This is a genomic window from Clostridium sp. AF32-7AC (genome assembly GCF_003477925.1).
Classification (GTDB): domain Bacteria; phylum Bacillota; class Clostridia; order Lachnospirales; family Lachnospiraceae; genus Otoolea; species Otoolea fessa.
Map to the genome: position 1 here is coordinate 87,242 of NZ_QUEG01000001.1, position 56,306 is coordinate 143,547.

The 56,306-nt window shown below is 48.8% G+C and carries 65 protein-coding genes and 1 tRNA gene (1 of these 66 cut by a window edge); 62 read left to right on the forward strand and 4 right to left on the reverse strand.

What is annotated here, in order from left to right:
• The 4 genes from DWZ45_RS00415 to holA all read left to right on the forward strand — a co-directional run.
• A protein-coding gene (locus tag DWZ45_RS00415) for a hypothetical protein (protein WP_118467070.1) crosses the window boundary here: on the forward strand, positions 1-1,161 show its 3' portion. It extends 294 nt beyond the left edge of the window; only the last 1,161 of its 1,455 coding nucleotides appear in the window; its start codon lies beyond the left edge, outside the window; its stop codon occupies positions 1,159-1,161.
• Between the two features lie 286 nt (positions 1,162-1,447).
• Positions 1,448-1,520, forward strand: a tRNA-Gln gene (locus tag DWZ45_RS00420).
• 255 nt (positions 1,521-1,775) lie between these two features.
• Positions 1,776-4,136, forward strand: coding sequence for a ferrous iron transport protein B (gene feoB / locus DWZ45_RS00425; RefSeq protein WP_118467072.1), 2,361 nt, complete (start codon positions 1,776-1,778; stop codon positions 4,134-4,136).
• 212 nt (positions 4,137-4,348) lie between these two features.
• Entirely contained in the window at positions 4,349-5,332 is a 984-nt protein-coding gene (gene holA / locus DWZ45_RS00430) for a DNA polymerase III subunit delta (protein WP_107001255.1), read from the forward strand.
• A gap of 160 nt (positions 5,333-5,492) precedes the next feature.
• Here holA and rpsT read toward each other — a convergent pair whose 3' ends face one another.
• Positions 5,493-5,756, reverse strand: a complete 264-nt coding sequence (gene rpsT / locus DWZ45_RS00435) for a 30S ribosomal protein S20 (protein WP_022358531.1) — start codon at positions 5,754-5,756, stop codon at positions 5,493-5,495.
• 516 nt (positions 5,757-6,272) lie between these two features.
• On the opposite strand from rpsT, the gene DWZ45_RS00440 reads away from it, so the two are divergent.
• Positions 6,273-6,767, forward strand: a complete 495-nt coding sequence (locus DWZ45_RS00440) for a DUF2798 domain-containing protein (protein ID WP_117795985.1) — start codon at positions 6,273-6,275, stop codon at positions 6,765-6,767.
• Positions 6,768-6,807: 40 nt separating this feature from the next.
• On the opposite strand, the gene DWZ45_RS00445 is transcribed toward DWZ45_RS00440, so the two are convergent.
• Positions 6,808-7,284 carry a GHKL domain-containing protein gene (locus tag DWZ45_RS00445; RefSeq protein WP_182426599.1) on the reverse strand — a complete coding sequence of 159 codons (477 nt, stop codon included), beginning with the start codon at positions 7,282-7,284 and terminating at the stop codon, positions 6,808-6,810.
• Positions 7,285-7,779: 495 nt separating this feature from the next.
• Between DWZ45_RS00445 and DWZ45_RS00450 the strand changes: the two genes are divergently transcribed.
• The 8 genes from DWZ45_RS00450 to ytvI all read left to right on the forward strand — a co-directional run bounded on the left by DWZ45_RS00450 (position 7,780) and on the right by ytvI (position 15,701).
• Positions 7,780-8,295: a hypothetical protein gene (locus tag DWZ45_RS00450; RefSeq protein WP_227589619.1), complete on the forward strand. Its 516-nt coding sequence runs from the start codon at positions 7,780-7,782 to the stop codon at positions 8,293-8,295.
• A complete protein-coding gene (locus DWZ45_RS00455) occupies positions 8,292-9,227 on the forward strand; it encodes a hypothetical protein (protein ID WP_022359167.1) in 936 nt (311 codons plus the stop codon). Before DWZ45_RS00450 ends, DWZ45_RS00455 begins: the two co-directional genes overlap by 4 nt.
• Before the next feature lie 98 nt (positions 9,228-9,325).
• A complete protein-coding gene (gene cdaA / locus DWZ45_RS00460) occupies positions 9,326-10,201 on the forward strand; it encodes a diadenylate cyclase CdaA (protein ID WP_118467076.1) in 876 nt (291 codons plus the stop codon).
• The gene (locus DWZ45_RS00465) at positions 10,179-11,555 is read left to right on the forward strand and encodes a CdaR family protein (RefSeq protein WP_118467078.1); all 1,377 of its coding nucleotides are present in this window, start codon (positions 10,179-10,181) and stop codon (positions 11,553-11,555) included. Before cdaA ends, DWZ45_RS00465 begins: the two co-directional genes overlap by 23 nt.
• A 43-nt stretch (positions 11,556-11,598) precedes the next feature.
• Positions 11,599-11,862, forward strand: coding sequence for an HPr family phosphocarrier protein (locus DWZ45_RS00470; RefSeq protein ID WP_107001249.1), 264 nt, complete (start codon positions 11,599-11,601; stop codon positions 11,860-11,862).
• Positions 11,863-11,915: 53 nt separating this feature from the next.
• Entirely contained in the window at positions 11,916-13,217 is a 1,302-nt protein-coding gene (locus DWZ45_RS00475; protein WP_118467080.1) for an O-antigen polymerase, read from the forward strand.
• A gap of 139 nt (positions 13,218-13,356) precedes the next feature.
• Positions 13,357-14,547, forward strand: coding sequence for a pyridoxal phosphate-dependent aminotransferase (locus DWZ45_RS00480; RefSeq protein WP_107001247.1), 1,191 nt, complete (start codon positions 13,357-13,359; stop codon positions 14,545-14,547).
• Positions 14,548-14,585: 38 nt separating this feature from the next.
• Positions 14,586-15,701 (forward strand): sporulation integral membrane protein YtvI, encoded by a 1,116-nt coding sequence (gene ytvI / locus DWZ45_RS00485; RefSeq protein WP_118467082.1) that lies wholly within the window; start codon positions 14,586-14,588, stop codon positions 15,699-15,701.
• Positions 15,702-15,716: 15 nt separating this feature from the next.
• Here the strand turns inward: ytvI and DWZ45_RS00490 are convergent, their stop codons facing one another.
• Entirely contained in the window at positions 15,717-16,658 is a 942-nt protein-coding gene (locus DWZ45_RS00490) for an AraC family transcriptional regulator (protein WP_118467084.1), read from the reverse strand.
• A gap of 505 nt (positions 16,659-17,163) precedes the next feature.
• Between DWZ45_RS00490 and dapF (DWZ45_RS00495) the strand changes: the two genes are divergently transcribed.
• From dapF (DWZ45_RS00495) to DWZ45_RS00705, 43 genes are all read left to right on the forward strand, one after another.
• The gene (gene dapF, locus DWZ45_RS00495) at positions 17,164-18,024 is read left to right on the forward strand and encodes a diaminopimelate epimerase (protein ID WP_022358537.1); all 861 of its coding nucleotides are present in this window, start codon (positions 17,164-17,166) and stop codon (positions 18,022-18,024) included.
• A 220-nt stretch (positions 18,025-18,244) separates the two neighbouring features.
• A complete protein-coding gene (locus DWZ45_RS00500; protein ID WP_118467086.1) occupies positions 18,245-19,564 on the forward strand; it encodes a glutamine synthetase family protein in 1,320 nt (439 codons plus the stop codon).
• Positions 19,565-19,595: 31 nt separating this feature from the next.
• Entirely contained in the window at positions 19,596-20,150 is a 555-nt protein-coding gene (locus DWZ45_RS00505) for an ANTAR domain-containing protein (protein WP_118467088.1), read from the forward strand.
• A 46-nt stretch (positions 20,151-20,196) separates the two neighbouring features.
• Positions 20,197-20,997: a diaminopimelate epimerase gene (gene dapF, locus DWZ45_RS00510; RefSeq protein WP_118467090.1), complete on the forward strand. Its 801-nt coding sequence runs from the start codon at positions 20,197-20,199 to the stop codon at positions 20,995-20,997.
• Between the two features lie 72 nt (positions 20,998-21,069).
• Positions 21,070-21,870 carry an N-acetylmuramoyl-L-alanine amidase gene (locus DWZ45_RS00515; RefSeq protein WP_118467092.1) on the forward strand — a complete coding sequence of 267 codons (801 nt, stop codon included), beginning with the start codon at positions 21,070-21,072 and terminating at the stop codon, positions 21,868-21,870.
• A gap of 169 nt (positions 21,871-22,039) precedes the next feature.
• Positions 22,040-22,672 (forward strand): cytidylate kinase-like family protein, encoded by a 633-nt coding sequence (locus DWZ45_RS00520; RefSeq protein WP_022358543.1) that lies wholly within the window; start codon positions 22,040-22,042, stop codon positions 22,670-22,672.
• A 131-nt stretch (positions 22,673-22,803) separates the two neighbouring features.
• Positions 22,804-24,186 carry an MATE family efflux transporter gene (locus tag DWZ45_RS00525; protein WP_118467094.1) on the forward strand — a complete coding sequence of 461 codons (1,383 nt, stop codon included), beginning with the start codon at positions 22,804-22,806 and terminating at the stop codon, positions 24,184-24,186.
• 32 nt (positions 24,187-24,218) lie between these two features.
• Entirely contained in the window at positions 24,219-25,634 is a 1,416-nt protein-coding gene (gene rlmD / locus DWZ45_RS00530; protein WP_118467096.1) for a 23S rRNA (uracil(1939)-C(5))-methyltransferase RlmD, read from the forward strand.
• Between the two features lie 304 nt (positions 25,635-25,938).
• Positions 25,939-26,499 (forward strand): hypothetical protein, encoded by a 561-nt coding sequence (locus DWZ45_RS00535; RefSeq protein WP_118467098.1) that lies wholly within the window; start codon positions 25,939-25,941, stop codon positions 26,497-26,499.
• A 94-nt stretch (positions 26,500-26,593) separates the two neighbouring features.
• Positions 26,594-26,866 carry a hypothetical protein gene (locus DWZ45_RS00540; protein WP_118467100.1) on the forward strand — a complete coding sequence of 91 codons (273 nt, stop codon included), beginning with the start codon at positions 26,594-26,596 and terminating at the stop codon, positions 26,864-26,866.
• A gap of 29 nt (positions 26,867-26,895) precedes the next feature.
• Positions 26,896-27,591 carry a hypothetical protein gene (locus DWZ45_RS00545; RefSeq protein WP_118467102.1) on the forward strand — a complete coding sequence of 232 codons (696 nt, stop codon included), beginning with the start codon at positions 26,896-26,898 and terminating at the stop codon, positions 27,589-27,591.
• Positions 27,585-29,216 carry a DUF6329 domain-containing protein gene (locus DWZ45_RS14600; RefSeq protein ID WP_227589617.1) on the forward strand — a complete coding sequence of 544 codons (1,632 nt, stop codon included), beginning with the start codon at positions 27,585-27,587 and terminating at the stop codon, positions 29,214-29,216. Before DWZ45_RS00545 ends, DWZ45_RS14600 begins: the two co-directional genes overlap by 7 nt.
• Positions 29,217-30,404 carry an antirestriction protein ArdA gene (locus DWZ45_RS00555; RefSeq protein ID WP_227589616.1) on the forward strand — a complete coding sequence of 396 codons (1,188 nt, stop codon included), beginning with the start codon at positions 29,217-29,219 and terminating at the stop codon, positions 30,402-30,404.
• On the forward strand, positions 30,405-30,776 hold the full coding sequence (locus DWZ45_RS00560) for an LPD28 domain-containing protein (protein ID WP_118467104.1): 372 nt from the start codon (positions 30,405-30,407) through the stop codon (positions 30,774-30,776). It abuts the gene before it with no gap.
• Positions 30,777-30,809: 33 nt separating this feature from the next.
• On the forward strand, positions 30,810-31,790 hold the full coding sequence (locus tag DWZ45_RS00565; protein WP_118467106.1) for a DNA adenine methylase: 981 nt from the start codon (positions 30,810-30,812) through the stop codon (positions 31,788-31,790).
• Positions 31,787-32,050: a hypothetical protein gene (locus tag DWZ45_RS00570; RefSeq protein ID WP_066545426.1), complete on the forward strand. Its 264-nt coding sequence runs from the start codon at positions 31,787-31,789 to the stop codon at positions 32,048-32,050. The genes DWZ45_RS00565 and DWZ45_RS00570 overlap by 4 nt, the downstream gene beginning before the upstream one ends.
• Positions 32,047-32,325 (forward strand): AbrB family transcriptional regulator, encoded by a 279-nt coding sequence (locus DWZ45_RS00575; protein ID WP_066545428.1) that lies wholly within the window; start codon positions 32,047-32,049, stop codon positions 32,323-32,325. Before DWZ45_RS00570 ends, DWZ45_RS00575 begins: the two co-directional genes overlap by 4 nt.
• 3 nt (positions 32,326-32,328) lie before the next feature.
• Positions 32,329-32,889 (forward strand): hypothetical protein, encoded by a 561-nt coding sequence (locus DWZ45_RS00580; RefSeq protein WP_066545430.1) that lies wholly within the window; start codon positions 32,329-32,331, stop codon positions 32,887-32,889.
• 16 nt (positions 32,890-32,905) lie between these two features.
• On the forward strand, positions 32,906-33,466 hold the full coding sequence (locus tag DWZ45_RS00585; RefSeq protein WP_117498516.1) for a YodL domain-containing protein: 561 nt from the start codon (positions 32,906-32,908) through the stop codon (positions 33,464-33,466).
• An 87-nt stretch (positions 33,467-33,553) separates the two neighbouring features.
• Complete coding sequence (locus DWZ45_RS00590) at positions 33,554-33,892, forward strand: SpoVG family protein (RefSeq protein WP_117498518.1); 339 nt, start codon at positions 33,554-33,556, stop codon at positions 33,890-33,892.
• Positions 33,893-33,980: 88 nt separating this feature from the next.
• Positions 33,981-34,178, forward strand: coding sequence for a DUF6133 family protein (locus DWZ45_RS00595; protein ID WP_338126564.1), 198 nt, complete (start codon positions 33,981-33,983; stop codon positions 34,176-34,178).
• Position 34,179: 1 nt separating this feature from the next.
• A complete protein-coding gene (locus DWZ45_RS00600; protein WP_117498519.1) occupies positions 34,180-34,641 on the forward strand; it encodes an A24 family peptidase in 462 nt (153 codons plus the stop codon).
• Between the two features lie 167 nt (positions 34,642-34,808).
• Positions 34,809-35,648 (forward strand): Flp pilus assembly protein CpaB, encoded by an 840-nt coding sequence (gene cpaB, locus DWZ45_RS00605; protein WP_117498521.1) that lies wholly within the window; start codon positions 34,809-34,811, stop codon positions 35,646-35,648.
• 3 nt (positions 35,649-35,651) lie between these two features.
• On the forward strand, positions 35,652-36,464 hold the full coding sequence (locus tag DWZ45_RS00610) for an AAA family ATPase (protein ID WP_118467108.1): 813 nt from the start codon (positions 35,652-35,654) through the stop codon (positions 36,462-36,464).
• Entirely contained in the window at positions 36,458-38,089 is a 1,632-nt protein-coding gene (locus DWZ45_RS00615) for an ATPase, T2SS/T4P/T4SS family (protein WP_118467110.1), read from the forward strand. The genes DWZ45_RS00610 and DWZ45_RS00615 overlap by 7 nt, the downstream gene beginning before the upstream one ends.
• Before the next feature lies 1 nt (position 38,090).
• Positions 38,091-39,020 (forward strand): hypothetical protein, encoded by a 930-nt coding sequence (locus DWZ45_RS00620; RefSeq protein WP_118467111.1) that lies wholly within the window; start codon positions 38,091-38,093, stop codon positions 39,018-39,020.
• 2 nt (positions 39,021-39,022) lie between these two features.
• Positions 39,023-39,895 (forward strand): secretion protein F, encoded by an 873-nt coding sequence (locus DWZ45_RS00625; protein ID WP_117498529.1) that lies wholly within the window; start codon positions 39,023-39,025, stop codon positions 39,893-39,895.
• A 15-nt stretch (positions 39,896-39,910) separates the two neighbouring features.
• On the forward strand, positions 39,911-40,321 hold the full coding sequence (locus DWZ45_RS00630) for a DUF4320 family protein (RefSeq protein WP_117498530.1): 411 nt from the start codon (positions 39,911-39,913) through the stop codon (positions 40,319-40,321).
• 64 nt (positions 40,322-40,385) lie between these two features.
• Positions 40,386-40,889, forward strand: a complete 504-nt coding sequence (locus tag DWZ45_RS00635) for a hypothetical protein (RefSeq protein WP_177293888.1) — start codon at positions 40,386-40,388, stop codon at positions 40,887-40,889.
• Between the two features lie 83 nt (positions 40,890-40,972).
• Positions 40,973-41,587, forward strand: a complete 615-nt coding sequence (locus tag DWZ45_RS00640; protein ID WP_117498531.1) for a DUF6550 family protein — start codon at positions 40,973-40,975, stop codon at positions 41,585-41,587.
• 60 nt (positions 41,588-41,647) lie between these two features.
• Positions 41,648-43,390, forward strand: coding sequence for a hypothetical protein (locus tag DWZ45_RS00645; RefSeq protein WP_118467751.1), 1,743 nt, complete (start codon positions 41,648-41,650; stop codon positions 43,388-43,390).
• Between the two features lie 71 nt (positions 43,391-43,461).
• The gene (locus DWZ45_RS00650; protein ID WP_118467113.1) at positions 43,462-43,794 is read left to right on the forward strand and encodes a DUF3852 domain-containing protein; all 333 of its coding nucleotides are present in this window, start codon (positions 43,462-43,464) and stop codon (positions 43,792-43,794) included.
• Positions 43,795-43,807: 13 nt separating this feature from the next.
• On the forward strand, positions 43,808-44,236 hold the full coding sequence (locus DWZ45_RS00655; protein WP_066545471.1) for a hypothetical protein: 429 nt from the start codon (positions 43,808-43,810) through the stop codon (positions 44,234-44,236).
• A gap of 19 nt (positions 44,237-44,255) precedes the next feature.
• Entirely contained in the window at positions 44,256-45,158 is a 903-nt protein-coding gene (locus tag DWZ45_RS00660) for a conjugal transfer protein TrbL family protein (RefSeq protein WP_117498532.1), read from the forward strand.
• A 17-nt stretch (positions 45,159-45,175) separates the two neighbouring features.
• Positions 45,176-45,550: a DUF4406 domain-containing protein gene (locus DWZ45_RS00665; RefSeq protein ID WP_066545481.1), complete on the forward strand. Its 375-nt coding sequence runs from the start codon at positions 45,176-45,178 to the stop codon at positions 45,548-45,550.
• Positions 45,547-47,163 (forward strand): DNA cytosine methyltransferase, encoded by a 1,617-nt coding sequence (locus tag DWZ45_RS00670; RefSeq protein ID WP_117498534.1) that lies wholly within the window; start codon positions 45,547-45,549, stop codon positions 47,161-47,163. The genes DWZ45_RS00665 and DWZ45_RS00670 overlap by 4 nt, the downstream gene beginning before the upstream one ends.
• Positions 47,164-47,273: 110 nt before the next feature.
• The gene (locus DWZ45_RS00675) at positions 47,274-47,591 is read left to right on the forward strand and encodes a 4-oxalocrotonate tautomerase (RefSeq protein WP_118467115.1); all 318 of its coding nucleotides are present in this window, start codon (positions 47,274-47,276) and stop codon (positions 47,589-47,591) included.
• Between the two features lie 66 nt (positions 47,592-47,657).
• Positions 47,658-47,918 carry a hypothetical protein gene (locus DWZ45_RS00680; protein ID WP_117498538.1) on the forward strand — a complete coding sequence of 87 codons (261 nt, stop codon included), beginning with the start codon at positions 47,658-47,660 and terminating at the stop codon, positions 47,916-47,918.
• Complete coding sequence (locus DWZ45_RS00685; protein ID WP_066545508.1) at positions 47,915-48,514, forward strand: hypothetical protein; 600 nt, start codon at positions 47,915-47,917, stop codon at positions 48,512-48,514. Before DWZ45_RS00680 ends, DWZ45_RS00685 begins: the two co-directional genes overlap by 4 nt.
• 84 nt (positions 48,515-48,598) lie before the next feature.
• Positions 48,599-49,363, forward strand: coding sequence for a Fic family protein (locus tag DWZ45_RS00690; protein WP_117498540.1), 765 nt, complete (start codon positions 48,599-48,601; stop codon positions 49,361-49,363).
• A 131-nt stretch (positions 49,364-49,494) separates the two neighbouring features.
• Positions 49,495-51,291, forward strand: a complete 1,797-nt coding sequence (locus DWZ45_RS00695; protein WP_118467753.1) for a DUF87 domain-containing protein — start codon at positions 49,495-49,497, stop codon at positions 51,289-51,291.
• A 15-nt stretch (positions 51,292-51,306) separates the two neighbouring features.
• Entirely contained in the window at positions 51,307-52,350 is a 1,044-nt protein-coding gene (locus DWZ45_RS00700; protein ID WP_118467117.1) for an amidoligase family protein, read from the forward strand.
• 14 nt (positions 52,351-52,364) lie between these two features.
• A complete protein-coding gene (locus DWZ45_RS00705; RefSeq protein WP_118467119.1) occupies positions 52,365-52,886 on the forward strand; it encodes a gamma-glutamylcyclotransferase family protein in 522 nt (173 codons plus the stop codon).
• Positions 52,887-52,908: 22 nt separating this feature from the next.
• Here the strand turns inward: DWZ45_RS00705 and DWZ45_RS00710 are convergent, their stop codons facing one another.
• Positions 52,909-53,244 (reverse strand): helix-turn-helix transcriptional regulator, encoded by a 336-nt coding sequence (locus DWZ45_RS00710; RefSeq protein WP_066545513.1) that lies wholly within the window; start codon positions 53,242-53,244, stop codon positions 52,909-52,911.
• Between the two features lie 116 nt (positions 53,245-53,360).
• Between DWZ45_RS00710 and DWZ45_RS00715 the strand changes: the two genes are divergently transcribed.
• The 6 genes from DWZ45_RS00715 (at position 53,361) to DWZ45_RS00740 (ending at position 56,255) form a co-directional block, all read left to right on the forward strand.
• Positions 53,361-54,386, forward strand: coding sequence for an NlpC/P60 family protein (locus DWZ45_RS00715; protein ID WP_118467121.1), 1,026 nt, complete (start codon positions 53,361-53,363; stop codon positions 54,384-54,386).
• A gap of 114 nt (positions 54,387-54,500) precedes the next feature.
• A complete protein-coding gene (locus DWZ45_RS00720; RefSeq protein WP_066545520.1) occupies positions 54,501-54,779 on the forward strand; it encodes a chemotaxis protein in 279 nt (92 codons plus the stop codon).
• Between the two features lie 65 nt (positions 54,780-54,844).
• Positions 54,845-55,111, forward strand: a complete 267-nt coding sequence (locus DWZ45_RS00725) for a DUF6103 family protein (RefSeq protein ID WP_118467123.1) — start codon at positions 54,845-54,847, stop codon at positions 55,109-55,111.
• A gap of 144 nt (positions 55,112-55,255) precedes the next feature.
• On the forward strand, positions 55,256-55,504 hold the full coding sequence (locus DWZ45_RS00730) for a hypothetical protein (RefSeq protein ID WP_117498552.1): 249 nt from the start codon (positions 55,256-55,258) through the stop codon (positions 55,502-55,504).
• A gap of 22 nt (positions 55,505-55,526) precedes the next feature.
• Complete coding sequence (locus DWZ45_RS00735) at positions 55,527-55,940, forward strand: hypothetical protein (protein WP_117498554.1); 414 nt, start codon at positions 55,527-55,529, stop codon at positions 55,938-55,940.
• 27 nt (positions 55,941-55,967) lie between these two features.
• A complete protein-coding gene (locus DWZ45_RS00740; RefSeq protein WP_118467124.1) occupies positions 55,968-56,255 on the forward strand; it encodes a hypothetical protein in 288 nt (95 codons plus the stop codon).
• Positions 56,256-56,306: the final 51 nt, after the last annotated feature.

Sequence of the window (56,306 nt, forward strand, 5' to 3'; positions counted from 1 at the left end):
GTCAACCGGAACGAGAAAGTATTGCAGGCGAATCCGCTCAATGAGGATGCGGAGACGATCCTGGATGATATGAATTTGAAAAATGTAGACCTTGATATTGCGGTCAACGCATTGATCGGTTCGATGGTCCGGAACGGTTATCTGGATGAACTGGACAATGCGATTCTGGTTACCGTGTCCAATGAGAATGAGAAAAAGGCATCATCTTTGCGTCAGGATGTCGTAGGGGATGTAGAGTCTTCCCTGCAGGAACACGCGGTACAGGCGGTTGTCTATGACCAGCGGATGAAGGTAACCGGGGAGATTCAGGATCTGGCGGAGAAATACAATATTTCTTATGGAAAAGCGTATTTTCTGCGAGAGCTGATTCGGGATAACGACCTGACCGAAAATGATATGAAAAAATTTGCCGGTATGACGATGGAAGAGATTGCGCGGGAGATCGCGGATCGTGCTTATACGGTAGGTTATTCGAAGACGGACAGCACCATTGAGACGGATGCGGCTCTGGTTCGTGAGGTGACATTGCCGCAGACCGAGGAAGAAACCTTAGCGGAGACGACCGTGGAAAGCACCGGTCAGCCGGAAAATGAACCGACGCCGGCAGAACAGCCATCGACTGCAGTACGCCCGGTGGAGACAACCGCCGCAGCAGATGAGGACGAGGAAGAAGTCGATTCGGGAGGCAAGAAAGCGAAGATTGACTATGTAGATTACGAGAGCGGTTCGCTGAACATCGTTTTTAAGGAAAAGGTTAAATGGAAAAATCCGACCGTGTCGGTGGTAGATCCGGACGGTCAGAGCTATTCGGCGAGAATCACGGACACAGGCGGAACCTCCTGTGAGATTCACGTCAAAGGGCTTCCAGCCAATACGGAGTGCACGTTTACGCTCGGCGGAGTGGCAGTGCGGGACGGCGGCTCCTTTGGTACGGTAAAAGGCTATTTCGAGACGCCGGATATTGCGGATGATCTGATTGATGAGGATGACGACGATGCGGATGATGAGACAGTGGAGACAAAGCCGTCCGAGACATCCCGCGCGCCGGAGACACTGACAGAAGCAGTAAAAGAGAGCACGCACTCGGAGACAGAGTACAGTCAGATGGAGACAAAGCCGACGGAAAAAGAAACGAAGACAGATGCGGAGTCAGCTAATTAAAGCGGAGTGTATGAGGATATATGATTCCTGCTGCCTGAACCATGATATGTCTGGAGTTACCAGAAGTTGGATTCGGGCAGCAGGAATTTTAAGAATCATTAGAATTATTTGCAGGAAGCCTCGTGACGGAAAAATATCCGGGGCATTACGAGACTGTAAAATGTTTCGAACTGGTAAATAATTATAATTGTTCAAAAAAACATAAGTGTTTGAAAAAAATACTTGACGAAACAAAAATTTATGATATAATAATAAATGTGGCTGAGACAGCTATGAAATAAAAGATTGGGCTATCGCCAAATGGTAAGGCAACGGACTCTGACTCCGTCATTTTCAAGGTTCGAATCCTTGTAGCCCAGCTATTTTGAGACAGTGAGGATGATTCATCCTTGCTGTTTTTCTTTTATCTTTTCTATTTTTTTTCTGATTGGTAGATTCTTAAAGATTCCAACGATTGACAAATTCCCTAAAGTACAATAGACTTATCTGGAAACATAATTGAGAAAAAGTTTCAATAGTATTTTTCTCTCTATGCTTTGCTTCAAAATCAGGCGGATGTAGAAGTCTGATGACATACAATGAGTTTGACTAATGAAGAGAGATGGAGGCAGAGAATGACATTAAAGGATTTACCAATAGGAAAAACTGCAACCGTTCGGACAGTTGGCGGAGAAGGTGCACTGCGGCATCATTTTCTGGATATGGGATTGATTCCGACTGCATCGGTTACGATGGTAAAATATGCGCCGATGGGCGATCCGGTTGAGGTGCGGATTCATAGCTATGAACTGACGTTGCGCCTGGCGGATGCAGAGAAGATAGAGATTGAGAATGTACGCGAGGCAGGAACCGAAGCAGCGGACAAAAAGGAACATGGGATTCCGATGGCGCGTGCGATCGATCACCCTGGACTCGGAGAAGGTGGAAAATACCATACAAAGGCGGAGGAACACCCATTGCCGGATGGCACCGTTCTGACGTTTGCCCTGGCAGGTAATCAGAACTGTGGCAAAACGACGCTTTTTAACCAGCTGACCGGATCCAATCAGCATGTGGGGAATTTCCCGGGTGTGACGGTGGACCGGAAGGATGGCACGATCCGCGGACATGAAAATACGAAAGTGACCGACCTGCCAGGAATCTATTCCTTATCGCCATATTCGAATGAGGAGCTGGTGACGCGTCAGTTTATTTTGCAGGAGCACCCGAAGGGAATCATCAATATCGTGGATGCGACAAACATTGAGCGCAACCTGTATCTGACCATGCAGCTTCTGGAACTGGATATTCCGATGGTTCTGGCGCTTAATATGATGGACGAGGTGCGCCAGAACGGCGGTTCTGTCCGTGTCAACGAACTGGAGGAAGAACTGGGGATTCCGGTTATCCCGATCTCAGCGGCAAAGAATGAAGGAATCGGAGAGCTGATCGATCATGCGCTTCATGTAACGCATTTTCAGGAGAAACCGGGACGGCAGGATTTCTGTGATGCGGATTATCACGGTGGCGCGGTGCACCGCTGCCTGCATGGTATTATGCATCTGATCGAAGATCACGCGCAGAATGCGGGTATTCCGGTGCGCTTTGCTGCATCGAAGCTGGCAGAAGGCGATGAGGAGATTGAGGCGCGTCTGAATCTGGACACGAATGAAAAAGAGACGCTGGAACATATTATCTGCCAGATGGAGAAGGAACGCGGGCTGGATCGGGCAGCTGCGATTGCGGATATGCGGTTTGGTTTTATCGAAAAAGTCTGCAGGCAGACAGTCGTCAAACCGAGGGAAAGCCGGGGACACCAGCGAAGTGTGAAGATTGACCGTCTTCTTACTGGAACCTACACGGCGATTCCGGCATTTATTGCAATCATGGGTCTGGTATTCTGGCTGACATTTAATGTGATTGGCGCGGTCCTTTCAGATGGTCTGGAACTGGTGATTGGATGGCTGACAGAGCGGGCAGACGCAGCGCTGACAGCGGCAGGTATCAATCCGGTGCTCCATTCCCTGCTGATCGATGGTGTGTGCAATGGTGTCGGAAGTGTTTTGAGCTTTCTGCCGATCATTGTGACGCTGTTTTTCTTCCTGTCGCTTTTAGAGGACAGCGGTTATATGGCACGTGTGGCGTTTGTGATGGATAAACTGCTTCGAAAGATCGGTCTTTCCGGACGGAGCATCGTGCCGATGCTGATTGGCTTTGGCTGCACGGTACCAGGAGTCATGGCAAGCCGGACGCTTTCTTCGGAGCGGGATCGAAAAATGACGATCCTGTTGACTCCGTTTATGAGCTGTTCCGCCAAGATTTCGATTTATGCGTTTTTTACCGCTGTCTTTTTCCCGCATCATGGGGCGATTGTTATGATTGCACTTTATCTGTTGGGAATCCTGATGGGAATTTTGATGGCAATGCTTCTTAAAACAACTTTATTTAAGGGTGAAGCCGTTCCGTTCGTCATGGAGCTTCCGAACTACCGGATGCCGGGGGCGCGCAATGTCGCCCAGCTTCTCTGGGAAAAGGCAAGGGATTTCCTGCAGAAAGCATTCACAGTTATTTTTGTGGCGACGATTTTAATCTGGTTCCTTCAGACATTTGATCTGCACCTGAATGTTGTGTCCAATTCCCAGCAGAGTCTTCTGGCGGTTATTTCTGGTGTGATTGCACCACTGTTTGCGCCGATGGGATTAGGCGACTGGCGTGTCTGCACGGCACTTCTGACCGGATTTATGGCAAAAGAGAGTGTTGTATCAACGCTGTCGGTTCTGTTCGGGACGACTCAGAGCCTGCGTGACATTCTGACCCCTCTTTCAGCGGTCAGTCTGCTGGTTTTCTGCCTGCTCTATACGCCGTGCGTGGCAGCGATCTCATCGGTCAGACGCGAACTGGGCGGAAAATGGGCTTGCTTTGTCGTGATGGCGCAGTGCGTGATTGCGTGGATCGTAGCGTATGCGGTCTATCTTTTGCTGGGGATGGTAATGTAGGTTTTGACAGAAAGTGAACCAAGGAAAAATTTCAAGTAACAAAAGGAGCTGCTGTTTTATTCTTTTTATGGGTTTACAGTAGACAACATTTTAGAAAAATGTTTATAATAGTAGGAAGTGAAAAAATAGACAGGAAAGTAACCGGATGGACAGTCATTCGAAAAAATGGATCTGTTTTTATCGAATAGAACCAGGAGGCGGGGACGGAGTTAATGCAGACGATCAATGAAGACATCAAAAATGGCACATTTAAGCCGGTTTATCTGCTATACGGCGAAGAGGCGTTTTTGAAGCAGAGTTATAAAAAGAAGCTGCGGGCGGCGATCTCGGGCGATGATACGATGAACTACAATTATTTCGAGGGAAAAGGGCTGGATGTGAACGAGCTGATCAGTCTGGCGGACACGATGCCATTTTTCAGCGAGCGGCGTCTGATTCTGATCGAGGACAGCGGATTTTTCAAGACTTCTTCGGAGGCGCTGGCGGAGTATCTGCCGATGATGCCGGACACGACCTGCATCGTATTTGTGGAGGAGGCGGTCGATAAGCGAAACAAACTCTACAAAAAGGTCAAGGATCTGGGTCACATTGCGGAGATGAAGCGGCAGGACAGCGCGCAGCTCGCCAGATGGGCGGCGACGATCCTGGCGCAGAATGGGCGGAAGATCACGCCCTCCACGATGAATCTCTTTTTGGAGCGCGTCGGCGATGATATGGAAAACATCCGGATGGAGCTGGAAAAACTCATTTCCTACACGATGGGCAGTGAGGTAGTGACGGCAGAGGATGTGAAAGTCATCACGACCGTGCAGATCACGAACAAGATCTTCGACATGGTAGCGGCGATCACGGCGGGAAAGACGAAGCGGGCGATGGATCTGTACGAAGACCTGCTGACACTCAGGGAGCCGCCGATGCGGATCCTGTTCCTGATTGCCAGACAGTTTAACCAGCTTTTGCTGGTGCGAGAATTGCAGGCGTCCGGCGCAGACCGGGGGACGGTTGCCTCGAAATTGAAAGTACCTCCGTTCGTAGCCGGAAAACTCAGCAGCCAGGCGGCGGCATTTACGAAAGAACAGCTCATTTCCTATGTGCAGACCTGCGTGGATGCCGAGGAGGCAGTCAAGACCGGGCGGATGGGCGACCGGCTGGCGGTGGAGCTGCTGATCAGTCAGCCCAGAAGTTCCGTGCGCTGATTCTAAAGGGCAGTGCCAGCATCAGAATCAGCGGTTCTTCGGCCGGACCCGGCTGGAAAAGAAGCAACAAAAAACCATTATTCTGTCACACCCACAGAATAATGGTTTTTTAATTTGGGTTAATTTTTAATATATAATTCGAAAGATCCGCTCTGGATAATTAAGCCAGAGTATTTACAGCCTTGGAAAGACGGGATACTTTGCGGGAAGCTGTATTCTTGTGGTATACGCCCTTGGAAGTAGCCTTGTCGATCTCGCTGGTAGCAGCTAATAATGCAGCCTGTGCAGCAGCCTTATCTTTTGCAGCAACAGCAGCTTCTACTTTCTTAACAGCAGTTTTAACTTTGGATCTGATAGCCTTGTTTCTTGCAGCTCTTGTCTCTGCAACTAAGATTCTTTTTTTTGCGGATTTAATGTTAGCCAATGTAGTGTACCTCCATCATAAATTCTTTTATTTTGATTCGTAATTCATTTTGTATTTGGTTTGCATTAAAGCCTGGACACGGACAGTTCAATGTAAACATACTATTACATTCTATCGAATAAAGGCAGTATTGTCAATATCTATTTGCCTGTTTTTAGGGAAAAATTCGGAAAAAATGAAAGGGGAGCTGAAAAAGCAGCTCTTGTCAAGTTGCATAAGCGGAATAAAAAATAAAAAAATTGATCGTTCAATATGATGAAATTGTGAAAAAATAAAAAAAGTGCTTACACGAATGGAAAAAAGACGTTATAATAGCGAACCGTAACCCAAATCGAATATAGTTTGAAAAAACGCAGTGAGATTGCATACAGCAGTAGAGATCGAAACGAGTTTCCGATTTCTGCTGCCTTTTATTTTGTGAAATTTATCACGGACAGCATCTTGTGCGTGGGTGTGTCGGACTGATTTGCCGTTGCATCTGGATAGAAGCAATTATTTTATAGGAGGAGAAGGAAAATGCCAAGAAATAAGAGAGAAAGTTTTATCTATTCCGTTATCATGTGTTTCACGATGGTACTCTGGATGAGTATGTACAATGTAACCCTTCATATGGGACATTTATCCTTGGAAACGATCCGCGAAGGATGGATCGGATTCCCGTTTGCATTCGTGTATGCGTTTCTGTTTGACTGGTTCATCGTGTCCGGTCCGGCGAAGGGAATTGCGTTCCGTTACTTTGTATCACCGGAGAGCAGCACACTTCGTAAAGTAATCACGATCTCCTGCTGCATGGTCGTTCCGATGGTATTTGTTATGTCCTTATATGGCGGTCTGGAAGCCTGCGTGAAATCCGGCGCATGGAGCCAGTTGCTCATCATCTGGCTGACCAATATTCCGAAGAACATCATCATGGCGCTTCCGTTCCAGCTCATTGTAGCAGGTCCGCTGGTGCGCCGCGTGTTCCGTACCGCATTCCCGGAGGGAACCGTGCTGCAGGAACCGGTTATGTAGGGAGATAGCAGAAAAAACTGGATATCCCCTTTTTGTGTCATTACGGATTCAGCAATACCGAAGCATAAAATACGCCGTCCCGCCATTCAAACCGCGCATCGCCGTGGTACTGTTCGGCGATCATGCGGATCGATTCGGTTCCGATGCCGCTTCCAGCAGGTTTGGTCGATACCAGTTTTTCATTCATCCAGGTAGGGCTGAATGCGCTGGTGTTGTCCGTGGTGATGGACAGGGTGGAGGTACCCGTCTGCACCGCGGAGAGACGGATGAAAGGCGGCGTGTTTTCAGAGCTGGAACACCCGGTCTGACAGGAGAAAAAGTTGTAGCCGAAGAGCGCCTGACAGATGCAGAAAGCGGCGGCACGCACGACCAACAGATAATCGATGATAAATAAATATAGAAATAAAATCATTCCGATCTCGGCGTCTACTATCAGCTTAAATAAAACGCCAAAGCAAGGGAGCGCGAGGTATTGCACCCATACACTGGACAAACCATCTACAATCGCGATTTTCAAAACAAAATCCCTCTTTTCTTCTGATTGTCTGGGAAAAGGCTGCTTACGCATGTTTCGAACCTTTTGATCCTAATATCATAAAGATGTTGGGGTCAAAAGGCATTTTGACCCCTCTGATACCAGATTGCTCCGCACTATATGCTCCCGCAATCTTCAAAAACATTCGTAATTCGCTCATTTTTCTTTGAAAAATGGCTACTTACTCATGTTTTTGGCGGGTCCCAAGGTCAAAAATGCTCCTGCAAGCAAGCTTGCGTCGAACTTCTGACCTTTTGACCCTGGTATCATCATAAAAGTATCATAACATAAAAAGAAGCAAAAAAGGCATAGTTTTTACATCTTATGAAACAGACTTGATACGCTCTGCCGATCATGCGAAAATGTGTGATCGGCAGAGCTCTTTTTTGATGTCTGACAATCCCTTACAAATTTATGAAAAACCTATGAAAAATCCCCCCGCCCCCTCGCCAAGAGAAAAAAGTTATGTTATAATTTATGGAAGAATGCGTTTTTGGCGCAGCGGTTTCAGAAACGGGACGTATCGGACCGGAAGCCGCGGCATATATAAAAAAGGAACCATGTATGCTCAACGAAGACAAGATAAAATTAATGACCGAACTGGCACTGTTTGAGAAGAAGCATGCTTCCCAGATGAAAACAGTCAATCAGTATTTTAAAAGCGACTATATCAGCCGCAATCTGCTCCGGGGATTTATAAGCTATACATTGTGCAGCATACTTCTCTTTGGAATGTGGGTATTATTTAATGTAGAAGTAGTTCTGAGTTCGATAGGAATGGATGAACTGAAGGGACTGGCTTTTCGAGGAGGAGCTTTATACCTCGGGGGGCTTTTTCTGTATGTCGTCCTGACGATCATCGTGTATGGCGGGCGGTATGAGTACGAGGAAAGGATGAACCGGATCTACATAGCGAAACTGAAACATCTGGATAAGCGCTACGATATACACCGGCGCGCCAGAAAAATGGAGAGAGAGAGGAGAGGCAGATGAGAGGACTCCTTGCAGGGAAAGAAGCACTCAAGGCTTTCTATGCGAGATACAGTGCATTTGTGAATGCATTCCTGCGTTTTATAACTGCCTTTGCGGCGGTGTTTCTGATTAACCAGAACATCGGACTGATGCCGAAACTGAGCGGCGGTCTGGTGCCGCTGTTTGCGGGAATTATATGTGCATTTCTCCCATTTGGAGCCATTGCGTTTCTGATTGGGATTTTTTTGCTGGCACAGCTCTTTGCAGCATCGATGGAAGTGGCGCTCATCACCTTGGTGTTCCTTCTGATCGTGGTGCTGCTGTATTACGGATTTCAGCCGGGTGACAGCGCGTACCTGATTGTAACGCCGATCTTGTTTTTTCTGAAGGTGCCGTTTGCAGTCCCGATGATTCTCGGACTGACTGGAAGCCTCGTATCGGTGATTCCGATGAGCTGTGGGATTTTTCTGTACTACGTGATTCTGTATGTGAAGCAGAACGGAAGCTTCTTGGCAGGCAGTGAGCAGACTGAGATCACGCAGATGCTGGCGCAGGTCATCAAAAACCTGCTGGCAAACCCGGCGATGCTTGTCATGATTGCGGCATGCTGCCTGGGGGCGCTGACGGTCTGTGTGCTCAAGAAACTGTCGATCAACTACTCCTGGGGGATCGCGATCGGAGCTGGCCTTATTTTACAGATTCTGGTTGTGTTTATCGGCGATTTCCGCTTTGGCGTTCCGGTGTCAGTGCCGGAGCTGGTTGTGGGAATGATTGGTGCGGTCATTGCATCGCTGATCTATCAGCTGTTTGTTTTTTCGGTCGATTACAGCCGGACCGAGTACACGCAGTTTGAGGATGACGATTATTATTACTATGTGAAAGCGGTTCCAAAGATTGCGATCTCGAGGACGGATGTAAAGGTACAGGAAATCAATAAAGTAAAGAGAAGATAGACTATTTTATAAAAGAAACTTGTTGTTAAAAGAAATGCGTGACGGGTCATATGTACGTGACTGGTAACAGAAACGCAGCCCGAAAGGGAGGGAAAAGAATGGCAGAGATACTGACGGAGATTTATTCGTGGATCTCGTTCGTACCGAAGATAACCTTTAAAAATTTAATAGAGATCGCGATTATAGCAATTCTGGTATATGAAATGCTGATCTGGATCAAAAATACGCGGGCGTGGACGCTTCTGAAGGGTATTGTTTTTATTCTTGCATTCTTTCTGGCAGCTGCGATCCTGGAACTGGATACGATTCTGTGGCTTCTGGAAAAGACATCGTACATTGCGGTAACGGCGATCATCGTTATTTTCCAGCCGGAGCTGCGGAAAGCACTGGAGCAGATCGGAAGCCAGAACGTGCTGACGACGCTGTTTTCAACGGATGATACGAAGAAAAATGAGGATTTCAGCGAAAAGACGATTGCAGAGCTGGTGCGTGCTTGTTTTGAGATGGGAAAAGTCAAGACGGGCGCCCTGATCGTCATCGAGAGGGGCACGCCGCTCGGAGAGATCGAGAGGACGGGCATCGAGGTCGATGGTATCGTGACGAGCCAGCTTCTGATCAATATTTTTGAGCACAACACACCGCTGCACGACGGCGCGGTCGTGATTCGCGGTAACCGTGTGACGGCGGCGACCTGTTATCTGCCGCTCTCGGACAATATGGATATCAGCAAGGCGCTGGGAACCAGACACCGTGCGGCAGTCGGAGTCAGTGAGGCGACCGATAGCGTGACGCTGGTTGTATCGGAAGAGACGGGGCGTGTGTCGGTGGCTGTGTCCGGACGGCTTAAGAGTGTCAAGGATGGAGATGAACTGAGAGATATATTGTCAGTTCTGGTAAAACGGGAAACGGAAAACACAGGTCGTTTCAGAATATGGAAGGGAAGACGCAGAAATGAAAGAAAAGCTGACGAATAATCTTGCGATCAAGCTGATTGCCCTGTTCTGTGCTTTCTTTGTGTGGCTGGCGGTCGTGAATGTGGCGAACCCGATCAAGGTATCGACGAGGGAGGTTCCGGTCACGATCACGAACGATCAGGTGCTGGAGCAGGCGGATCTTGCCTATGATGTGGTAGGCAAAAAAACGGCGACGATCAGTTTCAAGATCCGGACGAAGGATGATTATAAGGTAAAGGCGTCGGATTTCAACGCCTATGCGGATTTATCGGAAATGTATGATGTGACGGGTGCGATCCCGATCCGAGTGGAAGTGGTGAACAATGAGGAACTGCTGGAGTCCACGCCGGTTGTGAAGTCCCCGGAGGTCATCAAGATCACGACCGAGGCTCTGCAGACCAAGGCATTTACGCTGAAAGCGTATCCTCAGGGCAAGGCGGCAGAGGGTTACGAGGCGGGTGAGGTGACAATGGTGCCATCTCAGGTGACGGTCAAAGGACCAACCTCCCTGATCGGACAGATCAGCAGCGTGGGTATCCGTTTTAATATTGACGGTGCTGCGGCGGATGTCGGTGGAACAGCAACACCGGAGTATTTTGACGCCAATGGAAATGTGCTGTCAGATTTGGGAGATTCTGTCAAGACGGTTGGCGGAGATGTCTCTTATACGATGCAGATCCTGAAAGTAAAAGAAGTACCGCTTGATTTTGACGTCAGTGGTGAAGTGGCGGATGGATACCGCTATACGGGTCCGAAGACGGATATCAAGTCGGTGTCTGTGGCGGGGCTTAAGACGGATCTGGCATCGGTCAGCACGCTCACGATTCAGGGACCGTCCCTTAATGTGCAGGGCGCGACGAAGAATGTGGAGTGCGAGATCGATCTGGATGATTATCTGCCGTCCGGGCTTACGATCGTGGGACTGGACAGCACGACGATCAACGTGACACTACAGGTCGAGAAGTTGATAGAGAAGACCTTTACGGTCAAACCGGAGGATGTGACTCTAAACGGAAAGAACAGCAGCTACAGCTATACCGTCGAAGATACGAAGATGGAAGTCAAGGTACAGGGACTTGAGGAGGATTTAAGCAGCCTGTCGGCGGCGAAGATGAATATCCGGGTCGATGTATCAGGCATGGGACTGGGCGAGCACACGGCAGCGGCGCAGTTCCAGCTGGGGGACGCGTATAAGATGCTGTCGGCGCCGGCTGTGACAGTGCGGGTCAGCGAACATGGAAGCTCCAGTGCCCAGACGACGGAAAGCACCGAGAGTGACCGTGGAGACATGGGCAGCCAGAGCAGTTCCAACCGGGAGAGCGGGGCAGGCTCGGCAAAAGAAAATGTGGATGCAGAGAGCGGCAATGCTGCATAAAGTATGGTATGCCATCCACAAATGAGGAGAAAGAAGTTAAACAATGGTAAAAGCAAAAATTAAATTAAAAAACCCGACTGGTCTGCATTTGAGACCGGCGGGAATCCTGTGTAATGAGGCGGTAAAATTCGATTGTTCTGTCCAGTTCCAGTTCCGTGGCACCGTGTCCAATGCAAAGAGTGTCCTGAGCGTGCTTGGGGCGTGCATCAAGAGCGGTGATGAGATCGAGTTTATCTGTGATGGAAAAGACGAGGAGGAAGCTCTGTCGGCGATGCTGAAAATAGTTGATGACGGGCTGGGCGAGTAGGGAAAACCGGTGCGGTAAAAGAATGTGTACAGACGTACAGATAGGATGAAACTATGATCGTTTATTTGGTTTGCTATGCGGCTTCGCTGCTTCTGGCGCTTGGCCGCCATTATCTTTTATCCGGCGCAGGGCTTCTGGCGGCGGCGGTGTATCTGTATGCGTCAGACTATATCCGGAGTGGAAATCTTCTGCATCTGCGGGGGATTTTCGCTCTTTCCTTTGTAGGTGGACAGGGACTGGCGTGTATGAAGCTTAGTTATTTAAGTCAGGCATGGAGTGCGGGAACGTGGCTGGGACTTTTGGCGGCGTTTGCGGGCTTTTATCTGGCTTTTTATTATCTGGAAGCATTTTCCGGTGAGGCGTCCGTCCGCGTGGGCGGTCATTCCGGCGCGGTGCAGCGCCGGGGGTTGGAATCTTATGCCGGAACCGTCTTTTTCTGCGCGGTGGCGCTGGCGGCGCTATCGGCAGGCTGTTTCGCGATCGAGGCGGTCTATATGGGCTATATTCCGCTGCTGCTCCGGGGCGTTCCGCATGCTTATTCCTATTTCCATGTGACCGGGCTTCATTATCTGACGGTGTCCTGTGTGCTGGTTCCGGCGCTCTCTGTGATCTATTTTTGCATCGAGGGCGGTCGCAGCCGGGGACGGCTGGTATGTATGCTTCTGGCAGATGCAGCGGCGGTGGCGATTCCGCTTCTGTGCGTGTCGCGCTCCCAGCTTCTGTTTGCGGTACTGCTGGCATTGATTACCTACATACAGATGGAACACCAGCTGAATCCGATTTATGTTGTTTTTGCGCTGGCTGGGCTGATTGTGCTCTACATTCTGCTGACGATCGCGCGCAGCCATGATACTGCCTACTTGAATACGGTTTTTGAGATGAAACGGCACCTGCCGATTTTTGTGACGCAGCCGTATATCTATATTGCAAACAATTACGATAATTTCGACTGTCTGGTCAAGGGACTTGTGAAGCACAGCTGGGGCATGAAGATGCTGGCACCGTTCTGGACGCTGACGGGACTCAAGTTTCTGGTTCCGTCGTTGACGGCATTTCCGTATTATGTGACGAAGGAAGAGCTGACGACGCTGACGATGTTTTATGATGCGTACTACGATTTCGGCATAATTGGCGTGTTCATCTTTTCTGCCATATTAGGAGCGGCGGCGTATCTGCTGATGCGGATGATGCGCCAGGTGCAGAATCCGATTACCTATCTTCTGTACGCACAGTTTGCACTTTACATGCTCTTATCGTTTTTCACAACCTGGTTCAGCAATCCGTCCACATGGTTTTATTTCGCGGTGACAGCGGTTGTGACATTTCTGGTATCGCATAAGGTTGCAGGGCGGTAAAAATATATGGATTAAGATATAAAAGTGAAATAAAATCTGCTATAATAACAAAAAGACGACAATTCAGTAAGTTAAAGTGCTGCTTGTATACAGATAGAATTGCCGCATTGATCAGTTTTACAGAAAAGAGGGCAAGCCAATGATTTCAGAAAAAATGATACCGCTTATGAAAAATAACTCCGCCATCCGTATGATGTTTGAAGAGGGCAATAAGCTGGCGGCGAAATATGGACGTGAGAATGTGTTTGATTTCAGCCTTGGAAATCCGAGCGTACCGGCTCCGGCAGAGGTAAATCAGGCAATTCAGGATATCGTAAAGGAAGAAGATTCCCTGTTTGTACACGGATATATGTCCAACGCAGGCTATGAAGATGTGCGTGAGACGATCGCTCAGTCGTTAAACCGCCGGTTCGGCACCTCCTTTCACGCAGGCAACATCCTGATGACGGTCGGTGCGGCAAGTGGTTTGAATGTCATTTTAAAGACCCTGTTAAATCCAGGAGAGCAGGTCATTACCTTTGCACCATACTTTGTAGAGTATGGTTCCTATGTCCGCAACTATGACGGCGAGCTGGTGGTTGTATCTCCGAATACGGTGGATTTCCAGCCGAATCTCGTTGAATTTGAGGAAAAGATCAACGAAAAGACCAAGGCAGTGATCATCAACACCCCGAACAACCCGACCGGCGTTATTTATTCCGAGGAAACACTGCAGAAGATTGCAGCAATTCTGGAAAAGAAACAGAAGGAATTTGGTACATCGATCGTGCTTCTGTCCGATGAGCCGTATCGTGAGCTGGCTTACGACGGCGCGGTTGTACCGTATGTGACAAAATATTACCGCAATACAGTGGTTTGCTACTCTTACAGTAAGTCTCTGTCCCTTCCGGGCGAGCGTATCGGTTATCTGGTAATCCCGTCTGAGATGGATGAGAGCGCAAACGTATTCCAGGCGGCAACGATTGCGAACCGTGTTCTGGGCTGTGTCAATGCGCCATCCCTGATGCAGAGAGTCATCAAGCGCTGCGTAGATGCGAATGTGAATCTGGAAGCTTACGACCGCAACCGTAACCTGCTTTACAACGGATTGAAAGAGTGCGGATTTTCCTGCATCAAGCCGGAGGGCGCGTTCTACCTGTTTGTGAAATCTCCAGTGGAGAATGAGAAGGAATTCTGTGAGGTATGCAAACAGTACAATGTACTGGTAGTACCGGGAAGTTCATTCGCTTGCCCAGGTTATGTGCGCATTGCATACTGCGTATCATATGGACAGATCGAGAGATCGCTTCCGGCATTCAGAAAGATTGCGGAACACTATAATCTGGTATAGCGAAATTGTATCATCGTCTTGGAAAGGAAAAGGATGAGATGAAACGATGTTTTAGAATGATTCTGAATATTGTGATTCCGCTCCTTGGTTTATGTCTGGTCATCTTTTTAGGTCCCAGACTTCTGCATTTTTTCATGCCGTTTGTGGTCGGATGGATTCTGGCACTTTTAGCAAATCCGCTGGTGCGGTTTCTGGAACGGCGCGTGAAGCTGGTGCGGCGCCACGGCTCGATGCTGATCATTATTGCGGCGCTGGCGATTGTGATCGGTCTTTTTTACGGGGCGGGTCTTCTGGTTTACCGGGAAATGGGAAGTTTTCTGGCGGATGCACCGGAAATATATCAGAGTGTGATCGCTGAGATCGAGAATGCATTGCAGAATGGGCGCAAGCTTGCAGAATATTTTCCGCAGAATTTACAACCGCCGCTGCTGGCATTTTCGGATAATCTGGATGGTCTGTTTGGAAAACTGGTATCGCGGGCGGCGGAACCGACCGTGCAGATCGCCGGACATGTGGCGAAGAGTATTCCGAATCTTCTGGTAAATATGGTCATTATTATCCTGTCTTCGTACCTGTTTCTGGCGGACCGGGAGTCCATCATGCGGTGGCTGAAAGAGCATCTTCCGGCATTTGTATTCCGCTATATCGAGTATATGAAACGGGACGCAAAGGGACTGATTGGTGGATATTTTCTGGCACAATTCCGTATCATGTGTGTGGTGGCGCTGATTCTCGCGGCAGGATTTTTGGTGCTGGGTGTCCGCTACGGTGTCCTGTTGGCGTTTTTGACGGCGATTCTGGATTTTCTGCCGATCTTTGGAACGGGAACGGTGCTGTTCCCATGGGCGGTTGTGAAACTGTTTGCGGGGGAGTATGCGTATGCGACCGGGCTTATCCTGCTCTACATCCTGACGCAGGTCGTCCGTCAGATCATCCAGCCGAAGATCGTCGGGGAGTCGATGGGATTGCCGCCTCTGATGACGCTGTTTCTTTTGTATCTGGGATTTAAGCTGCGCGGGCTGACAGGCATGATTCTGGCGGTGCCGGTGGGGCTTGTCTTTATCAATTTTTATAAATATGGGGCGTTTGATTCGATGATCCGGAATTTCAGAATGCTGATGGAGTCGATTCAGAAATTCCGGAGGGAAGAATAGGGGGAAGTTTCCTTATTATATAGTAAAATTTTCTTGGTAATTTAATCTGGATAAATTATGCGGCGTATCGCGATATTTTTTCTTATATGCCCGGAGGAACGCAGCATAATTGCGGAATCCGGATTGATAGCAGGCTTCTGTGACGGGGGTGCCCCGGCGCAGGAGCTCGTTTGCGTTTTGGAGGCGTTTTTCAGTCAGGTATTCGGTAATGGTGTAGCCGGTTTCCTGGCGGAAGAGGCGCATCATGTGGTATTTGCTCATGTAAAAGCGGGCGGCGAGCTGGTCGATGGTGTGGTCTTCTTCTGGGTGTTCAGAGAGGTAGCGCATGAGTTCCAGGATTTTTTCGCCGGAAGGGGAGGTCGGAACGTATTCCCGATGGTTTTCGGAGGCGGCGCGATCAAGGTGTACCATAAATTCCAGGAATAATAAACGCAGAAGAAGCTCGGATCCATAACTGCTGCCACCAAGGGATTCAAAGTTAGCATTGTCTGTGCCATTGTCATTTGTACCACCTGCCTGATAGGCATTTTCCAGTCTTGACAGCGCCTCTAAGAGCGGCGTCATGGTAAGGGAACCGAGGCGCAGAACATCGGACTGCTGTTCTCTGGCAAGCTGGAAACAGAGGTCGAGCGCACAGTCAGCACAGGAGAATGCATCCAGGCATTCCGGCGACAGGTAGAGGATGATGCGCTCATATCGGCTTTTGTATGGCACGACCGGCTTGTGCAGGCAGTGCGCGCCGACGAGGACGATGTCGAGCGGACGGAGGTGGTAGGAACGGCCTTCCACGATGTAGTCTGCTTCGCCATTTAACAGGATCAGGACTTTGTGGAAATCATGATAGTGGTAGGCAACCGGTGTATCCATCTGCCCGCGCAGGTGGAAGAGGCGGAATTCGTGGTTGAGGTAGCCGCGTTTTTCGTAGGCGGGGGATTCGTGGGTGGTATTTTCTGACATAAGGGGACTCCTTTTTTGAGTGTATTGCAGGTTGATTGTTGCGGGAAATTATATCTTGTATAAATGCATTGAGTTTGTTGTTTTCCTCTGAGATAAATATGTTTTGAAACACAGATATTTCATTTCTTAGTTCATATTATATAGCATTATATGCAATATTTAAAGCATGATTCTTCTATTAAAAGCTGCTATATTTTCTTAAAATTGAAATTAAAGAAAGCATAGATGGAATATTATGAAAATGCAGACATATTCAAAATATAAATGGATATGCATGATAAAGTGATTTCGAGAACGGAAGTAGAATAGAAATCATTGATGAAAGGTAACTGTTCAGTAGGTCTGCGCATTTACTGCGCTGACCGTACGAAAACATGGGTCAGCAGGCAAAAATCCCATTGCCGTAGGCAATTTTAATGGATTTTTGCGCGTGACTGTGAAGGTACTGAACAGTTACGATGAAAGATTTTTATGGTATTGATTAAAAGGGGCAGGAGGTATCGCGATGAAACAGGTTGTGCTTGAAAAATATCACTGTATGGGAAATGATTACCTGGTGTTTGATCCAAATAAGAATGATTTGGAATTGAATGCGGAGAATATCAAGAAGATGTGCAGCCGTCATTTTGGCATCGGCGCGGATGGCATTCTGGCGGGCCCATATCTGGGGGAGAATGATTTTTATGTACGCATCTACAACGCGGACGGCAGCGAGGCGGAGAAGAGCGGCAACGGCATGGGTATTTTTGCAAAATATCTGCGGGACGCGGGATATGTGCAGAAAACGACGATCTCCTGGAAAACGCTGGGAGGCGAGGAGACAGTCTTTTATCTCAACGAGGATGCGACCCGTGTGAAAATTTCGATGGGACATCCGACGTTCTGGAGCGATGAGATTCCGGTGACCGGCGAGCGGCGGGAGATGGTAAACCAGACGATGGTATTTGGAAAGATTCCGTATGTCACGACTTGTCTTTCAATGGGAAATCCGCACTGTGTTATCTGGATGAATGAGATTTCGAAGGAAATGGTGTGCCGGATCGGCGAGCATTCGGAAACATCCGAATATTTCCCGGAAAAGGTCAATACGCAGATTTTAAATGTCCTTGACCGGACGAATATCCAGATCGAGATCTATGAGAGAGGCGTTGGATATACGCTGGCGTCCGGAAGCTGCGCCTGCGCGGCGGCGAGTGCGGCATACCGCCTGGGACTTGCCGATCCGCATATGTACGTCCATATGCCGGGTGGCACGCTGGAAGTGGAAATCAAGGAGGACGGCATGGTTTACATGGTCGGCGAGGTCGGCTATGTGGGACATATCCAGTTGGGAAATGAATTGAGCGAACAGCTGCGGATTAAATAAAAAAGTATTTGACAGAAAAATATCGGACTGCTATATTTTATTTATAAAAATTGTGAAAAGAATGACAGGGGCATTCTCACACAGCAAAACGATCATAAACGTATGCTTGAAATTTTTGGGGCTGTATAGGCAGGAAAATTTTGGGCGTATATGAAAAGAGGGCGAGGGGGCTGACTGGAAACAGAGACAGCTGCCTCGTTTTTTATAGGAGGAAATGGCGATGGGAGAGAATACGAACCGATCCGAACCTTTTTTTGATGAAGATGTTGATTTGGTAAAGCTGCAGTTTACCGATATTTTTGGACAGTGCAAAATGGTCCAGATGACGCGGGGGCAGGCGGAAAAAGCGATGAAAGAGGGGTATGCAATCAACCGGTTTGCGCTCGGCGGCTTACAGAAAGCTGGGATCGAGGGCGCGGCGGCGCCGGAGTATCTGACGGACCAGAGCGAGAGTGTGGAATTGTACTTGAAGCCGGATGCATCAACGTATCAGGTTCTTCCGTGGGATTCCGGGCAGGAAAATGTAGCGCGCGTGATCTGCCAGGTCTGCAATGCGGATGGGACGCCGTCCTGGACGGATTCGCGTCATATTTTACAGGAAACGGTAAAACGTGCCGAGAAGATGGGACTGGACTTTGATTTTGATTTCCAGTGTGAGTTTTATCTGTTTCACACGGATGATGATGGGAGACCGACGACGGTGACGCATGAGGTTGCCGGGTATTATGACGCGGGACCGATCGATTTGGCAGAGGGCGTCCGCCGGGACATGGTTCTGAGCCTGGAGGAAGCAGGATTTGCGGTCGAGAGCACGCATCATGGTCTGACTGCCGGACAGCACAGCTTCGTCCTTCCGGCGCGCCGGGGCATTGAGGCAGCAGATTATTTACAGACGTTCAAGGCGGCGGTCAAACGGATTGCGAAACGCCATGGTCTGCATGCGACTTTTATGCCGAAGCCAAACATGAGCGGCGACGGATCGGGGCTTCATGTGGGCGTGTCGATCTCTTCCAGACGGGGCGCCGAGGCGATGGCGCAGGCGAAGCAGTTTGCGGCAGGCGTGCTTAAAAATCTGAGCGATATGATGATTTTCACGAATCCGACCGTCAATTCATACAAACGTCTGGCGGCAGAGCGGAGCACGGTGTTCCAGCCGGAGTTCCCGGCGGCTGTGTGGGAAAAAGGAAGTGAAAAGGCAGTTCATGTGAAGGAAGACCGGAACGGACGTATTTCCGTGGAAGTGCAGTTCCCGGATCCGTCTGCGAATCCGTATCTGGCGCTGACGGCGATCCTGGCAGCAGGACTGGAAGGAATCGAGAAGGCGCTGGTGCTGGATGAAGAAGCGGGCGATGAGAATGCGCCGCGGTTCCCGGAGACATTGGGGATATTGCTCCAGAAGCTGGATCAGAATGAATTTGCACACCGTGTATTTGGGGAAAAGTTCTGCCGGATGTACGGCGAGGGCAAGAAAGAGGAGTGGGAACGCTTCTGTGCCTATGTGACGGATTGGGAGACAGCGGAATATCTGTATCGTTGTTAGGGGGTACGAAATCGCAGTGAGGTGAGACCACGTGGGAAACATCATAGTAGCATTTTCGAAGCCGCAGGACGGACGAAATATTAGAAATATACTCGTAAAACATGGAATACAGGTCACAGCCTCCTGCACATCGGGCGCGCAGGTTTTAGCGTCAACCGATGATTTGCGAAGCGGGATTGTGGTGAGCGGCTACCGGTTTGGTGATATGACCTGCCGGCAGCTTGCCGACCAGCTGCCGCCGGGATTTGATTTGCTTCTCATTGCTTCCCCGAGCCGGTGGAGCGGCGAAGCGATGGGAAGGATTGTCTGCCTGCCGGCACCGTTTAAAATGGGAGATTTAGTTTCGACGGTCCGCATGATTGAGCAGTCACAGACGGAAAAAAGACGGCGGATGCGTCGCCAGCCGCCGCAGAAGCGCAGGGAAGAGGATCAGAAAGCGATCGACACCGCAAAGGCTATTTTGATGGAGCGGAACCGGATGACGGAGCCGGAGGCGCACAAATATCTGCAGAAATGCAGCATGGACAGCCAGGTCAGCCTTATTGAGGCGGCACAAATGGTAATCAGTCTTTACAAAATGGCGTAAGATCCTTTACAATAGGATCAAAAAGGCAGAAGGAGCAGCAAAAACGATGAAATTTACAAAAATGCAGGGACTGGGCAATGATTATGTCTATGTCAACTGTTTTGAAGAAACGGTAAACGATCCGGAGAAGCTGGCGATTGCCGTCAGTGACCGCCATTTTGGAATTGGTTCCGACGGATTGATTCTGATTACCCCATCCGAGGTGGCAGACTGCCGCATGGATATGTACAATCTGGACGGTTCCCGAGGCGCGATGTGCGGCAACGGCATCCGCTGTGTGGGAAAATATGCGTATGACCACCATATTGTGGACAAGCCGCAGATTTTTGTTGAGACATTGTCCGGGATTAAATATCTGGATATGAAGGTCGAAAATGGCAAAGTAACGGCGGTCACCGTCGATATGGGCGAGCCGGAGCAGACTTCCGAGCTTCCGGAGAAGATCGAGGTAGATGGAACGGGGTACGAATTTACCGGAATTTCCATGGGAAATCCGCACGCCGTTCTGTTTATGGATGAGATTGATTCCCTGGAACTGGAGACGATCGGACCGAAATTCGAGTTCCATAAGCGTTTCCCGGATCGTACCAACACCGAGTTTGTCAAGGTCATTGACCGCACACACGTAAAAATGCGTGTCTGGGAGCGCGGATCCGGCGAAACGATGGCATGTGGAACGGGTGCCTGCGCGGTTGCCGTTGCATCTATTCTGGCAGGACATACGGAGGATGAGGTTGAGGTCGAGCTGTTGGGCGGCTGCCTGCAGATCCGCTGGGACCGCGAGAAAAACCGCGTGTTCATGACTGGACCGGCGGTGGAAGTGTTTAGCGGGGAGTATGAGGAATAATTAAACAGGAAACTTTGGGACTTCTTTCACATATGGTAGTAGTACAACGATATGTGAGAGGAGTCTTTTCTTTTGGAAGAAAAAAAGAAAGTGATGATAGATGCCGGGCACGGCGGAACGAAAGATCCGGGAGCAGTATTTGAGGATCGGATGGAAAAGGACGATACCCTGCGTCTGGCGTTGGCAGTAGGGCGGATTCTCGAGGAAAATGGGGTGAATGCCGTCTATACGCGGACGACGGACGTCTATGACACGCCTTACCAGAAAGCAGAGATGGGGAATGAGGCGGAGGCGGACTATTTTGTTTCCCTGCACCGCAATGCGGCGAGTGAGCCGGGAAAAGGTTCGGGCGTCATGACGCTGGTGTACAAGACAGGCAGGGAATCAGAACAGCTGGCGGATTCAATCCAGAGAGAGCTGGCGCGCACCGGATATGTGGATCTCGGCGTGATCGAGCGCCCGGATTTGATTGTGCTGCGGAAAACGCAGATGCCGGCGGTTCTGGTTGAAGTCGGATTTATCGACAATCCGGAGGATAACAAGCGGTTTGACGCGCAGTTTGACGAAATTGCGGCGGCGGTTGCATCTGGGATTCTAAATGTAATCGATGACGACATGGATCGCCGTCCGGTGGAAGAGAGCGACTATTATTACCAGATCCAGACGGGGGCGTACCGCATCCGATCGCTGGCAGAGCAGCAGTTAGAAGAACTGCGCCGTATGGGATTCCCTGCATTTCTGGTGTACGATGGGACGTATTTCAAGCTTCGGGTCGGTGCGTTTAAAAATCTCGACAACGCTGTGCGGATGGAACGGGAACTGCGGAAGGCGGGATTTCCGACGGTGCTTTTATATGAGAGGGAGGTGAAGTAGGGGAAAAAAGCTGAAAACAGGCACTATCTGAAAATAAGAATAGAATAACTTATTTGATTGATTTTTGCTGCGCTTTTTGTAAAAATGAATGGAAAAAATCCCCTCATTATGGTATGCTGAAGATAGAAAGCAACATGCATTTTCTTGTAGATAAAGGGAGGGGTTTGGTATGTCAGAGAAGAAAAAAATTATCATCACGATTGCGAGGCAGTATGGAAGCGGCGGTGCGGATACGGGCAAAAAGTTGGCGGAAGATCTGGGGATCAGTTTTTATGATAAGAACATTCTCCGTATGAACTCAGATGAGAGCGGTATCAAAGAGAGCTATTTCCATCTGGCAGACGAGAAGGCGGGCAACCGGCTTTTATACAAGATTATCAATACATTGACGCCGGAAAAGGGCGCACCGTCGTTCGGTTCCGATCTCATTTCAGCCGACAATCTGTTCCGCTTCCAGTCGGAAGTGATCCGGAAGCTGGCGGCGGAGGAATCCTGCGTCATCATCGGCCGCTGCGCGGATTATGTGCTGGACGGCACCGAGGGACTGATTCGCGTGTTCCTCTACGCGGATATCAAGGTGCGCGAGGAGCGCGTGCGTGAGCGGAATCTCTACGCGGACAAAGATGTCCTCAAAAATATCCACCGGATCGACCGGGAACGCCGCGATTATAATCGTTATTATGCGGGGCGCGACTGGGAGAAACCGGAGAATTACGACCTTTTGATCAATACGACGCAGATTGGTGTGGACGGGGCGGTTCAGTTGATTAAGGATTATTTAAAAATGAGGGGACTTTTGTAAGGGAAAAAGAATGACTTCCACTTGCAATTCAATATAGTATCGTGTAAAATGGCACATGCAGCCGGGCGAATACGAGAGTGTTTGGACGGCTGTATGTGCTGTTTTGCTATTATTACAAGTAAGGGGAAAATATGAAATATCAAAATGATATTGACAAAATGAATACGAACCGGAATTTATTTCTGATGTCGCTGCCGATCTTCGTGGAGCTGTTACTGCAGCTTTTGGTCGGAAACGTCGATCAGATGATGGTAAGCCGGGTGTCGCAGCCCTCGGTGGCGGCGATTGTCAATGCGAACCAGATCATGAACCTGGTGATTATCGTGCTGAGCATGGCATCGACGGCGGTTACCGTGATTTTGTCCCAGTATCTGGGCGCGCAGGATGAAAAAAATGCATCCCGGACCTGCATGGTCTCGCTCGTGCTGATCGGCGGCGTCAGTCTTGCGGCAACGATTCTGGTTTTTGCCGGGCACACGCCGCTTTACCGGGCGATCCATGTGCCGGAGGAGGTTTTTGATGAGGCGTCGCTGTATCTGCTGATTGTCGGCGCATTTATTCTGGTGCAGGGACTTTATCTGACCTTCTCAGCGATGATCCGCGCATTTGCCATGGTAAAGGAAGTCATGATTATATCAGTTATCATGAATGCCATGAATATTGTGGGAAATGCGATTTTAATCAACGGTTGGTTCGGAATGCCGCAGCTTGGGGCGGTCGGGGCGGCGATCTCGACGGATATCAGTAAGTTAGTTGGTCTGGCATTGATGATCGGAATGTTTTTCAAGAGCCGCCGCGTCAAAATGGGAATGAGTTATCTGCGTCCATTTCCGGTGCAGATTTTAAAAAATCTCTGCCTGTTGGCAATTCCGACAGGGGTCGAAAGTTTTTCATACAATCTCTCCCAGATGATTATTCTGGGAATTGTTAATTCCTTTGGCACGCTGGTTACTGTAACCAAGGGATATTGTACGATTTTTGCCAATATTGATTATGTCTATGCGATGGCGATCGCGACGGCAACCCAGATTGTGCTGGGTTACCTGATCGGCGCGCGCCGTCTGAATGATATACAGAAACGAGTGAATGCGACACTGAAGGTTGCGATTGCGGCATGTGTCGGTATGGCGGTGCTTATGTGCCTGGGAGGCAAATACATTTTCCTGATTTTCACAGACAACCCGGAGATCATTGCGCTTGGACGGCGGATTCTGGTGATTGAGATTGTGCTGGAGATCGGGCGCGCGGTCAACATTGTTATGACCAAATGCCTGATTGCGGTCGGCGATGTCCTGACCCCGACCACGGTCGGAATCACCTTCCAGTGGGTCGTAGCTGCCGCCGGCTCCTGGTTGCTCGGCAGCAAGCTCGGCTGGGGGCTGGAAGGCGTCTGGATTGCAATGGCAGCTGATGAATGCGTGCGCGGACTCATTTACGCGGTGCATTTTAAGAAAGAACGTTGGAAGAAGAATTTTAAGGGCGTGAAGACGGAAGCAGAGTTGGGAGAGGCGTAGAAGATAAGCGAAGAAAGAAAGTGTGAGAAAAAATGAAAGAAACAGGATGGAAGAAGACGGCAGGGAATGGTTCTGATGGAAAAAGAACGGAAGGAAAGAAATCGTTTGGCCGGGGGGAGAAAACAACTGGATTTTCCAAGAATAGTGCAAAAGTGGGAGTCAATGGGGAAAAACAGGGAAAATCTGCCCGTAAAGTGTCTGGAGTTGAGGATAAATGGGGCACACATGGGGACAGGAAACGAAATGTAGGGGAAAAAGACGGTCAGAAAACGGTTCGTGGTGGACAGCGTGGAAAAACAAAATGTCCGATTTACCGTGAGTGCGGTGGCTGTCAGTATCTCCATTTAACCTATGATCAGCAGTTAAAAGAAAAACAGAAGCGCATGGAAGAACTGCTGGGCGGTGTCTGTCCGGTTCGTCCGATCATTGGAATGGAAGAGCCGTATCATTACCGCAATAAAGTTCATGCGGTATTTGGATTGGATCGGAAAAACAATCCGATTTCTGGCATTTACAAAGAGGGGACACATCGGATTCTTCCGGTGGATTCCTGTCAGATTGAGGATCAGAAAGCAGACGAGATCATCGTGACGATCCGGAGTATGCTTCGTTCGTTCAAGATTCGTGTTTTTGATGAGGACACCGGATACGGTCTGCTGCGTCATGTATTGATTCGCCGCGGCTTCACAACCGGCGAGATTCTGGTTGTTTTGGTGACAGCATCTCCGGTATTCCCGTCGAAGAACAATTTCGTCAAGGCGCTTCGTGAAAAGCACCCGGAAATTACTACGATTGTCCAGAATATCAACGGCAGAAGCACCAGTATGGTACTGGGGGACAAAGAACATGTACTGTATGGAAAAGGATATATCGAAGATGAACTCTGCGGACTCCGGTTCCGTATTTCGTCCCGTTCCTTCTATCAGATTAACTCAGTTCAGACTGAGAAGCTGTACGGAAAAGCGATGGAACTGGCAGGACTTACAGGCAAGGAGACGGTACTGGATGCTTATTGCGGTATTGGTACGATCGGTCTCATTGCCAGCAAACACGCGGGCAAAGTTATCGGCGTAGAGTTAAATCAGGATGCAGTGCGGGATGCAGTGCAGAATGCGAAGAAGAACGGCATCACCAATGCACAGTTCTTCTGCAATGACGCCGGACGGTTCATGTCTCATATGGCAGCCAGAGGCGAGAGTGCAGATGTGGTATTTATGGACCCGCCGAGAAGCGGAAGTACCGAGGAATTTATCGATTCGGTAGCACTTATGCAGCCGAAACGGGTGGTATACATCTCCTGCGGTCCGGATACATTGGCACGCGATTTGAAAGTATTCGCAAAGCATGGTTATCGGGCGAAAGAAGCATGGCCGGTGGATTTGTTTGGGTGGACGGGGCATGTGGAGACGGTGATAATGATGACGTATTGTGGTAGCGACAAGGAATAACACCTATTAACCACAAGATGTTGTGGTTTTTCGAGAAAAATCAGCAAAAAATGGGGCAAAAAACGAGCGTTTTTGCCCCTTATTTTTTGCCCTTTTCACAGATGACATCGGGTTTTAGACAGATGAAAACAGAAAAATCAGAGGACGAGTAGATGAGAAACCTGCCTGCCCTCTCTTTTATATATGCCTGTTTTATGGGCATATCAGAAGTTTGACCGGAAAACATTCGATCCGTTTTGGATGAGTGAGACCGGTCTTTTTTTGTGTTCAGATTCAAAATCGCACATAAGGAAAGGAGCCTGGTATGAAAACGATTACAACGGAAGAATTAAAAAATATGAGTCATCAAGAGGGGTTGATCCTGCAAGGCTGCGGCGGTGACCTTCAGGAATGGGTAGATGGGATCAATGGAATTCTCAGGAAGCAGGGGATTCTTTTAGACGAAAAGCCGCTGGACGATGTGGCAGTTTTTCAGCATGAAGGGCTTACGAATCTGTTGTTTGTTTTTGGCGAACACAAACTGGATATGGGAAAACTTGCTGTCTGGAGAATCCAAAGCCATGAGCAATTCGGAGGGACATGGCTCTCCGATTATGTGGAAAACAAACTGGGCGGTTTTGCAAAGGAGCAGCAGGCAAAACCGGATTGCCCGCTCATTGGTGAAGATGGAAATATTTTTAATCTAATGGGAATCGTATCCCGAACTCTGAAAGAAAATGGAATGTATGAGCAGGCGGAAAAAATGCGGCAGAGAATCACAGGCGGAGAATGTCACAGCTATGAGGAAGCGCTGATGATTATTGCCGATTATGTGAATATCACATCCTCAGAGCCGGAAGAAGGTATGAAAATGGATTTTTCTTAAAATAGCAAACAACAGGATCGGTCAGTCGGAAACTCAGGATGACCGGTCTTTTTTATTGCACATTTTTGGTAAGAAGAAAGGATGGCAGAGAATTATGAAAACAAGACAGCAAGAGCAGGTTTCCGATTTTCCATATGGATGGAACAAAGGTGATACTTGCGTGATGATCACCAATAAAGCCAAGAAAAGCACCTGTGAATATACCGTGGAGAATTATGACGGGAGGTATTTCGGGGTACGCAGCCATACCGGGCTTTTTTATCGAGCTTCTCCGCAAAGATTATTCCATTCAAAGGAAGAAGCGGCTGCGGCCTTAGAGCAATCGGAAACACCGACGCAGGAAAGAGGCGGAATGACATTTCAATAAAAATTTCAAAAACAAGGAGTGAGAATATTATGACCGCAAGATTTATGAGTGACACCCCATACGCAGGGATAGAACTGGAAATGCAGCGCATCCCCGGTTTTCATCCGCGGGGAAGCGGATTGACGGTAAGCCGCTTCCGGTACAGCGCGGCGGATTGTGACTGCCGCTTATGTGCCTACAAAAGCAGAAAAAGAAAATGTGAAAAAGCGGATGGCTGTATCTGCCTGCGTGAACGGCTTGTGGCAGGCTGTGTGCCACTTGAAGAACTGTTGGAAAGGTTGACAGCAGAGGTAAGCGTCAGCACGTTTGTGAGCCGTGTGGCCCGGCTGTCAGTGCAGTCGCATCCCTGCTTTTTCCTTGCCGGTCACAGAGAACGGTTTGAACCTTTATGGGAGCGTCATATCCGGACAGCAGAAGAAGATGCCATGTGTGCCGCATTATATCTTTTGTCTGCAGACCGATTCCTGTGGGGAAAAGCAATATCCGCAATCGAACCGGATATCATCCATTTTCAAAAGATTCACATTCACGGCGTGGATTTGAATGGGTATGTGCTGTTCCATACTGCAAAGGATTTATATCAGGGAACCAAACACATCAGTCTGTCTGAATTGGTTGATCCGGAACTGGTTGGTGATATGACATTTGAACTGATTATCACAGCATTTTTGATTCGCCGTTATGGATGCGGTGTGTTGAGTGCGGAAAGGAGTAAACGATGCTGAATGTATATTTAAGGAATCCACAAACAGATGCAGGAGCATGGCTTAACTTTCCTGCAAGCTATCAAACAGTTCAGCATCTCTTCTCTGTACTTGGGGATGCTCCTCTGGAGATTGCGGCTGCAGAAACTTCTGTAAATGATCTCCACGTACATTTAAAAGGGAAATTTTTTGATACCGAGAAAAGTCGTTATGAACTGGATTTTTTGAACCGCAGGATTGAGGGATTGACCAACCAAGAAAAAGATATCTTTACTGCAGCCTTAAACATCGAAAAACCGCTGTCCATTATGGAGATTGTGAACTTATCCTGTAATCTGGATAAGTTCCGGCTCTGGGAAGGCGTTCAGGATACGAAGCAGTTGGGCCGGGCAGTGATCGAAAGAGAACAGGAGCTATCCAAAGCATTTGTAATGCTTCTGAATGAAGAACAGATCGGGCAGGCGTATCAGGACAGCCATGCCGGGAACTTTAGTGAATCCGGCTATGTTATGCGTACAGGAGAGGCACTGCAGATCATCTATGAGGGGCATTCTCTTCCGGAACCGGATTACGACCGGGATGCTGTTTTTCAACTGCGTCTATATACTTCTGCCTATGCGGATACCCATCCCAACACCTACTCCCTGTCTTTGCCGGCTTCGGAAGAAATGTTGGAACTGGCAAGAGAAAACCTGCAGGTGAATGATTTGAATGCGGCAAGTATCATAAGCCTTCACAGCCCGAAAGCCTTGCTGGAAAATTTTTTGCCGGTTTCCTATCGGATAGAAGATTTGAATGCTTTTTCTTATCAGATTCAAAAAATGCAGATTACAGATTTCGAATCTAAATTGGAAAAGTTAAAGGCTGCATTGTGTGCAGAGATGCCTGATACGATGGAATCCGTTATGGAAATTACAAAGAATCTGGAGCAATATGAAATCCTTCCGGAAGATGTCCAAACAGCCAAAGATTATGCCGATTTTTTGATGGAAAAAGAAAACATCTATATTGATCCTCAGTTAGAGGATTATACGGATTTAGAAGGATTTGGAGAAGAACGAATGGACCGAGATGGAGCAGTACAAACCGTATACGGTTTTGTAGTCCGACAAGACTGCCCAATTTGTCAGCTTCCGGAGTACATGGAGCAGACTCGTTTGTTCAGTCCTCTGACCGCCGAGATTTATTCCAGAGATGACTGGGGAGATATTTCCAATGAGTCTGAGGAAGTCAGTCCGGCAGAATTATGCAGCTATGAAGATCAAATTCAGAAACAAATCCTGAAAGAGTATATGGAAAGTGAAGGGGATCGCGGTTTGGCTGCTTACTTAGATAACCAATTGTTGGCAAGAAAAATCCGCTGCATGAATCCAACCGTAGAAAGCTGGCATGGCGAACTATGGGGTGTTCTGGAAGTACAGAGCTATGGAAGTCTTTCTGAAAAAGAGTTGGAAGCAGTCAAAGAGTATTGGCGTGGTCAGGAAAGCGACGGTTGGGGTGAGGGCTTTGAACAGCACCCAATCCAAACCCCGGAGGGAGAGCTGTATGTCAGCTTCTGGAATTCAGGAAATAATTTTTTTATTGCTACGGAAGAACAGCTAAAGGGGTTGGAACAGGAATCGGGTATGCAGATGGGAGGGATGTAGATGAGAATACCGGAAGTGTATCTTGCCAATAAGAGTCTGCTAAAAAACAGATATTATGGCGGTATCACCCTTTCTCTGCCGGCAACAGAGAGTGCCATAGCAGATGCAAAATATCGTGCACAGATTCAAACAGGCTCGGAGTACATCGTGGACTGTGACAGCGGATGGCCGGAATTTTTAGAGCAGATCATAAACGATATGGACGATTTGTCCCTTGAAGAAGTAAACCTGTTGGCGTATCAGATCAGCCGGATGGATCAATTCCAGATTGAAACTTTGGCAGGTGCGGTTCAGCTGCGTCAGGAAGAAGATATCGATACACCGGTTACAATGAAAGAACTCATTAACCTGGCGCACAATCTGGGCTGCTATGAATACCGTCCCGGTGTTGTGGATGACAGGACTTTGGGAAATGTTGCACTGGAAAATGACCTGTTAGATACAATCAGCGGGTTACCGGAAGATGTGCTGGATTTATTGGATGAAGAAAAAGTCGGGCAGGAAATGCGGCGTTCGGATATGGGAACTTATACAGAAGCCGGATATATATTCCCAAACCGTATGCCGCATCAGGAATGGTATGACGGAATTCATTTGCCGGATATTCCTGATATGCCCAAAGGCGTGATAGCTGTTCTGTTGAGCAGTCTTGACAAGCCGGATGAAGCCGGCATATGGCTGGAACTGCCTGCAACAGAGCAGGAAATGCAGAGTGTGCTGAAACAGCTGGGCGAACACTCTTTTGATAACTGCCTGATAGCGGGCAGTATCAGCACCGCTTTTCCCTATCCCCTTGCCGGTGATGAGGATGTGGAAAAGCTCAATGCTCTGGCGCAGAAAATACAGGCGTTTCCGGATCAAAGGACTCTGGCAAAATTCAAGGCGGCATTGGAGTTGGAAATCCGCAATGAAATTGATTTTGCATTGGATGTTGCAGAAAATCTGGACTGTTATGATTTTGATCCCAAGATGTACTCCCCTGCGGCATATGCGGAATATATTTTCAGAGAAGCTGGAATCGATCCAAACGATCCGGCTTTTGCCATGTTCGATTTTATGGGATATGGTGAGCGGCAGATGCAGCAAGCCGGACATATCCAGACCGCATACGGTATGATCTTACGCAACGAGAACTCGTTCGTATCAAAATACAGTCAGACAGAATCCATGCAGATGGGAGGAATGTAAATGAAAGGATTGGATGCCAATACACAGAAGTATGAACTGGCGGAGATTGATCATAATGTTGTGCTGTTTACCAATATGCGGCTTGACCGGGATACGGTTCCGGAAGGGATTTTTTGCTATGATGTCAGAGATTCTGATAACCTTGACGGAAGTATGGCACAGATCAAGCCGTTTGTGCTGGTAAACCATTGGGGAACGATATTAAGCAAAACACCGTTTCCACTGGATGAGTCAGGAAGCTATTATCCGGAGGACTGGGGATATCTTGGAGAGGACATGAGCCTTTCGGAATTCCGGAAAGAAACAGCCGAACAATTGGAGGCACGATTAGAACCACAGCCATCAGACGGAGAAATGACCATGCAGCCATGAATATACTACCACTGGAAGGAGAGGTGATGCGACATGAACAGTTTTATTTCATGGGTTGGCGGGAAGAAAGCACTCCGCAGCCTGACCTATACCATGTTCCCTGCAAATTTTGACCGCTACATTGAAGTGTTTGGCGGCGGAGGCTGGGTTCTTTTTGGGAAGCCGCCGGATGAACGGTGCATGGAGATCTACAATGACTATAATTCAAATCTGGCAAATCTGTTTTATTGCGTGAAGAACCGTACAGGGGCTTTCTTAAAGGAACTGGGATTTTTGCCTTTAAACAGCAGGGATGAATTTACTATCATCCGTAACTTTATCGACAAGCAGGAACCAGATACTCGCTTTTTAGGAGAGGAGTTAAAACTGGCAGAGAAGCATCTGATGCCGCTGGATTATGAGGAGCTGAAAGCAATCCTGCTTGAAAATGCAGAGGTAACCGATGTAAAACGGGCGGCTGCATTTTTTAAGCTGATCCGTTACAGTTATGGAAGCGGCTGCACCTCCTTTGGCTGCCGTCCCTTTGATGTGAGAAATTGCTTTGACACCATCTGGCAGGCATCCCGCAGGCTGGCAGATACCGTAATAGAAAATAAAGACTTTGAGGCATTGATTCGGCAGTATGACCGGGACAGTGCCTTTTTTTATTGCGATCCGCCTTACTACGAAACGGAAGGACACTATGCGGTGGTGTTTCGGAAGGAAGATCACAAACGGCTCCGGGATACCCTTGCAGAGTGTAAGGGCAAGTGGATGGTCAGCTACAATGACTGTGCGTTTATCCGGGATCTGTATGATGGATATTTTATTACAGCTGTTACCCGTATCAATAACCTGGCCCAGCGGTATGAGGGAGGCTGCGAGTTCCCGGAAGTCATCATTACTAACTATGATCCAGGCGAGCGGGAACGGTTACGACCAAGACAGCTGGATCTGTTTGGCATATGGGGAGACGGGGAAACCGACCATTATGAGATTCGGGCAGAAGTCAGCCCGGAAAGAGAGGTGCTATGAAAACAGAAGAAAAAAAGGGGGCAAACACCGTGGATCCGGGGGAAGGCGGCGTACTTTCCATTCCGAGGGTGCTTTTATCGGCGGCGGGGATCCCAACGGACGGCAACCTGGTGATTGAGACGGTTCCCGGTGTCATTCTGATTGGAACGAAAACCCCGGTGCAGATGGTTTGCAGGCCCCTGATGGAGGTATTTGACCAGCTGGGGATTGCAGAGAATGAAGTGGAGGCATTGATGGGAAGAAAAGGAGGGATTGGATGAGCAAACCGGTTTATCGGCTGATGGATGGAAAAGGGCGTGTGCTGATCCCCAAGGCAATGCGGGATGCAGCAAAGATGGATTACGGGGATATTGTCTGTCTGGGGATGACAGACGGTAAGATAACCGTCCGGAAGGTACATGTCATTGAAGTAGGCGACCAGTCACCGGAAGCAGTGGAATCCTATGTCCGTGCAGCGTTTCAGTCCATGCCGGACAGCTTGCGGCTGGAATTGATCGGGGAACTGAGCAGCCTGCTTCAGAAAAAGGAGGATTAGATCATGCAGGAGTTTACGAAAAAGGATTGTGTAGGGATAGGGGAGGAGGTTTCTCTTAAAAGCCGGGTGGTTGTCCTGGCTCCCAGGGCACTGCCGGGGAACCATCCGGGACAGCTCTTTTTCTGCACGGGTGTCCAGGGGACGGAAAATCCAAGGCATTCCATTGCCCAGCTGGTATCTCTGTCTACTGGAGAAGTATGGAAGTGCTGGCATCGGGATGTGATCGGCATCCTGAAACCGGAGTTGCTGGGAGAAACGGCCAGACTTCAGCTGTCCCAGATCCGTCCTTTTGGTGCAAAGGATCTTCGGGAACATTCACCGGAATATTCCGGTTACAGTTTTCTGCCGGATGGCCGGTATGCGGCAGGCGTGTGGCTGGCAGATCCGGAGGAGGCATGGGAGTATGTAATGATGCAGAAGGACTATCAGCACCGGATCATGATCTGTGACAGGGATGACTTTGCCGTCTTAGAGATGCAGGAAGGACAGATGCTCTTTCCGGATGTACAGACCCTGGAGGAGTTTCGACAGACGCAAGGGCATGGGGGGATTCGGATGGCTTAGAAAAGAGGGATGAGACGTGAAGCAGATTCGGATTGAGAATGGGATCATCCTGTATTACGGAAACCGGGCCGGGCGGGTAACGAAAGGCTGTGCCGTAGTGGATCCGATGTTTCAGGGACCAGAGCTGGAGGGCTTTTTAAGAAAGCAAACGAGTATTCAGGAAATCCAGTGGAAGGACGGGATTTTCGACCGGCTGACAGCTGGGGCTGTGGATCCGGAAATATCCCAGGGATTAAAAGATGTGCGGGTCTGGCAGCTGAAAGGGGATGTGGATGTCCAAAGGAAGTTCATTGACTTTGCCCTGCTGGTTCATCAGTACGGCCCGCCCCAGCCGGAGCATTATATGAAAGTCTATGAAGGGGCATCTGACACCAATGACCTGGAAGAACTGTATGATAAATTCCGCTATCACCCGCCATCCGGATATACCGGGCATGGGCTGTCCATCAGTGATGTATTGGAACTCTATGATGAAACCGGGAGTTCCTTTTTTTATGTGAACCGCTATGATTTCCAGGAAATAGAGTTTTCTGGGAAGAGCCAGAATCAGGGACAGACCCCGACTATGCAGTATTAACAGGCAGCCATGGAAGCCTGTTTTGCTGAAATAGATATAGAAAGGATCATGTTATGAACAGAAAGAGAAAAAGGAGGAAACATCCGTATGCCAAACTTAGATGTTCGGATCACATCCATGTACCCGCCAGGGTCACAGGGAGGAACCAGAGCCATTGCATCCGCCACGATCGCCGGTTGTTTTGCCGTCCGGGGAATCAAAATCGTAGAGGGCGGTAAGGATGGGCTGTTTGTATCCATGCCCAGCCGCAAGACACAGGATGGGTATAAAGATATCTGTTTTCCTGTGACAGCAGAATTTCGCAAGGAACTGCATCAGGCAGTGCTTGGAGCTTATGAGCAGGCACTGACCATGGCACAGACTGCAGCTCCACAGACGGCAGCCCCGCAGGAGGAACAGGCAGGCCCGCAGATGGCGGGTCTATGAAGGAAACCAGAAAAAGAACAGAAAGAGAATCAAGGAGGAAACAGGAATGAAGAATATCAAGAAACAGTTGGTAAATTATCGGAACGCAATGGTTATGCACGCCTGGAAGGTAAAAAACAAGCTTAAGGAAACATCCGGTGAGGGATATGTGGACACTGCCATCAAGATCCTGATTGCGGTGGTGTTAGGAGCCTTGCTTTTGGCAGGACTTTATGCCCTGTTTAATGATACCGTCCTGCCGACCCTGGTAAGACGTGTGCAGGAAATGTTTGATTACAGTGGCTGATATGGCCGCAGGCAGGGTGCCGGTTCCTTTGGTATTACAGGCGGTGCTGTTTGTTTCGCTGCTGGCTTTTGTGTCTGTCTGGGATCTGCGGTACCGGATCATTCCGGACCGGCTTCAGGCAGGCATTGCCCTGCTTTCTCTTTTGCAGTTTTCCCCCAAAAACCTGCTTGGGATCTTGGGGGCAGCTCCCTATCTGCTGGTCGCACTTTTGTGTGAGAAGGAAAAGGGGATCGGTGGGGGAGATGTAAAGCTTGCAGGGGCGATGGGGCTGGTGCTTGGGCTTCGGGCCAGTCTGACAGCTTCCTGTTTGGGGTTGACCGGATTTGTTTTGTATGGTGCAGCCGTCCACTTATGGGAACGGCATCATGGAAAGGAAGGGAATCTCCCCTTTCCTGTGGGACCGTTTCTGGCAGTAGGGGCTGTGGCTGCTTATGGTATGAAGATGGGAGGACGGATTCAATGAAGAAAAAAAGATGGATTGCCGTTTGTGCGGCTGTACCCCTTGTGGTGTTAACTGCTGTAATTTTCTGCCGCAAAAGAAGCGGGTGCTGGTAAGAAAAGGGGCGGGCGGATGTTTACTGTCCGCCCAGTAAAAAGAAAAACGAAAAAATCAAAGCAGGAGGAACAACTATGCGAGTTTTGAAGAACCGGACGGTCATCGGTGTGATCTGTATTGTGCTGTCCCTGATCATCTGTTTTGTGGTCACGCCATTGTTTCAAAAGACCATGAGTGAGAAGAAGGAGATCGTCCGTGTGGTCAAGCCCATTCGGAGTGGGGAAGAGATTACAGCCGATATGGTAAAAACCGTGGAGGTTGGCAGTTATAACCTGCCGGAGGATGTAGTAAAACAGCTGGATACGGTGATTGGAGCCTTTGCATCGGCAGACCTGGCACCAGGGGATTACATTCTTGCCTCCAAGATTGCAGAGGAACCGGCGGCGGAAAATGCCTATCTGTATCACCTGACTGGAGAAAAGCAGGCGATTTCCGTAACGGTCAAGGCGTTTGCCAATGGCCTGTCGGGCAAACTTAAGAGCGGTGATATCGTTTCTGTCATCGCACCGGATTATAAAAAGCAGGGCATGACGGTAATCCCGGCAGAACTGCAGTATGTGGAGGTCATCGCAGTAACTGCAAACAGCGGCTATGATGCCAATACAGGGGAAGAACTGGAAGAGGGGGCGGACAGGGAACTTCCGGGAACAGTAACGCTTTTAGTGACACCGGAACAGTCCAAGGTGCTTGCAGAGCTGGAGGCAGATGGAAAGCTGCACCTGTCCTTAGTGTACCGGGGGGATGCGGCAAGTGCGGGACAGTTTATCGAGGCACAGGAACAGGTGTTGGAAGAACTGTATGCTCCAGAGGAGGCAGAAGGAGAGATCACACAAGAAACAGAGCAGACAGAATCTTCAAAAGAAGAAACAAATGAGGCCGCTTTGGAAGAAACCGAGGAAAGTGGGGTGGAATAAGCCTTGAATTTTCTGAAAAACAGTATTTTCAGCCGGGGAAACCGTGACAACTCTTCGGACTGGGAGCCGGAGAATGAAAACCAGATGCTGGCAGTCTGGGGAAGCCCCGGTTCCGGAAAGACCACAGTGGCGGTAAAACTGGCGGTAAGGCTTGCCATGCAGAAGCGGGATGTGGCTCTTCTTTTGTGTGATATGAATACACCTATGCTTCCATGTATCTGCCCGCCCGGAGATCTGGAAGAAGAACATTCCCTGGGAAGCATTCTGGCGGCAGCCCATGTGGGGGAATCCCTGGTACGCCATCACTGCATTACCCATAAGCGGTATTCCCATTTGACGATCCTTGGCATGAGAAAAGGGGAAAATGAGTATACCTACCCGCCTTATGAGCGGACACAGGCGGAGGAACTGTTACAGTGTTTGAGAAACATTGCTCCGTATATCATCATTGACTGCGGCAGTTATATCGCCAATGACATCCTTTCTGCGATTGCCCTGATGGAGGCGGATGCAGTCCTGCGTCTGGTCAACTGTGACCTGAAGTCCATCAGTTATCTCTCCAGCCAGCTTCCGCTCCTTCGGGAAAACAAATGGGATGCGGAAAAGCAGTATAAGGTAGCCAGCAATGTCTATCCCAATGAGGCTAGCGAGCATATTGAACGGGTGTTAGGCAGCGTGGCATTCCAGATCCCCCATTCGGAGGAGGTAAAGGCACAGGTTCTGGAAGGGGATCTGCTAAAAGAACTGGGCTTAAAAGACAGCAGAGGATTCCGAAAATCCATAGAAGCCATTTCAAAGGAGGTGTTCGGATGTTAGGGGAAAGACGAAGCAAAGCCGCATTTTCAGCGGGTTTTGCAGAGCGTGTTCAGGAACAGCCCCATGAGAATTCCGGACACCTGCCAGCAGAGATCTGGAAAGAAGAGGATCCCGACTTTGAGGAGATTATGGAGGATGGAAATGAGACAGAAGAAAATCGTCAAAGAGACTTCTTTGGAGGGGAGGATGGGGCAGTAGAAAAAACAGAAGAACCAGAGGAAGAAGAATCGGAACCCTCCCATGTTCAAAAGACGGGAGGGCGGTCCTTACGCACCCATGATCTGTTCTTTGCAGCGGAGGATACAAGCCGGGATTTTACTTCGGTGCTGCGGGAGGTACAGGCCTATCTTTCCAAAGAGTACAGCAGTCTGGTAACTGCGGATGGAAATGAGGAAGTTAAGGCTCAGATCCGCCGGTTTGCTGGGAAGTACATCCAGGATCACCGGATCCAGGTGACAGGAAAGACCACCGATGAGCTGATCGATGCTATTTATTCTGAGATGGCAGAGTTTGGTTTTCTTACAAAGTACATTTACGGGGAAGGCATAGAGGAAATCGATGTGAATGCTTGGGATGATGTGGAGGTACAGTTTTCGGGAGGTGTGACAAAGAAGCTTACAGAACACTTTGACAGTCCGGAACACGCCATCAATGTGGTGCGGCGGATGCTGCATGTATCCGGTATGGTGTTAGATGATGCCAGCCCCAGTGTGCTGGGACATTTAAGCAAAAATATCCGGATTGCAGTATTAAAGACCCCGATTGTGGATGAAGATGTAGGGGTGGCGGCTTCCATCCGAATTGTCAATCCCCAGAGTATGAAGAAACAGGACTTTGTGAAAGGTGGAACGGCAACCGGGCAGATGCTGGACTTTTTATCGGAGTGCATCCGGTATGGCATTTCCGTGTGTGTGGCAGGAGCAACCAGCTCCGGAAAAACCACACTCCTTGGCTGGCTTTTGACTACAATTCCTGACAGCAAGCGGATCTACAGCATTGAGAACGGTTCCAGAGAGCTGGCCCTGGTACGGAGAAAAGAGGGAAAGGTCGTCAATTCCGTCATCCATACCCTGACCCGTGACAGCGAGAATGAACGGCAGCGAGTGGATCAGATTGCACTCCTTGACATGGCCATGCGGTTTAATCCGGATATTATTGTAGTGGGTGAGATGCGGGGACCGGAGGCGAATGCAGCACAGGAAGCAGCCAGAACCGGCGTGGCGGTTGTGACAACCATCCATTCCATGAGCGGTGATGCAACGTACCGCCGTATGGTATCCCTGTGCAAGCGGGCAGTGGATATGAGCGACGACACCCTGATGGGGTTCGTAACGGAGGCATACCCGATTGTGGCTTTCTGCAAGCAGCTGGAAAATAAGGAACGCCGCCTGATGGAGATCATGGAGTGTGAGATTTTGCCGGATGGTACCAGAAAGTTTCGCCCCTTGTTCCAGTACCAGATTACGGAGAATCGGATAGAGGACGGGAAATTTGTGATCATAGGGCAGCACCGGCAGGTCAATCCAATCTCGGAGAGTCTGGCAAGGAGGCTGATGGAGAATGGGATGCCCCAGGAGAAGCTGTCCCGGCTTTTGGCCGTTACAGAGGAAGGAAAGGAGAAGTAAGATGACAGCCATTCAGTTGTTAGCCTGTGCAGGCATGATCGCAGGAGTATTTTTGATGCTTGGCATCCGGCCGGTGGAATTTACGGACAGCCTGTTTGGGTTTTTCTTAAATCCCAGACGGAGCCTTCGGGAAGAACTTAAGGAATCATCTGGAAGAAAAAAAGAAGGAATTCTGCGAAGGGAGATGAAGGAGGCACAGGCAGTGCTTCAGATGACCGGAAGAGGAAGCCGGTTTTCCATGGCGTGTGCGGCTGCCCTGGCACTGTTTTGCATGGGAGGATCGATTGCGATCCTGCTTGGGAATTTTTTCCTGGCTCCGGTAATGGCAGTAGGGTTTTTGTTTCTGCCGTTTTGGTATGTGAAGCTGACGGCAAACCACTATAAGAGAGATGTGTCGGCAGAACTGGAAACTGCGTTATCCGTGATTACCACAGCATACCTGCGGACAGAAGATATTGTGACAGCGGTGGAGGAAAATACGGCTTATTTAAATCCTCCGGTATCCAGGGTGTTTCAGGACTTTCTCATCCAGATCAAGCTGGTAAATCCGGATGTGCAGGAAGCCCTGCGGATCATGAGAGAAAGGATTGACAATGAAGTGTTTCGGGAATGGTGTGACGCAGTCAGCGACTGCCAGCATGACCGGAGCTTAAAGACCACGCTGACACCCATTGTGGCAAAGCTGTCCGATATGCGGAATGTGAATGCAGAGCTGGAATACATGATCGCGGAACCCAGAAAGGAATTTATGCTCATGGTGGTGTTTGTCATTGGAAATATCCCGCTTATGTATCTGCTAAATCAGGACTGGTATGATGTGCTGATGCACACCGCACTGGGGCAGTGTATTCTGGCCGTGACAGCGGCTGCTATTTTTATATCTGCAGGGTTTGTGGTAAAACTCACCCGCCCCATTGAATACAGGAGGTAGGCATGGAAGGATTACTGTTTTTATTTGGATTGTTTCTAGCTTTGGGACTTTTCTTTCTGGCGGCTTCCCTCCTGCACCTGCCGACCATCGGTGCGGCAAAGGCCATGCTTGGGACGGCCAAACAGGAGCGGAAAGGTGCAAAGACATTGGAAACCTGTTTTATGATTCTGGCAGTCAGGCTGTCTCACTATATCCGAATGGATGAATATAAAAAGAGCCGGATGGGAAATGTCCTTAAGGCCAGCGGCATGAATCTGACCCCGGAGGTATATCAGGCATATGCACTGGTAAAAGCAGGAACGGTTCTTTTGGCGGTCATTCCCTGTGCCATCCTGATGCCGCTTCTGGTTCCCGTGGTCGTGGTGTTAGCCTTGCTCCTTTATTTTAAGGAAGGGCAGAAAGCAGATGAGAAGTTAAAGGCAAAACGGGAGGAGATTGAAGGGGAACTGCCAAGGATGGTAGCAACCATTGAACAGGAGTTAAAGGCTAGCCGCAATGTGATCGGGATGCTGGAGCGTTTTAAGGGAAATGCAGGACCGGCTCTGACTGGGGAGCTGGATATTCTGTTAGCCGATATGCGGTCCTCCAACTATGAGGCAGCCCTTACCCGGTTTGAGGCAAGACTCAATTCTCCTATGCTGTCAGATGTGGTAAGGGGGCTCATTGGTGTACTGCGGGGAGATGACAGTTCGGTATATTTTCAGATGCTGGCTCATGATTTCAAGCAGATCGAACTGCAGCGGTTAAAGGCACAGGCCCAGAAGATCCCGCCTAAGATCCGGGTGTTTTCTTTTGTCATGCTGGTGTGCTTTTTGCTGACTTACCTGGCGATTATCTGTTATGTGGCGTTAGAGAGCCTTGGAGGAATGTTTTAAAGGGGGGAGGTCGAAATGAAGAAACAGCATTTAAGGAGTATCCTGTCAGAAAAACGGGGTGAGGGGTATGTGGATGTGATTATCCTGGTTCTTAGTGCGGTTATGGTGCTGGCACTTTCTATGCGGGTGCTTCCAGTGTTTATTCAAAAACAGCAGCTGGATACTTTTGCCACAGAATTAGTGAGAGAGGCAGAAGTAAGCGGGCGTGTTGGAGCGGAGACAAGCCGCCGTGCTGCCGTGCTGTCAGAAAAAACAGGGATTTATCCGAACGTTTCATGGTCAGAAAATGGAAGGATCCAGTTAAATGAAGAGGTTACTGTTACCCTGACACTGGATACCAATATCGGCCTGTTTGGGGAGTTTGCATCCTTTCCCATTACGCTTCGGGCAAAGGCTTCCGGAAAGTCGGAAGTATACTGGAAGTGAGGTGGTTAAGGTGGGCAGACAAATTCGGAAGATTTTCAGGGAGAAACGGGCGTCATCGTTTCCAATGACCATAGGGATTGTGCTGGCACTGATTCTTCTTCTGTGTGGGATCAGTGAATATTTCCGCCTGCAGGTGATCGCGGCAGGTGTGAGGGAAGCGGTGGAGGATGCCATGATTTCCACAGTCAATGACAATTATGCAGGGGTGTACCATGGAGCCAGGGAGGGATATTCCGGAAGCTATGTGCCATTTGGAGAAGGAAACTGGGAGGAGGAACTAAGCGAAGGCGATATTTATGCGGTTCTGGATGATACACTGGGAACCCGGATATCCGGCGGCCGTCATGTAAAGTATGCCGATGGCGGGACTGCAATGGAATTTGCTATTGATAGCCTGCAGGTGACGCTTCGGAATGCACCTCTGGCTCCCTCTGATCCGGCAAATGCCCAGAGGTTTGAGGCAGATGCAGTTGTGCGGTTAGAAGTGCCAGTCCGCTTTGGAGGCAGGCTTCTTCCATCCATGTGGATCACATTAAAAGTGCAGGCAGGTTATACGGAGGTGTTTTAAGAAATGCCTGGACATTCTAAGAAAGGTAGGGTATGTTTGGCGTAACAGGAAATAGGATACAGTGGTAAAGGAGGCATAAGAAGATGAAACTGACAGAAAAGACGAAAAAATATCTGGTGATTACTGGCAGTATGATCCTTGGGATTGGTCTGCTCGCAGCGATCGGGATGCAGTTTGGACAGCCGCCCAGTGAAGATGTTCTGCCAGAGACAACACAGACCGTGACCGAAGTGATCGTTGATCCAGGGACGGGTTTGGAAACCCAAAAGGCTCCAAAAGAAAGCGTGGAAGAATCCGGTGGGAAAACGGATCTGGTGATTCAGCCTGGGACAGAAGAAACAAACGAGACTACCGGACAGGCGGCAGACAGCCGGCCGGCACAGACGGACCAGACACAGCAGAGTATCCAGCCGGAACCGACAAAACCAGAGCCGCCCAGGGAAGAAATGCTGACGGATCCAACGAAGAAGCCGGATGGTACAAAGCTGGAAGAACCGCCCGTGCCAGTGGATCATGAGTCAGTAGAGAAGCCAGCAGAACCAGAACCGGATCCTGGACAGCCGCAGGCTGGCGATACATCCGGAAACCAGATCTATGTTCCTGGATTTGGATGGGTTGAGAACCATGGGGGAGGCGGATCCGGCACCGTGGCGGAGGATATGTATGAGAATGGAAATAAGATCGGCATCATGGATTAATACCCAATGAGGAGGCATCGCAGCCATGCGGTGCTTTTTGTTTGCTTAAAACCAGGGAAGATGGAAACGTCTGCTTCCTGTGGTTGGAAAGGAGGATATTTGAAGCAGAAGAGAGGTGTGTTTCTTGCGGTTTTACTCTCACTGTCGTTCCTGTTTTCTGTACCTGTTTATGCAGTCGGAGATGGAAATATTGACGGAGGCGGAGGAAACATGGGGCAGGGAACCAGTCAAAACTCCTGGTCTCCGGGAAATGAGGGAGTCCGTGTGACCGTGATCCGGGCAGAAGGGCATGAGCCAGTAACAAGGCCCATTGACCTGACAAACAAGCAGCCGAAGATTGTCTATTCCTTTGGAAAGGTCAGCAAGATGTCTTATACCAAGGGGAGTGCATTAACGGTTGATACCAACCCTTACGAATATGTGAATCCGGTCCAGTCCCTTCCGAGGATCATCAGCTCCAAAAGTCTGGGACAGGCCAACATTGAGGAGATCAAAAGTTATTTTACAGATGAGCAGGTGGTCCGCAGTATTGCAGGGCTGACAGGAATGGACTTTGATACGCTGGTAGGAGGAGAGTACCGGCTTTTACTGGAACCGATCAGTTTCTTAAAATTTCAGGGAACCCTGATCGCAGCGACGGCTACGGAGGCAGCTTTGTATGATGAGATGTTAAGCGGGGGGATGCGGGCGGTACTTCCGACTGTGGCGTTTCAGAACCTCCCGCTTTCCATGTTTTTGGAAACACCAGATCTGGGATATCCGGCATGGGGCGGACCTACATCTGGAGTCCGTTCCAACAGTGAGATCAAAAGTTCCCTGGGTCTTGGTGTGGTACGGTTTCACGAAGCCCCGCCAGAGGAACCGGAAATCAGTACCTATGATTATGAGTACCGGACCAACACAGAAGTCATCACAGCGGTAGAGGTGAGCGGAGGCCAGAGTGATCCAGATGATCCGGTGTCTGTCACATTTTCTGTGGGAGGGAAAGGCTACCGCGTGGACCATGTGTATTATCCATCCGGTGACAGTCAGCTGGCCTGGATTCGCTGGACCACCCCGAAGGAACCTCAGACCATGATGATGACAGTACGAGTTCATGGAGGGGGAAGAACGGAAAAGGGAACGCTGAATATCAAGATCGTAGATCTGGATGAAAATCCTCCGCCGGATCCCAACGCAGATGACCGGAATGATGGCTTTACAAGACCATCCGTACCGTCAAAGGCAGAAGTTACCTCTGCCGTCTGGGGTGTGTGGAGACCATGGTGGCAGGAACATTGGGTATGGCACAGCGGAGATGAGGAGGATGACGGGTATTGGTGTGACCATGGCTGGTGGGAGTTTGACCTGGACCGATACTCTGCAAGTCTGGCTGCAGATATGAGAATTACAACCGATGAGAAGTCCCCTACCGCTACGGAAAGGACGATGAAATCCGGTTATGGATTCCAGGAAAAAGTAATAACCCATGTCAGCACCAATCAGAGTTTTGCAGTCACACCGGCTCAGAATGCCGTGACCTATTTTCCTGAGTTTCAATATGAGAAATTCTGGAGACTTCTGGAGCGGATGAACGGCGGTTATGATATGACCCATGAATTTAAGGAGAACGGCTACAGCACTTATCGCCGGAGAACCCACTTCACCCCAATCTGGTATCCGGATGGAAGCTACACACCGTATACCTGGCTGCTTGACTGCTGGACACCGGCTGGGATGCTCTCCATGAATCTGACTGATTCCATTACCATTGACGGGAACTTGTGGAGTGACTGGCATATCGCACCACAGAAACCAGAATAGGAGGAAATATGTCATATCAACAGATAGAGAAGTTAGAAAAATCACCTAATGACAGAAAGAGGAAGAAGCAGATGAGAACAAAGAAAATTTCAGCAGTTATGTGCATGGTAGTCGTACTGGCGGTCTTGTGCTGCGTACCGGTTTATGCATCGGGCGATGTGGCGGGTGCCATTGAGGGAACCTGGGATACGGCATCGAAGCAGATCAAGGCAGTGGTGGATCATGTGGTGTTTCCGGTCATTGACTTGGTATTAGCCGTTTTCTTTTTTGGAAAATTGGGAACGGCGTATTTTGATTACCGTAAGCATGGACAGTTTGAGTGGGCAGCTCCGGCTATCCTGTTTGCCTGTCTGGTGTTTACGCTGACTGCACCGCTTTATATCTGGCAGATTCTTGGGATTTAAGAGAGGGGACCATATGACATTTTTGGAACAGGAACTGAAAAAGATGGTTGGAAAGGAGCCAGCCTTTACGGAGCAACGATATGTAGGAAATGCGTGTTATGGCAGGCTGACAGACAATATCCGGGTAAAAGTCAACTTTCAGACCGGTGGGATTGCAGATCATTATGACCGGTTAAAGGTAACCTTGTTAAACCGGAATGAGGGTATCATTGACAGCATGGTTTTGACCTTTCAGGATGTGCTGGGAATCAAAAAGACATCGAATCCCAACTTCCGTGATGGAGTAAATCCGCATATCTGGTCTTATGGCAGAGAAACGAAATGGTATGTGTACCAGCCAGGGGAAGCGGATTATAAAAAGATGTCGGAGGCAGTAAACACTTATTTAGAGGTATTTAAGGAGCCGGTGGAAACCATGCAGATGGGACAGAGGATGGAATAAGAAAAGAGGTGATGAGAGATTGTTTATCTGGGATTTTGTCGCTGATACGGTGTTAGGACAGATCATTGACTGGCTGTATGGACAGATTGTAGGTTTTTTGGGAGACTTTTTCATGCAGATGGGAAGTATGGGAGCTGATCTGTTTGAGATGAGCTGGGTGCAGTCCATTGTTCTGTTCTTTTCTTATCTGGCATGGGCACTTTATGTAACTGGGATTGTGGTGGCAGCTTTTGAGTGCGGAATTGAGTATCAGAACGGACGCGGCAGTATCAGGGACACTGCCTTAAATGTGATCAAAGGTTTTCTGGCAGTAAGTCTGTTTAGCGTTGTCCCAGTAGAGCTTTATAAGCTCAGTGTTTCCCTCCAGGGAAGTTTTACTGCAGGGATTACGGGGCTTGGAAAAGATATCGGGACAGTAGCATCCGAGATCATCCAATCCTTAAAGGATACGGCTACCTGGCAGGATGCGGCCACATCGGGAATTTTTGGAGGACTGGGAAGTATCACCAGTCCTATTTTCATGATCTTTCTCCTGATTATGATGGGATATGCAGTGATCAAGGTGTTTTTTGCCAACCTGAAGAGAGGAGGCATCCTTTTGATCCAGATTGCGGTGGGCAGTCTTTATTTATTCAGTGTGCCGAGGGGATATATTGATGGGTTTGTTGGTTGGTGCAAACAGGTAATTGGTCTGTGTCTGACCGCATTTTTGCAGGCAACGGTTTTGATTGCGGGGTTGATGGTTGTTAAGGATCAGGCCCTGCTTGGCTTGGGGCTTATGCTGTCAGCGGGAGAGATTCCACGGATTGCAGGCCAGTTTGGGCTGGAAACAGGAACAAAGGCCAATGTCATGGGAGCGGTCTATGCAGCACAGGGAGCCGTCAATCTGACAAGAACCGTTGTGCAGGTGGTTTCCAAATAGAGAGAGGACGGTGAAGAATGGAACACAACAAACTGGTATATATTGCATCTCCCTATTCTGGAGATGTAGAGCGGAATGTAGCATTTGCAAAGGCAGCCTGTCGTTATGCCATGAAGCAGGGGGTTACGCCCATTGCCTCCCATCTGTTATATCCGCAGATGTTGGATGATAAAGTACCGGAAGAGAGAAATCTTGGAACAGGTATGGGACTTCGAATCCTAAAAGTGTGTGATGAGATTTGGGTGTGTGGAAATGAACTGTCCTCGGGGATGGAGCAGGAGATCCGTGCGGCAAGACGGTTTCGGATTCCGCTTAGGCGGGTCAGTGAGCAGGAGATTGGATGGGGGCTGTGTGAAGCACCGGTACAGAAGGGAATGGAGATGGGCGGATGATGACACTGGGCAGCCTGTTTGACGGGATTGGAGGATTCCCCCTGGCGGCAGTCCACTGCGGGATCGTGCCAGTATGGGCCAGTGAGATCGAATCGTTTCCCATGAGAGTAACGCAGCTCCGGTTTCCCGAAATGATCCATGTAGGGGATATCACAAAACTGGATGGTGCAAAGTTGCTGCCTGTGGATGTGATCTGTGGAGGCAGTCCCTGTCAGGATCTGTCAGTAGCAGGACTTCGGAAAGGGCTGGCGGGAGAACGTTCCGGACTCTTTATGGATCAGGTGCGTATTGTAAAGGAGATGAGAGCAGAGAATGAAAGACGAGGGATATCAGATGACCTTGTTCGACCTCGATACCTCGTTTGGGAAAATGTCCCCGGAGCATTCAGTTCCGCAAACGGGGAAGACTTCCGGGCGGTCATCGAGGAGATCGTCCGCATTAAGGAATGTACCTGTCATGTGCCTCGACCTGACACCGGGAGCTGGGAACCTGCTGGGGCTGCCATTCTGGGAGATAGGTTCAGCCTGGCTTGGAGAGTCCTGGATGCTCAATACTGGGGAGTCGCCCAGCGTCGCCGTAGGATCTTCCTTGTCGCAGATTTTGGAGGACTCACCGCACCCAAAATATTATTTGAGCAGGAACGCCTGCTTGGGGATCTTGCGGAGAGCCAAGGCCAGAGGAAAGGAACTGCCGCCGCAGTTGGAAACAGCCCTCCAGATTCAGGCTGGTGTGGAGCAGAAAAGGAAAGACAGGTGAATTTTTATATACTTTCCATGGAAACGGCAGAAAAGAAAGAGGTGTGTTTGTGTCTCAATGACCAAGGCGGCGAGCGGATGGATGTTTCTATCAATGTGACTGCCACACTGCGGGCGGGGATGAGCGGTCATCCTCCTCTGGTGATGGGCAGCCAGCAGGGAAATGCGGGGATTGGTGTGGATCTGTGTCCGACTCTTACAGAGGCGGCAGGAACCAGCGGGAATAATCAGCCGATCCTGTTTGAGAATCATGGAATTGATGCCAGATATACGGGACCGCATGAGGTGGCACCAACCATGTCTGCACGGTATGGGACTGGCGGCAATAATGTTCCTTTGGTCTCGGAAATACCAGAGAGTTACTGTATTGCCGGCAACATCATTGACAGGGAGGTGCAGAACGGCGGAAATGGTCTGGGATGTCAGGCAGACATTTCTTATACCCTGACTAGTGCAGACCGCCATGCGGTGTTCAGCCGGCAGAGAAGCGATGAATTCTTAGAAAACAAGGTAACAGCAACCCAGAGTGCCAGACAGCATAAGGATGCCACGGATCTGGTGTGTGAACCCTATCAGGATACAGTAGGGACCATTGGGTATACGGATCATAAGGGGATCAACAACCAGTATGTCAGTGAAGACAAATGCATTGTGGAGAAGCGGAAGCTGATCCGGCGGCTGACCCCTTTGGAATGTGAACGGCTTCAGGGATTCCCGGATTATTGGACGGATATCCCCGGAGCATCTGACAGTGCCAGATATAAAGCGTTAGGAAACAGTGTAGCGATTCCATGTGTGGATTTTATTCTCCGTGGCATCGCTTATTTTTTACGGCAGATGAAGGAGGATAATCCCTAACATTAGTGGTTCTGCTACAGTTTTAAGGCAATCTTTGTTGGGTATCGCCCTGGCTATCTCATCTCTTTGTGGATATACTTTGCTTGTAAAAATGAGGAAAGGAGATCGTAATGGAAGAGCGTAAGAAGAATTTATGTGCCATGATTCCAGAATCTCTGCATAAGAAAGTGCGGGAAGAACAGGAAGAATGGGGAATCAAGCTGAACGAGTATATGGAACGGCTTCTAAAAGACCACTTTGAGAAGGGAGAAAGAGAGATGGAAAGCGGAATGAGGACACTGGCATTTCAGGTATCCGAGGAGTTATTCCAGACGGTGAAGGTTCATTTAAAGAAGACTGGGCAGAGCCAGAAAGATTTTGTGATCGGACTGATTGAAGAAGCAATCCAGACGGCAGAGAACGAGGAGTATGAGGAAACAGAAGTGTAAAAAAGAAAACGACTACCGCCGACAGATGAAAATGATGCCGGCGGTAATTATTTTGGAGGTGAGCGATTGTATATTTATCCGGACCATTTGAAATCAAAAGCGACCCTGTGGCTGTGGCAGCTTCGGGATATCGGGATCCTTGGTGTGTGTGGACTGGTTTCGATTTTAGCAGTCACGCAGGCTGGGTGTTTCCCGCCCATTGTTCTGACCGGAGTGTATGGGTTTCTGACGATCCGCCTTGGCGATACCAGTATTCTGGATTTTATCCGTTATGCCTGTGAATATTTCTTTATCCGACAGCAGTTTTTTGAATGGAGGCAGGAATGAACAGAGAGAAAAAGAGAGCAAAAAAAGAGGCCGACAGGCGACTTTCTACACGCCAGTTTATAGGTGCAAAAGAGGTAACCGACTACAGCCTGGTTACTTATGAGCACGGGGAACTGGTGTATTTTATTGTGAAGCCAACCAATATCTCAGTGCTTTCAGAAACCAGTATCGGTGCCAGGATCTATGCCCTGATGACGGTACTCAAAGGTGTGGCAGAGATTGAAATGCTGTGTTTAAACAGCAGAGAGAGCTTTGAAGATAATAAACGGTTCCTGCGTACCCGGATGAAGGAGGAAGAAAATCCGGTGGTGCGGAAGCTTTTAGAGAAGGACCAGACTCATCTGGACCGGATCCAGGTACAGATGGCGACTGCCCGTGAATTCCTGATCATGATTCGCCTGAAAGATGAAAAAGAGTCGGATATCTTTCCATACCTTTCCAGAATTGAGAAATCCCTGAAGGAACAGAGCTTTTCTGTCAAGCGGGCAGGCAAAGAGGATATCAAACGGATCCTGGCAGTTTACTATGAGCAGAACGTAACTACAGAAAAGTTTGAGGATTTTGACGGGGAACGGTGGATCATTCCGGAGATTTAAATTTTGGGAAGCAGGAGAGATGGCTGGGTACGAAGGCTATATTTTATGGTATACTTGCTATGACATAAGGAAGGAGCGAGGCAGTTGAACTACGAAATGTTAATACAGAAACGGGATCGATATCAGGAAAAACGGTCTTCCATTCCAGAGTATACCCTGCAGACCTATGAGCAGGCATTTGAGATTGAGTATACCCATAACTCAACTGCAATTGAGGGAAATAGCCTAACACTAATGGAAACAAAAGTCCTGTTGGAGGATGGGATCTCCATTGGGGGAAAGCCTCTTCGGGAACTATATGAGGCGGTTAATCACCGGAATGCATACCGGTATGTGAAACAGTGCGTGGAACAGAGGATGCCATTAGATGAGAAGATCGTAAAGGACATCTATGCTATGTTAATAGATCATATTTTTACCGGTGGTATTTACCGGAATGTGGATGTGTATATTTCAGGAGCACAGCATACGCCGCCGTCTCCCATGGAAATGTATCGTCAGGTAAAGGAGTTTTATGCAGATCTGTCCTGGAAAGGGAAGGAACCAAACCCGATCGAACTGGCAGCGTGGACCCATGCAGAGTTTGTACGGATCCATCCGTTCCCTGACGGCAATGGAAGGACTTCCCGGCTGATCATGAACTATCAGTTTCTGACAAATGGGTTTCCAGCGGTGTCCATTGCAAAAGAAAACCGTCTGGAATATTTTAATACATTGGAGTGCTATGCAGTAGAGGGAAATCTTGCACCGTTTGCAGATATGATCGCCCAGCTGGTGGAACAGCAGCTCGACCGATATCTGAAGATGGCGGAGCCAAAGCCGGATATGGGGCAGTTTCCAGTCATGTGAAAAAGAATAACAGATAATAAAAGGATTGCGTCGGATGCAGAAATGTATCCGGCGTTTTTTTGTTCAAAAACAGGAGGGAGCCATTGAAAAGAACTGAAAAAACAGGATTTCAGAAGAAGCAGACAGAACCAATGGGAGATGTGCAGATCCAGGAATTTCTGGATATGATTGCCCCAGCTGTGATCAAGTTTGAAACAGACCACTTTATCTGCGGCAATACCTATCGCTGTGTGTGGGCATTAAGGGAATATCCGACTGCCACAGAGGAGCAGGCGATCCTGTCCCATCTGGGAGAGAAGGATGGGGTAACACTTCGCATTTATACCCGCCATGTCACTCCGGTGGAGGAACGGAAGATCATCAGCAATGCAGCCAATAAGAATCGGATGGATCGGAGCAATACCAATGACTTACAGCAGACGGTACTGGCAGAAAGCAACCTGCAGGACGTGACGACCATTGTGGCTCAGATGCACCGCAACCGGGAACCGCTTTTGCATACAGCAGTATATCTGGAACTGTGTGCCCATGATTTAGACCAGTTAAAGCTCCTTCAGACCGAGGTACTGACGGAATTGATCCGATCCAAGTTAAATGTGGACCGTTTGATGCTTAGACAACAGCAGGGATTCCAGTGTGTCATGCCAAGCGGCTATAACCGGTTTCGTGACCAGTTTGAACGGGTGCTTCCGGCCAGCAGCGTGGCAAATTTGTATCCGTTTAATTATTCGGGAAAGACGGATCCCCAAGGGTTCTACATTGGAAGGGATAAGTTTGGAAGTAATGTTCTGGTAGATTTTAACCGCAGGGCAGATGACAAGACCAATGCCAATATCCTGATTTTAGGAAACAGCGGTCAGGGGAAGAGCTATTTATTAAAGCTTCTGTTAACCAATCTGCGGGAATCCGGGATGCATATCTGTGCGTTGGATCCGGAGATGGAGTATGAGGATCTGACCAACAACCTGGGCGGATGTTTTATTGATCTGATGAGCGGGGATTATATCATCAACCCGCTGGAGCCAAAGACCTGGGACGATGCAGGAAGCCCGGAGGATCTGGATGCTCCTCAGACTTTTCGCATCCGATCCAGACTGTCCCAGCACATCAGCTTCTTAAAAGATTTTTTCCGAAGCTATAAAGACTTTACGGACCGGGAGATCGACGTGATCGAGATCATGCTGCAGAAACTGTATGCAAGGTGGGGACTGACGGATCAGAGTGATTTTGACCGCCTGGATTCGGGGGATTACCCGATTCTGTCTGACCTGTATGCCTTCATAGAAGAGGAATACCGGGCATTTGATGCGAAGAACTATCCTCTTTATACCGCAGAGATGCTCCAGAGTATCCTGCTCGGTTTAAACTCTATGTGCGTAGGAGCAGAGAGTAAGTTCTTTAATGGGCATACCAATATCACCGATGACAGTTTTATTACCTTTGGAGTAAAAGGTCTTTTGCAGGCCAGCAGGAATTTAAAAGATGCCCTGCTCTTTAATGTGCTTTCTTTTATGAGCGATGAGCTGTTGACGCAGGGCAATACGGCAGCAAGTCTGGATGAGTTCTATCTGTTCCTCTCCAACTTAACTGCTGTGGAGTATGTCCGGAACTTTATGAAGCGTGTGCGAAAGAAAGATTCGGCAGTTATCATAGCCAGCCAGAACCTGGAAGATTTTAATCTGGATGGAGTGAAAGAATATACAAAGCCACTGTTTTCCATTCCGACCCATCAGTTCCTGTTCAATGCTGGAAGCATTGATGCCAAATTTTATACGGATACCCTGCAGCTGGAAGAAAGCGAATACAACCTGATCCGCTATCCGCAGCGGGGAGTATGCCTGTATAAATGTGGAAATGAGCGGTACAACCTGATGGTCCATGCACCGGAGCATAAGGCGAAGCTGTTCGGAAAGGCGGGAGGACGCTAAAAGGGGAGACTGTGAATGGAGTTAAAGAAGCAGAAATTTGGCATTGAGATTGAGATGACCGGCATCACCCGTGCGAAAGCGGCAGAAGTAACAGCAGGGTATTTTGGAACCAGAGTGAAATATCTGGGAACCTATTATGACACTTATGCAGCCATTGACACAGAAGGGCGTCAGTGGAAGTTTATGAGCGACAGCAGCATAACTGCACAGCAGAAATTGAATGGAAGAAAGATAAGTGCGGGAAGAGAATACCAGACGGAGATGGTAAGTCCCATCTGTTGTTATGAGGATATTGTCACGATTCAGGAGATCATCCGAAAGCTGAAAGAATACGGTGCCCTGACGAACGGAAGCTGCGGGATCCATGTGCATATCAATGCGGAACCGTTTGATGCCAGAACCCTCCGAAATATCACCAATATCATGGCATCCAAGGAAGATTTGATTTATAAAGCCCTAGGAGTGTCTGTAGCACGGCAGCACCAATGGTGCCAGCCAGTGGAACAGAGGTTTTTGGATGAGTTAAATCGGAGAAAGCCAAGAAGCATGGAAGCTGTAGAGCGAATCTGGTACAACGGAGAGAGCCGGAGGAATGCACATTATGATGATAGCCGTTATCATTGTCTGAACCTTCATTCTGTCTTTCAAAAAGGAACGGTAGAATTCCGCCTGTTCAACGGGACGCTCCATGCAGGTAAGATTAAGGCGTATATTCAATTTTGTCTGGCGATTGGTGCTCAGGCTCTTAACCAGTCCTGTGCCAGCAGAAGAAAGACACAGACCACGAATGAGAAATACACCTTCCGCACCTGGCTGCTGCGGCTGGGACTGAATGGAGAAGAATTCGCTACAGCCCGTCAACATCTGCTGGCGAATCTCCCAGGGTGCATTGCCTGGAGGGATCCGGCTCAGGCGGAAGCTCAAAAGGAACGGATGCGGCAGAAGAGAGAAAAAGAACTGGAGGAGCGGAGCCAGAGACAGGAACCTATTTCTCCAACTGGAGAACCAGAATCGGCCGGGGAGGCAGAAGAACCCCCGGCTTTTATGATGCGAATGTGACAAGGAGGATCCGTGTGAATAGAAAACCAAGACTTTATGTTGCTTATGGAAGCAATCTGAACTTGACGCAAATGGCATTTCGGTGTCCGACTGCAAAGGTAGTAGGGAAGGGCGAACTGAAGGATTATGAGCTGTTGTTTCGGGGAGGCCGCAGGGGAGCTGTGGCAACCGTAGAACCAAAAGAGGGGAGTGCTGTGCCGGTACTGATATGGGATATCCAGAAAAGAGATGAGGAATCGCTGGATCTTTATGAAGGATATCCCAATTTTTATGACAAGCAGATGATAGAAGTCGAGATGGACGGAAAGACAATATCTGCCATGGTGTATGTGATGACACCAGGACATTCATTTGGAATCCCATCGGATCACTATGCAAATGTGATCTGGGAGGGCTATGAAACGGCAGGATTTGATACACAGGTTCTGGAGGAGGTCATTGAACATGCATTTGAGATGGTGCAGAAACAGGAGAACAGCCAGGACTTTCGCCAGCAGAGCCTGTTTGGAATAAGCGGATATGGGGAAATCAAATAAAGCCCTGCAACATAAGCAGCACTTATTTTTGTGAGAGCTGGATGGATTGGATATAGGCACTGAGCAGCTGTTCTACAAGTGGCAGATACTCAGGATTTAAGCCAGAAAGCATGGCATGGATGGCAGACAGATCGTTCTGGGATTCTGTTCCAAAGAGAATATAATCAGCAGATACGCCAAGAGCATTGCAGAGCTTACTCATGGTTTCTGCAGTGAAACTGCCGGTGCCGAGTTCGATTGTGCCGAGAAAAGAACTGGCGAGATCCGCCTTTTCGGCAAGTGCTTCACGGGAATATCCCAGTGCTTCGCGGGCTTTTCGGATACGACCGCCAACTTCTACATTAAATTGTTTTTTCAAACCATCACCACCTGACATCCTTGATAGAGATAGTTTACCGCACACAATCGAATATAAACATCATGGATACAGGTTGAATAATAACCTTGATAGGATATAATGAAGGGAGGAAACCTATGGCAGTACCAGCTGCGATTCTGGCAGCGAAAGCCGCAGTGCTTACAGCGTCCAGCGAGGGAGGGCGGACGGTAGTTTTTTCTGTTGTTGCGGCACTTTTAACACCTTTTCTTTTGATTGTTACCATGCTCCTGTGTACCCTTTCTGGAACTGCAGACCATAATATTTCTGCTGTCCAGCTGTCCTTTTATGGGGGATATTTATCTTCAAAGGTGCCAGCAGAGTACCGGATGTATATCGAAAATATGCAGGACAGCTTCGGAAAACTGGACGGTGTGCTAAGTGAGAACAATGGAATGATAGAAAGCGGGGAGATAGATCCTTACCAGGTAAAAGCAATCTTTTATGCCCTGTTTTTTGGTGAGGATCAGCCCCGGATGGACGAGGAGGACTACCGGGCATTCGCAGATTGCTTTGTGACATATGAGGAGAGGGAGGATGAAGAGGGGGAAACTTATACGGTTGCAGTTCCAATCCAAAGTTTGAATACAGTTTATGAAAATCTGGCTTCAGAATTAAATCGGGAGATTTTCCTGGAAGATAAAACCAATGCACAACGGATTTATACGCTGGCGAAATATGGGGTTAGTGTGCCGGGATGGAACGGACTTCCTCCTGGACAGGCAATGGGAGATGGAAGTTTTTCTGCTCTGATGGCAGAAGCAACCCGCTATATCGGCTATCCCTATGTGTGGGGAGGAAGCTCTCCAGCAACCAGCTTTGACTGCAGCGGATACATTTGTTGGGTCTATACGCAGTCTGGGGTGTACCATCTTTCAAGGACAACAGCCCAGGGGATTTTTGACCAGTGTGCAGTAGTATCTAGAGAGGAGGCAAAGCCTGGGGATCTGGTTTTCTTTACAGGAACCTATGCATCTTCTGGGGCAGTGAGCCATGTAGGGATTTATGTTGGGGACTCAAAAATGCTGCATTGTGGTTCTCCAATTGGTTATGCCAATCTTAATTCTTCTTACTGGAGCAGCCATCTATATGCATTTGGAAGGCTGGCTGCAATCCCAGAATAAGGTATGAAGATAAAAAAGTTGGTGCGGATCTGCCAGAGAGATTTATGGATATTTGGTATCGACTTTCGGAACAGGATCGGGTATTGTGTGTGGCTGAAAGGAGGGAAGTACCTTATGAATGAGATGATGGATCAGTTGGAACAGGTGATTGAAGAGCGGGTTATGCAGCTGAAAGGAAAAATGGAAGAGGAAAAAAGTCAGACCGATCAAGCCGAAAAGGAGGAGTATATCATGCATGTGGAACGAATCCTGAATAGCCTTTCAGAGGAAGAGAGGGAGTGGCTGGATGATCAGATGATGAAAAAGCTGGATGTACCAAATCAGGAACGGCTGCGGTATTACAAGGCAGGGCTGGCAGATGCTATCGAAGTGATGCGTTACTTGAGGACTTGATTTTAGACAAGGGAGCGGCTGTGAGAGCAGCCGCTTGTTCTGGATCCAGAGAGAGGAGGATGCAAATGAGAACAACCACGTTGACGGTTAGCTTTAATACAGAAAAATTGGATGCTTTGAAATTTCATATGGAGAAACGGGATGCGGATCTGCAGGCAGAGTTAAATGATACGGTACAGAAACTGTATGAGAAATATGTTCCGCAGGCCACCCGTGAGTACATTGATGATAAAGTGGCGAGAGAGGTTTCATCTGCCAGAGATCGAACCCGGAGGGCAGAACGGTCTGCAAGACGGGTAGAAAATCTGGCAGAGACGGCAGGAGAGGCATAAGAGCGGAGAAAGAGGATGCTGTATGGTGCAGATGGAAGAAGCACATAGCCTTTTGTAAGCCCTTGTGTGCCTCCGTGTCAGGCTTTAGACAGTCAGGTGGCATTCGTGTACCCTGGTGGGGAATGAAGGCGGTGTTGGGCAAATGTGAAAGAAGGTTCTGAAAACAGTGGAATAGGCCGAGAAAATGCTGAATTCCAGAGGCTTTTGGCAGGGTCGAAATGTGTGCAGGTTAAAGGGGGTATGCTGCTTTTGGCAGCCCACCCCCGGAAAACACCGACCGGCAAAGCCGTTCGGCAAATTTGGTTTGAATACTTTTTCGAGAAAATGCCGAAAGAATGGTGCTGTATTTTTGAAAGTGGCAGGATTTGGGAGGAAACGGGAGAGATTTTGTGAATACTAGGGTTAGGAGGAAACGATGGGAAGCGAACATACGAAAGTACGTGCGGGGATTTATGTCGAAAAGGAAATCTTAAACCAGGCAGATGGTCTGTTAGAGACAGCCAATGTGCGTTCCCGGAATGAATTTGTGGAAGAGGCCCTTAAGTTTTATATAGGGTATCTTCTTGCAGGAAAGGCGGAAGATTATTTTTTACAGTCATTGTCTTCTGTTCTGATCGGGACGGTGCAGGACAGTGAGAATCGTCTGGCCCGGATGGATTTTAAGATGGCGGTAGAGCTTGCCAAGCTGTCGCAGGTGATTGCGTATACCCATGATGTAGATGAGGAATCCTTAAATAAGCTTCACGCAAAGTGTGTCAACGAAGTACAACGGATTAACGGAACAATCAAGTTTGAAGATGCCTACCGTTATCAGAAACGGGAAGTGTAGGCATTGGTAAAAAGGAGCAGAGAAGACATGGAGAAAAAAGAAATTTATGACATGGTGATTCAGGAACTGATTGAAAAAGCTCTTTCAGTCAGAAGAGAAACTTGCAGCAGTGATGAAAAGCAGTTTTATGAAACATTGAAAGAAAAATCAGAGCGGACCAGAGGCGTGTTGAAACAGTTGTCAGAAGAAGAGTATCAGATCGTAGACGATTATATGGTTACCACAAATCTGATTGCACAGAAAGAATGTGAATATCTCTATGTGCAGGGGGCGAAGGATTGTGTGGAGTTGCTGAAGAAGCTGGGAATGTTATAGAAAAGATGCAGCAGAAATTTTATAGCAAAGTTTATTGTTACTCTTCGCTAT

What these genes read in the sequence shown, in the direction of transcription:
- feoB (WP_118467072.1), top strand. Translation starts at nt 1,776, where the DNA reads ATGACATTAAAGGATTTACCAATAGGAAAAACTGCAACCGTTCGGACA.
- holA (WP_107001255.1), top strand. Translation starts at nt 4,349, where the DNA reads ATGCAGACGATCAATGAAGACATCAAAAATGGCACATTTAAGCCGGTT.
- DWZ45_RS00440 (WP_117795985.1), top strand. Translation starts at nt 6,273, where the DNA reads ATGCCAAGAAATAAGAGAGAAAGTTTTATCTATTCCGTTATCATGTGT.
- DWZ45_RS00450 (WP_227589619.1), top strand. Translation starts at nt 7,780, where the DNA reads ATGGAAGAATGCGTTTTTGGCGCAGCGGTTTCAGAAACGGGACGTATC.
- DWZ45_RS00455 (WP_022359167.1), top strand. Translation starts at nt 8,292, where the DNA reads ATGAGAGGACTCCTTGCAGGGAAAGAAGCACTCAAGGCTTTCTATGCG.
- cdaA (WP_118467076.1), top strand. Translation starts at nt 9,326, where the DNA reads ATGGCAGAGATACTGACGGAGATTTATTCGTGGATCTCGTTCGTACCG.
- DWZ45_RS00465 (WP_118467078.1), top strand. Translation starts at nt 10,179, where the DNA reads ATGAAAGAAAAGCTGACGAATAATCTTGCGATCAAGCTGATTGCCCTG.
- DWZ45_RS00470 (WP_107001249.1), top strand. Translation starts at nt 11,599, where the DNA reads ATGGTAAAAGCAAAAATTAAATTAAAAAACCCGACTGGTCTGCATTTG.
- DWZ45_RS00475 (WP_118467080.1), top strand. Translation starts at nt 11,916, where the DNA reads ATGATCGTTTATTTGGTTTGCTATGCGGCTTCGCTGCTTCTGGCGCTT.
- DWZ45_RS00480 (WP_107001247.1), top strand. Translation starts at nt 13,357, where the DNA reads ATGATTTCAGAAAAAATGATACCGCTTATGAAAAATAACTCCGCCATC.
- ytvI (WP_118467082.1), top strand. Translation starts at nt 14,586, where the DNA reads ATGAAACGATGTTTTAGAATGATTCTGAATATTGTGATTCCGCTCCTT.
- DWZ45_RS00490 (WP_118467084.1), bottom strand. Translation starts at nt 16,658, where the DNA reads ATGTCAGAAAATACCACCCACGAATCCCCCGCCTACGAAAAACGCGGC.
- dapF (WP_022358537.1), top strand. Translation starts at nt 17,164, where the DNA reads ATGAAACAGGTTGTGCTTGAAAAATATCACTGTATGGGAAATGATTAC.
- DWZ45_RS00500 (WP_118467086.1), top strand. Translation starts at nt 18,245, where the DNA reads ATGGGAGAGAATACGAACCGATCCGAACCTTTTTTTGATGAAGATGTT.
- dapF (WP_118467090.1), top strand. Translation starts at nt 20,197, where the DNA reads ATGAAATTTACAAAAATGCAGGGACTGGGCAATGATTATGTCTATGTC.
- DWZ45_RS00520 (WP_022358543.1), top strand. Translation starts at nt 22,040, where the DNA reads ATGTCAGAGAAGAAAAAAATTATCATCACGATTGCGAGGCAGTATGGA.
- DWZ45_RS00525 (WP_118467094.1), top strand. Translation starts at nt 22,804, where the DNA reads ATGAAATATCAAAATGATATTGACAAAATGAATACGAACCGGAATTTA.
- rlmD (WP_118467096.1), top strand. Translation starts at nt 24,219, where the DNA reads ATGAAAGAAACAGGATGGAAGAAGACGGCAGGGAATGGTTCTGATGGA.
- DWZ45_RS00535 (WP_118467098.1), top strand. Translation starts at nt 25,939, where the DNA reads ATGAAAACGATTACAACGGAAGAATTAAAAAATATGAGTCATCAAGAG.
- DWZ45_RS00540 (WP_118467100.1), top strand. Translation starts at nt 26,594, where the DNA reads ATGAAAACAAGACAGCAAGAGCAGGTTTCCGATTTTCCATATGGATGG.
- DWZ45_RS00545 (WP_118467102.1), top strand. Translation starts at nt 26,896, where the DNA reads ATGACCGCAAGATTTATGAGTGACACCCCATACGCAGGGATAGAACTG.
- DWZ45_RS14600 (WP_227589617.1), top strand. Translation starts at nt 27,585, where the DNA reads ATGCTGAATGTATATTTAAGGAATCCACAAACAGATGCAGGAGCATGG.
- DWZ45_RS00555 (WP_227589616.1), top strand. Translation starts at nt 29,217, where the DNA reads ATGAGAATACCGGAAGTGTATCTTGCCAATAAGAGTCTGCTAAAAAAC.
- DWZ45_RS00560 (WP_118467104.1), top strand. Translation starts at nt 30,405, where the DNA reads ATGAAAGGATTGGATGCCAATACACAGAAGTATGAACTGGCGGAGATT.
- DWZ45_RS00565 (WP_118467106.1), top strand. Translation starts at nt 30,810, where the DNA reads ATGAACAGTTTTATTTCATGGGTTGGCGGGAAGAAAGCACTCCGCAGC.
- DWZ45_RS00570 (WP_066545426.1), top strand. Translation starts at nt 31,787, where the DNA reads ATGAAAACAGAAGAAAAAAAGGGGGCAAACACCGTGGATCCGGGGGAA.
- DWZ45_RS00575 (WP_066545428.1), top strand. Translation starts at nt 32,047, where the DNA reads ATGAGCAAACCGGTTTATCGGCTGATGGATGGAAAAGGGCGTGTGCTG.
- DWZ45_RS00580 (WP_066545430.1), top strand. Translation starts at nt 32,329, where the DNA reads ATGCAGGAGTTTACGAAAAAGGATTGTGTAGGGATAGGGGAGGAGGTT.
- DWZ45_RS00590 (WP_117498518.1), top strand. Translation starts at nt 33,554, where the DNA reads ATGCCAAACTTAGATGTTCGGATCACATCCATGTACCCGCCAGGGTCA.
- DWZ45_RS00595 (WP_338126564.1), top strand. Translation starts at nt 33,981, where the DNA reads ATGGTTATGCACGCCTGGAAGGTAAAAAACAAGCTTAAGGAAACATCC.
- DWZ45_RS00600 (WP_117498519.1), top strand. Translation starts at nt 34,180, where the DNA reads ATGGCCGCAGGCAGGGTGCCGGTTCCTTTGGTATTACAGGCGGTGCTG.
- cpaB (WP_117498521.1), top strand. Translation starts at nt 34,809, where the DNA reads ATGCGAGTTTTGAAGAACCGGACGGTCATCGGTGTGATCTGTATTGTG.
- DWZ45_RS00615 (WP_118467110.1), top strand. Translation starts at nt 36,458, where the DNA reads ATGTTAGGGGAAAGACGAAGCAAAGCCGCATTTTCAGCGGGTTTTGCA.
- DWZ45_RS00620 (WP_118467111.1), top strand. Translation starts at nt 38,091, where the DNA reads ATGACAGCCATTCAGTTGTTAGCCTGTGCAGGCATGATCGCAGGAGTA.
- DWZ45_RS00625 (WP_117498529.1), top strand. Translation starts at nt 39,023, where the DNA reads ATGGAAGGATTACTGTTTTTATTTGGATTGTTTCTAGCTTTGGGACTT.
- DWZ45_RS00630 (WP_117498530.1), top strand. Translation starts at nt 39,911, where the DNA reads ATGAAGAAACAGCATTTAAGGAGTATCCTGTCAGAAAAACGGGGTGAG.
- DWZ45_RS00635 (WP_177293888.1), top strand. Translation starts at nt 40,386, where the DNA reads ATGACCATAGGGATTGTGCTGGCACTGATTCTTCTTCTGTGTGGGATC.
- DWZ45_RS00640 (WP_117498531.1), top strand. Translation starts at nt 40,973, where the DNA reads ATGAAACTGACAGAAAAGACGAAAAAATATCTGGTGATTACTGGCAGT.
- DWZ45_RS00645 (WP_118467751.1), top strand. Translation starts at nt 41,648, where the DNA reads ATGGAAACGTCTGCTTCCTGTGGTTGGAAAGGAGGATATTTGAAGCAG.
- DWZ45_RS00650 (WP_118467113.1), top strand. Translation starts at nt 43,462, where the DNA reads ATGAGAACAAAGAAAATTTCAGCAGTTATGTGCATGGTAGTCGTACTG.
- DWZ45_RS00655 (WP_066545471.1), top strand. Translation starts at nt 43,808, where the DNA reads ATGACATTTTTGGAACAGGAACTGAAAAAGATGGTTGGAAAGGAGCCA.
- DWZ45_RS00665 (WP_066545481.1), top strand. Translation starts at nt 45,176, where the DNA reads ATGGAACACAACAAACTGGTATATATTGCATCTCCCTATTCTGGAGAT.
- DWZ45_RS00670 (WP_117498534.1), top strand. Translation starts at nt 45,547, where the DNA reads ATGATGACACTGGGCAGCCTGTTTGACGGGATTGGAGGATTCCCCCTG.
- DWZ45_RS00675 (WP_118467115.1), top strand. Translation starts at nt 47,274, where the DNA reads ATGGAAGAGCGTAAGAAGAATTTATGTGCCATGATTCCAGAATCTCTG.
- DWZ45_RS00685 (WP_066545508.1), top strand. Translation starts at nt 47,915, where the DNA reads ATGAACAGAGAGAAAAAGAGAGCAAAAAAAGAGGCCGACAGGCGACTT.
- DWZ45_RS00695 (WP_118467753.1), top strand. Translation starts at nt 49,495, where the DNA reads ATGGGAGATGTGCAGATCCAGGAATTTCTGGATATGATTGCCCCAGCT.
- DWZ45_RS00700 (WP_118467117.1), top strand. Translation starts at nt 51,307, where the DNA reads ATGGAGTTAAAGAAGCAGAAATTTGGCATTGAGATTGAGATGACCGGC.
- DWZ45_RS00715 (WP_118467121.1), top strand. Translation starts at nt 53,361, where the DNA reads ATGGCAGTACCAGCTGCGATTCTGGCAGCGAAAGCCGCAGTGCTTACA.
- DWZ45_RS00720 (WP_066545520.1), top strand. Translation starts at nt 54,501, where the DNA reads ATGAATGAGATGATGGATCAGTTGGAACAGGTGATTGAAGAGCGGGTT.
- DWZ45_RS00725 (WP_118467123.1), top strand. Translation starts at nt 54,845, where the DNA reads ATGAGAACAACCACGTTGACGGTTAGCTTTAATACAGAAAAATTGGAT.
- DWZ45_RS00735 (WP_117498554.1), top strand. Translation starts at nt 55,527, where the DNA reads ATGGGAAGCGAACATACGAAAGTACGTGCGGGGATTTATGTCGAAAAG.
- DWZ45_RS00740 (WP_118467124.1), top strand. Translation starts at nt 55,968, where the DNA reads ATGGAGAAAAAAGAAATTTATGACATGGTGATTCAGGAACTGATTGAA.